This window comes from Ruegeria sp. AG7 (assembly GCF_056541545.1).
This window is the reverse complement of sequence record NZ_JBQFYP010000018.1, coordinates 1-51,310: the sequence shown is the minus strand read 5'-3', so window position 1 is coordinate 51,310 and position 51,310 is coordinate 1. Positions and strand designations below refer to the sequence as shown.

46 protein-coding genes and 1 pseudogene are annotated in these 51,310 nt (G+C 59.4%); 13 read left to right on the top strand and 34 right to left on the bottom strand.

The genetic code is table 11. The annotated features are described in order from the left end of the window. Together glyA and ACR0BF_RS17940 are read left to right on the top strand one after the other, a co-directional pair. A pseudogene (glyA, locus tag ACR0BF_RS17945) lies at nucleotides 1-340 on the top strand (serine hydroxymethyltransferase); the annotation flags it as partial. A gap of 17 nt (nucleotides 341-357) precedes the next feature. Next, nucleotides 358-1,335, top strand: coding sequence for an HpcH/HpaI aldolase/citrate lyase family protein (locus tag ACR0BF_RS17940; RefSeq protein WP_480625449.1), 978 nt, complete (start codon nucleotides 358-360; stop codon nucleotides 1,333-1,335). A gap of 235 nt (nucleotides 1,336-1,570) precedes the next feature. Here ACR0BF_RS17940 and ACR0BF_RS17935 read toward each other — a convergent pair whose 3' ends face one another. After that, nucleotides 1,571-2,518 (bottom strand): GlxA family transcriptional regulator, encoded by a 948-nt coding sequence (locus ACR0BF_RS17935; protein ID WP_480520439.1) that lies wholly within the window; start codon nucleotides 2,516-2,518, stop codon nucleotides 1,571-1,573. Between the two features lie 80 nt (nucleotides 2,519-2,598). Here ACR0BF_RS17935 and ACR0BF_RS17930 point away from each other — a divergent pair, with 80 nt between their 5' ends. The 4 genes from ACR0BF_RS17930 (at nucleotide 2,599) to ACR0BF_RS17915 (ending at nucleotide 7,106) form a co-directional block, all read left to right on the top strand. Then, nucleotides 2,599-3,759, top strand: a complete 1,161-nt coding sequence (locus ACR0BF_RS17930) for an acyl-CoA dehydrogenase family protein (protein ID WP_480484285.1) — start codon at nucleotides 2,599-2,601, stop codon at nucleotides 3,757-3,759. Between the two features lie 2 nt (nucleotides 3,760-3,761). Then, a complete protein-coding gene (locus ACR0BF_RS17925) occupies nucleotides 3,762-5,777 on the top strand; it encodes an acetate--CoA ligase family protein (protein ID WP_480606892.1) in 2,016 nt (671 codons plus the stop codon). Nucleotides 5,778-5,780: 3 nt separating this feature from the next. Beyond that, on the top strand, nucleotides 5,781-6,560 hold the full coding sequence (locus ACR0BF_RS17920) for a carnitinyl-CoA dehydratase (protein WP_480477431.1): 780 nt from the start codon (nucleotides 5,781-5,783) through the stop codon (nucleotides 6,558-6,560). Between the two features lie 75 nt (nucleotides 6,561-6,635). Next, nucleotides 6,636-7,106 carry a hypothetical protein gene (locus ACR0BF_RS17915; RefSeq protein WP_480494056.1) on the top strand — a complete coding sequence of 157 codons (471 nt, stop codon included), beginning with the start codon at nucleotides 6,636-6,638 and terminating at the stop codon, nucleotides 7,104-7,106. On the opposite strand, the gene ACR0BF_RS17910 is transcribed toward ACR0BF_RS17915, so the two are convergent. The 32 genes from ACR0BF_RS17910 to ACR0BF_RS17755 all read right to left on the bottom strand — a co-directional run bounded on the left by ACR0BF_RS17910 (nucleotide 7,097) and on the right by ACR0BF_RS17755 (nucleotide 42,885). Further along, nucleotides 7,097-8,167: a polyprenyl synthetase family protein gene (locus ACR0BF_RS17910; protein WP_480494057.1), complete on the bottom strand. Its 1,071-nt coding sequence runs from the start codon at nucleotides 8,165-8,167 to the stop codon at nucleotides 7,097-7,099. The two genes, ACR0BF_RS17915 and ACR0BF_RS17910, sit on opposite strands and share 10 nt — an antisense overlap. Before the next feature lie 4 nt (nucleotides 8,168-8,171). Beyond that, nucleotides 8,172-10,295 carry a hydroxysqualene dehydroxylase gene (locus tag ACR0BF_RS17905; protein ID WP_480625448.1) on the bottom strand — a complete coding sequence of 708 codons (2,124 nt, stop codon included), beginning with the start codon at nucleotides 10,293-10,295 and terminating at the stop codon, nucleotides 8,172-8,174. After that, nucleotides 10,288-11,112 (bottom strand): DUF3237 domain-containing protein, encoded by an 825-nt coding sequence (locus ACR0BF_RS17900; protein ID WP_480520449.1) that lies wholly within the window; start codon nucleotides 11,110-11,112, stop codon nucleotides 10,288-10,290. Before ACR0BF_RS17900 ends, ACR0BF_RS17905 begins: the two co-directional genes overlap by 8 nt. A gap of 14 nt (nucleotides 11,113-11,126) precedes the next feature. Next, nucleotides 11,127-12,011, bottom strand: a complete 885-nt coding sequence (locus ACR0BF_RS17895; protein WP_480477421.1) for an encapsulin — start codon at nucleotides 12,009-12,011, stop codon at nucleotides 11,127-11,129. 52 nt (nucleotides 12,012-12,063) lie between these two features. Beyond that, nucleotides 12,064-15,264 carry an adenylate/guanylate cyclase domain-containing protein gene (locus ACR0BF_RS17890; protein ID WP_480625447.1) on the bottom strand — a complete coding sequence of 1,067 codons (3,201 nt, stop codon included), beginning with the start codon at nucleotides 15,262-15,264 and terminating at the stop codon, nucleotides 12,064-12,066. Between the two features lie 485 nt (nucleotides 15,265-15,749). Continuing rightward, nucleotides 15,750-16,007: a hypothetical protein gene (locus ACR0BF_RS17885; protein WP_480477417.1), complete on the bottom strand. Its 258-nt coding sequence runs from the start codon at nucleotides 16,005-16,007 to the stop codon at nucleotides 15,750-15,752. Nucleotides 16,008-16,020: 13 nt separating this feature from the next. Then, nucleotides 16,021-16,713: a NapC/NirT family cytochrome c gene (locus tag ACR0BF_RS17880; RefSeq protein ID WP_480477415.1), complete on the bottom strand. Its 693-nt coding sequence runs from the start codon at nucleotides 16,711-16,713 to the stop codon at nucleotides 16,021-16,023. Between the two features lie 29 nt (nucleotides 16,714-16,742). Beyond that, nucleotides 16,743-17,180, bottom strand: a complete 438-nt coding sequence (locus ACR0BF_RS17875) for a nitrate reductase cytochrome c-type subunit (RefSeq protein WP_480477413.1) — start codon at nucleotides 17,178-17,180, stop codon at nucleotides 16,743-16,745. Between the two features lie 12 nt (nucleotides 17,181-17,192). Beyond that, nucleotides 17,193-18,110, bottom strand: coding sequence for a quinol dehydrogenase ferredoxin subunit NapH (gene napH / locus ACR0BF_RS17870; RefSeq protein WP_480625446.1), 918 nt, complete (start codon nucleotides 18,108-18,110; stop codon nucleotides 17,193-17,195). After that, on the bottom strand, nucleotides 18,107-18,925 hold the full coding sequence (gene napG / locus ACR0BF_RS17865) for a ferredoxin-type protein NapG (protein ID WP_480625445.1): 819 nt from the start codon (nucleotides 18,923-18,925) through the stop codon (nucleotides 18,107-18,109). Before napG ends, napH begins: the two co-directional genes overlap by 4 nt. A gap of 28 nt (nucleotides 18,926-18,953) precedes the next feature. Further along, on the bottom strand, nucleotides 18,954-21,446 hold the full coding sequence (gene napA, locus ACR0BF_RS17860) for a nitrate reductase catalytic subunit NapA (RefSeq protein ID WP_480477407.1): 2,493 nt from the start codon (nucleotides 21,444-21,446) through the stop codon (nucleotides 18,954-18,956). Next, a complete protein-coding gene (locus ACR0BF_RS17855; protein ID WP_480477405.1) occupies nucleotides 21,443-21,736 on the bottom strand; it encodes a chaperone NapD in 294 nt (97 codons plus the stop codon). The genes napA and ACR0BF_RS17855 overlap by 4 nt, the downstream gene beginning before the upstream one ends. Further along, a complete protein-coding gene (napF, locus tag ACR0BF_RS17850; protein ID WP_480494067.1) occupies nucleotides 21,733-22,248 on the bottom strand; it encodes a ferredoxin-type protein NapF in 516 nt (171 codons plus the stop codon). The genes ACR0BF_RS17855 and napF overlap by 4 nt, the downstream gene beginning before the upstream one ends. A 148-nt stretch (nucleotides 22,249-22,396) precedes the next feature. Continuing rightward, nucleotides 22,397-23,290 carry an FAD:protein FMN transferase gene (locus tag ACR0BF_RS17845; RefSeq protein WP_480625444.1) on the bottom strand — a complete coding sequence of 298 codons (894 nt, stop codon included), beginning with the start codon at nucleotides 23,288-23,290 and terminating at the stop codon, nucleotides 22,397-22,399. Continuing rightward, entirely contained in the window at nucleotides 23,287-23,802 is a 516-nt protein-coding gene (locus tag ACR0BF_RS17840) for a nitrous oxide reductase accessory protein NosL (RefSeq protein ID WP_480625443.1), read from the bottom strand. The genes ACR0BF_RS17845 and ACR0BF_RS17840 overlap by 4 nt, the downstream gene beginning before the upstream one ends. Beyond that, entirely contained in the window at nucleotides 23,799-24,620 is an 822-nt protein-coding gene (locus ACR0BF_RS17835) for an ABC transporter permease (RefSeq protein ID WP_480625442.1), read from the bottom strand. The genes ACR0BF_RS17840 and ACR0BF_RS17835 overlap by 4 nt, the downstream gene beginning before the upstream one ends. After that, nucleotides 24,617-25,510 (bottom strand): ABC transporter ATP-binding protein, encoded by an 894-nt coding sequence (locus ACR0BF_RS17830; RefSeq protein ID WP_480520473.1) that lies wholly within the window; start codon nucleotides 25,508-25,510, stop codon nucleotides 24,617-24,619. Before ACR0BF_RS17830 ends, ACR0BF_RS17835 begins: the two co-directional genes overlap by 4 nt. After that, a complete protein-coding gene (locus ACR0BF_RS17825; protein WP_480477393.1) occupies nucleotides 25,500-26,756 on the bottom strand; it encodes a nitrous oxide reductase family maturation protein NosD in 1,257 nt (418 codons plus the stop codon). The genes ACR0BF_RS17830 and ACR0BF_RS17825 overlap by 11 nt, the downstream gene beginning before the upstream one ends. Before the next feature lie 2 nt (nucleotides 26,757-26,758). After that, nucleotides 26,759-28,666, bottom strand: a complete 1,908-nt coding sequence (gene nosZ, locus ACR0BF_RS17820) for a TAT-dependent nitrous-oxide reductase (RefSeq protein ID WP_480477391.1) — start codon at nucleotides 28,664-28,666, stop codon at nucleotides 26,759-26,761. A gap of 14 nt (nucleotides 28,667-28,680) precedes the next feature. Beyond that, the gene (locus ACR0BF_RS17815) at nucleotides 28,681-30,858 is read right to left on the bottom strand and encodes a 4Fe-4S binding protein (RefSeq protein WP_480625441.1); all 2,178 of its coding nucleotides are present in this window, start codon (nucleotides 30,856-30,858) and stop codon (nucleotides 28,681-28,683) included. 544 nt (nucleotides 30,859-31,402) lie between these two features. Next, the gene (locus ACR0BF_RS17810; RefSeq protein ID WP_480494072.1) at nucleotides 31,403-31,666 is read right to left on the bottom strand and encodes a hypothetical protein; all 264 of its coding nucleotides are present in this window, start codon (nucleotides 31,664-31,666) and stop codon (nucleotides 31,403-31,405) included. Continuing rightward, entirely contained in the window at nucleotides 31,623-33,146 is a 1,524-nt protein-coding gene (locus tag ACR0BF_RS17805; RefSeq protein WP_480625440.1) for a cytochrome D1 domain-containing protein, read from the bottom strand. The genes ACR0BF_RS17810 and ACR0BF_RS17805 overlap by 44 nt, the downstream gene beginning before the upstream one ends. 76 nt (nucleotides 33,147-33,222) lie before the next feature. Further along, nucleotides 33,223-34,437 carry a heme d1 biosynthesis radical SAM protein NirJ gene (nirJ, locus tag ACR0BF_RS17800; protein ID WP_480520483.1) on the bottom strand — a complete coding sequence of 405 codons (1,215 nt, stop codon included), beginning with the start codon at nucleotides 34,435-34,437 and terminating at the stop codon, nucleotides 33,223-33,225. 4 nt (nucleotides 34,438-34,441) lie between these two features. Then, nucleotides 34,442-34,924, bottom strand: a complete 483-nt coding sequence (gene ahbB, locus ACR0BF_RS17795; protein ID WP_480625439.1) for a siroheme decarboxylase subunit beta — start codon at nucleotides 34,922-34,924, stop codon at nucleotides 34,442-34,444. Continuing rightward, entirely contained in the window at nucleotides 34,921-35,370 is a 450-nt protein-coding gene (locus ACR0BF_RS17790) for an Lrp/AsnC family transcriptional regulator (protein WP_480625438.1), read from the bottom strand. Before ACR0BF_RS17790 ends, ahbB (ACR0BF_RS17795) begins: the two co-directional genes overlap by 4 nt. Continuing rightward, complete coding sequence (gene ahbB / locus ACR0BF_RS17785) at nucleotides 35,367-36,356, bottom strand: siroheme decarboxylase subunit beta (RefSeq protein ID WP_480520490.1); 990 nt, start codon at nucleotides 36,354-36,356, stop codon at nucleotides 35,367-35,369. The genes ACR0BF_RS17790 and ahbB (ACR0BF_RS17785) overlap by 4 nt, the downstream gene beginning before the upstream one ends. A gap of 3 nt (nucleotides 36,357-36,359) precedes the next feature. Beyond that, nucleotides 36,360-37,505: a cytochrome D1 domain-containing protein gene (locus ACR0BF_RS17780; protein WP_480555372.1), complete on the bottom strand. Its 1,146-nt coding sequence runs from the start codon at nucleotides 37,503-37,505 to the stop codon at nucleotides 36,360-36,362. Continuing rightward, nucleotides 37,502-37,831 carry a c-type cytochrome gene (locus ACR0BF_RS17775; protein WP_480477375.1) on the bottom strand — a complete coding sequence of 110 codons (330 nt, stop codon included), beginning with the start codon at nucleotides 37,829-37,831 and terminating at the stop codon, nucleotides 37,502-37,504. The genes ACR0BF_RS17780 and ACR0BF_RS17775 overlap by 4 nt, the downstream gene beginning before the upstream one ends. A gap of 46 nt (nucleotides 37,832-37,877) precedes the next feature. Then, nucleotides 37,878-38,639, bottom strand: a complete 762-nt coding sequence (gene cobA / locus ACR0BF_RS17770; RefSeq protein ID WP_480555371.1) for a uroporphyrinogen-III C-methyltransferase — start codon at nucleotides 38,637-38,639, stop codon at nucleotides 37,878-37,880. A 200-nt stretch (nucleotides 38,640-38,839) separates the two neighbouring features. Further along, nucleotides 38,840-39,241, bottom strand: coding sequence for a cupredoxin domain-containing protein (locus ACR0BF_RS17765; protein ID WP_480520494.1), 402 nt, complete (start codon nucleotides 39,239-39,241; stop codon nucleotides 38,840-38,842). Between the two features lie 55 nt (nucleotides 39,242-39,296). Beyond that, a complete protein-coding gene (locus tag ACR0BF_RS17760; RefSeq protein WP_480625437.1) occupies nucleotides 39,297-41,084 on the bottom strand; it encodes a NapC/NirT family cytochrome c in 1,788 nt (595 codons plus the stop codon). Nucleotides 41,085-41,208: 124 nt separating this feature from the next. Continuing rightward, nucleotides 41,209-42,885, bottom strand: coding sequence for a cytochrome D1 domain-containing protein (locus ACR0BF_RS17755; protein ID WP_480477367.1), 1,677 nt, complete (start codon nucleotides 42,883-42,885; stop codon nucleotides 41,209-41,211). A 243-nt stretch (nucleotides 42,886-43,128) separates the two neighbouring features. Between ACR0BF_RS17755 and ACR0BF_RS17750 the strand changes: the two genes are divergently transcribed. Next, a complete protein-coding gene (locus ACR0BF_RS17750; RefSeq protein ID WP_480625436.1) occupies nucleotides 43,129-44,325 on the top strand; it encodes an NnrS family protein in 1,197 nt (398 codons plus the stop codon). Nucleotides 44,326-44,352: 27 nt separating this feature from the next. Here the strand turns inward: ACR0BF_RS17750 and ACR0BF_RS17745 are convergent, their stop codons facing one another. Then, entirely contained in the window at nucleotides 44,353-45,459 is a 1,107-nt protein-coding gene (locus tag ACR0BF_RS17745; protein ID WP_480625435.1) for a Hint domain-containing protein, read from the bottom strand. A 266-nt stretch (nucleotides 45,460-45,725) separates the two neighbouring features. Between ACR0BF_RS17745 and ACR0BF_RS17740 the strand changes: the two genes are divergently transcribed. Genes ACR0BF_RS17740 through ACR0BF_RS17715 form a run of 6 tightly spaced genes read left to right on the top strand, consistent with a single transcriptional unit; the run spans nucleotide 45,726 to nucleotide 51,144 of the window. Beyond that, nucleotides 45,726-46,175, top strand: a complete 450-nt coding sequence (locus tag ACR0BF_RS17740) for a c-type cytochrome (protein WP_209597154.1) — start codon at nucleotides 45,726-45,728, stop codon at nucleotides 46,173-46,175. A 16-nt stretch (nucleotides 46,176-46,191) separates the two neighbouring features. Further along, complete coding sequence (locus ACR0BF_RS17735) at nucleotides 46,192-47,559, top strand: cbb3-type cytochrome c oxidase subunit I (protein WP_480477361.1); 1,368 nt, start codon at nucleotides 46,192-46,194, stop codon at nucleotides 47,557-47,559. Nucleotides 47,560-47,564: 5 nt separating this feature from the next. Beyond that, nucleotides 47,565-48,374, top strand: a complete 810-nt coding sequence (locus ACR0BF_RS17730; protein WP_480477359.1) for an AAA family ATPase — start codon at nucleotides 47,565-47,567, stop codon at nucleotides 48,372-48,374. A gap of 9 nt (nucleotides 48,375-48,383) precedes the next feature. After that, a complete protein-coding gene (locus ACR0BF_RS17725; RefSeq protein ID WP_480625434.1) occupies nucleotides 48,384-50,306 on the top strand; it encodes a nitric oxide reductase activation protein NorD in 1,923 nt (640 codons plus the stop codon). After that, on the top strand, nucleotides 50,303-50,851 hold the full coding sequence (locus tag ACR0BF_RS17720) for a cytochrome c oxidase subunit 3 (protein WP_480477355.1): 549 nt from the start codon (nucleotides 50,303-50,305) through the stop codon (nucleotides 50,849-50,851). Before ACR0BF_RS17725 ends, ACR0BF_RS17720 begins: the two co-directional genes overlap by 4 nt. Before the next feature lie 5 nt (nucleotides 50,852-50,856). After that, on the top strand, nucleotides 50,857-51,144 hold the full coding sequence (locus tag ACR0BF_RS17715; protein ID WP_480606839.1) for a cytochrome C oxidase subunit IV family protein: 288 nt from the start codon (nucleotides 50,857-50,859) through the stop codon (nucleotides 51,142-51,144). The last annotated feature ends 166 nt before the right edge of the window (nucleotides 51,145-51,310 follow it).

Below are 51,310 nucleotides of genomic sequence, written 5' to 3'. Positions count from 1 at the left end.
CACCGACACCCATGTGGTGCTGGTTGACCTGCGCCCCAAGGGCGTCAAGGGCAACGCCACCGAAAAGGCCCTGGGCCGGGCGCATATCACCTGCAACAAGAACGGCGTGCCATTTGACCCGGAAAAGCCGACCATCACGTCGGGCATCCGCCTGGGCAGCCCCGCCGGCACCACCCGCGGCTTTGGCGAGACCGAATTCCGCCAGATCGCCGACTGGATCATCGAAGTGGTCGACGGCCTGGCAGCCAACGGCGAAGACGGCAACTCCGAAGTCGAAGCCCGCGTCCGCGCCCAGGTCGCAGATCTCTGCAACCGCTTCCCCATCTACCCGAACTTGTAAGCCGAAAGGTCCCAACAATGAGCTTTCACCCAATTGAACAAGCCCCCGCCCGCCTGAACCGCAGCGAGCTTGCCGTGCCCGGCAGCCAGCCCGGAATGTTTGAGAAGGCCGCGAAATCGGACGCGGATGTCATCTTCCTCGATCTGGAAGACGCCGTCGCGCCCGATGAAAAGGAACAGGCGCGCAGGAACATCATTCAGGCGCTGAACGAAATCGACTGGGGCAACAAGACCATGTCGGTGCGGATCAATGGCCTGGATACCCATTATATGTACCGGGATGTCGTGGATGTCGTCGAACAGGCGGGCCAGCGTCTGGACCTGATCATGATCCCAAAAGTCGGGACAGCCGCAGATGTGTATGCGGTCGACATGCTGGTGACCCAGATCGAAGACGCCAAGGGATACAAGAAACGGATCGGGTTCGAACACATCATCGAAACCGCGCTTGGTATGCAGAATGTCAGCGCGATCGCGGCCGCATCAAAGCGCAATGAAAGCCTTCATTTTGGTGTCGCGGATTATGCGGCCTCGACCCGCGCGCGAACCACAATCATCGGGGGCGTGAACCCGGACTATTCGGTTCTGACCGACCCGGATGCCGACGGAGGCCGCCTGAACCACTGGGGCGACATGTGGCACTATGCACTTGCCCGCATGGTGGTTGCGGCGCGCGCCAACGGGCTGCGTCCGATTGATGGGCCTTTTGGCGATTTTCAGGATCCCGACGGTTACAAGGCCGCCGCAAAACGTGCCGCCGTTTTGGGGTGCGAGGGGAAATGGGCCATCCACCCCCGCCAGATCGCACTTGCCAATGAGGTGATGTCGCCCTCGGATGCCGAAGTTACCAAGGCACGGCGTATCCTTGTCGCCATGGCCGAGGCCGAGGCGGATGGGAAAGGTGCCGTGTCTCTGGATGGCCGTCTGATCGACTATGCCTCGATCCGTCAGGCCGAAGTGCTGGTTGAAAAGGCAAGCCAGATCGCTGCGGCCTGATCGCCCGCACCAAACCTGACTTGCGTGGGCGCACTGTCCACGCATATTCTCCAGCGCTTTGACGGGCAGACTACGGCGCTAACATAAATCGGCTGTCCGCGTTTCGCGAAAATTGCCTCCCTAAAACGTTTGTCACATTTTGACCAGCAAACGGATGCTGCCTTAAATCGCTACGACAAAAGCAAGGGATGTTTCCGAGTTCGACACCTGAAACCGGAACCCTGCCAATCCCGGTTCACTGCCCCGACAGGTTTCCGTTCCGAAATGCGGTCGGCGTCTGACCGAACTCGGCCTTGAACGCACGGGTCATGGCACTGGCGTTTTCGTATCCACAGCGCCCCGCGATCTCGGCGATGGATTGTTCCGTATCCTCGGCCAGATTACGCGCGCGGTTCAGGCGCAGACGCCGGTACAGCGCTTGCGGAGTTGTTTTCAGTTCCGCCTGAACACGCGTTTCGAGCCTTTTCTGTGAACATCCGATTTTCCGGGCCACACTCCGGACAGACAGCGGTGCTTCAAGATGCGCCTGCATGACAGTCAGCGCGCGATTGACCAGCGTGTCCTCGGATTTCAAAGGCAGGTCATAATGGCCACGCCCGTTCCGGCTCATGAACAGGTGCTCGACCTCCATCGCCAGCAGCGGGCCGTGATCCCGGCGGATCAAGGTCAGGGCCAGATCGAAGGCTGCCATGGCTCCGGAACAGGTCAGCCGATTACCATCAATGACAAACCTTTCCCGCACGGCCTCCACCGCCGGAAACCTTTCCTCGAACCGCGAAAACTCGTCCCAATGAATGGTCGCCCTGTGGTCATCCAGCAATCCGGCACTGGCAAGCAGCCAGCTTCCCGTATCCAGCCCGGCCAGATGCTTGTGTTTCTTGGCCGCTGCCAGCACGGCACGCATGGTCGACCGCGTATCCAGCTTCAGGTATCCATATGACGGCATGACAACAAGAAAATCCCCCTGTTGATCGCCGATGGCCCCGTTCGGGGTGACGACAAGGCCGCTTGAGCTTTGAACAGGGTTGCCGTCAAGCGAACAGAAGCGCCACGCATATAACGCCTGCCGCGACAGGGTGTTCGCCGCCCGCAACGGTTCGACCATGTTCGCAAGGCAATGGTTCGAGAACCCGTTGAACAGAAGGACATTGTACTGCTGCGATAATATTTTCGAATTTAGCATGAAACTGATCTATCTCTGCATGTCGTGACCATGAGCGATGGCGTTTGGTTGGTCAACCACCGATCCAGGGAACACGCGCCATGCAGTTTGGTCTGACAGAAGAACAGGACATGATCGTCTCGACGGTCCGCAGCTTTGTAGAAAAAGAAATCTACCCGCATGAAGACGCGGTCGAACGCAGCGGAACGGTCCCGCTGGAGCTTGGCAATGAGATCAAGCAGAAATGTATCGATCTTGGGTTCTATGCCTGCAACTTCCCCGAAGAAGTGGGCGGCGCGGGCCTGTCGCATCTGGATTTTACGCTGGTCGAGCGTGAACTGGGCCGTGGGTCGATGGCGCTGACGCATTTCTTTGGCCGCCCGCAGAACATCCTCATGGCCTGCAACGACGAACAGCGCGAACGCTATCTGCTGCCCGCAGTGCGCGGGGAAAAGATGGACGCGCTGGCGATGACCGAACCGGATGCCGGATCGGACGTGCGCGGCATGAAATGTCAGGCGGTGCGCGACGGCGGCGACTGGGTCGTCAACGGTTCGAAACATTTCATCTCGGGCGCGGAACACGCGGATTTCTTCATTGTCTTCGTTGCCACCGGCGTGGATGAGACCCCGAAAGGCCCCAAAAAACGCATCACCACCTTCCTGGTGGATCGCGGCACACCGGGCTTTGAAGTGCGCGACGGCTACAGATCAGTCAGCCACAGGGGCTATAAAAACTGTATCCTGTATTTCGACAATTGCCGACTGTCCGATGCGCAGGTTCTGGGCGAGGTCGATGGCGGCTTTGCGGTGATGAACGAATGGCTCTACGCGACCCGGCTGACGGTTGCGGCCTTTTCGGTTGGGCGCGCGCGGCGCTGCTTTGATTATGCGCTGAACTACGCCGCCGAGCGCAAGCAATTCGGCCAGCCCATCGGCAAGTTTCAGGGTGTGGGCTTTCAGATTGCCGACATGATCACCGAGATTGACGCCGCCGACTGGCTGACCCTTGCCGCCGCTTGGCGCCTGGACCAGAACCTGCCCGCAAACCGCGAGATCGCCTCGGCCAAGCTCTATGCCTCCGAGGCATTGGCGCGGGTCACCGACACGACGCTGCAAATCTTCGGCGGCATGGGCCTGATGGATGATTTCCCGATCGAACGGTTTTGGCGCGACGCCCGGGTCGAACGGATCTGGGACGGCACCAGCGAGATTCAGCGCCACATCATCAGCCGCGATCTTCTGCGTCCGCTGGGCGCCTGACCATGACCAAAGACCTGACCCGGCTGCTGCGCCCGAAATCCATCGCTGTCATTGGCGGCGGTGCATGGTGCCAACAGGTTATTCTGCAATCAGAACGCATGGGATATGCCGGTCAGATCTGGCCGGTCCATCCCAAGGCTTCTGACATTGCGGGCCACAAGGTTTATGGCCATATCGAAGACCTGCCCGACGCACCTGACGCGGTTTTCATCGGCATCAACCGCCACGCCACGGTTGAAGCGGTTCAAGTCCTGTCCAGCGTGGGTGCGGGTGGCGCTGTCTGCTTCGCCTCGGGCTTTTCCGAAGCCGTGGCCGAGGACGACACCGGCGGGGATTTGCAGGATCAACTGATCAACGCGGCCGGCGACATGCCCATTCTGGGCCCGAACTGCTATGGCTTCATCAACGCGCTGGACGGGGCATTGCTGTGGCCGGATCAGCACGGGGTTGTGCCCGTCGACAAGGGCGTGGCGATCCTGACGCAAAGCTCGAACATCTCGATCAACCTGACCATGCAGAAACGCGGGCTGCCGATTGCCTATATGGTGACCTGCGGAAATATGGCTCAGACCAGTCAGGCGCAGATCGCCTCGGCCCTGATCGATGACCCGCGCGTGACCGCAGTGGGCCTGCATATCGAAGGCTTCAAGAACATCCGCGAATGGGAAGCACTGGCCGCCAAAGCCCATGCAAAAGGCGTCCCGCTGGTTGCCCTCAAGGTCGGCGCATCGGAACAGGCGCAGGCGGCAACCGTTTCCCATACCGCGTCACTGGCGGGCAGCGATGCCGGGGCGCAGGCGCTGCTTGACCGGCTTGGCATTCCACGCCTTTCGGCGCTGCCTGACTTCCTTGAAACACTCAAACTGTTGCACTGCTACGGGCCGCTGCCGGGGGGCAACATCGCCTCGATCAGCTGTTCGGGGGGCGAGGCGAGCCTGATTGCCGATATGGCCGTTGGCACTGGGCTGCAATTTCCACGGCTGAGCGGTGAAAAGCTGACCCGCCTGCGCAGCGCGCTCGGGCCCATGGTCGCGCTGAACAACCCGCTGGATTATCACACCTATATCTGGCGTGACGAACTGGCGATGACGCGGGCTTGGTCGGGCATGACGGGCGACGATATCGACATGACATTCTCGATCGTCGACTACCCGACCACCGACTCCACCGATTGGGCCTGCGCAACGCAGGCAGCGTTGAACGTACGGGCAGAAACCGGCGCCCGGTTCGCGATTGTCGCCACCTTGCCGGAACTTTTACCGGAAGACATCGCACAAAAGCTGATGGTCGGGGGTGTTGTACCCTTCATGGGGCTGCGCGAGGCGCTGTCGGCGACCCGCGCCGCAGGGCAGGTCAAGGCCCCATCCGCAACGCCCGTTTTGCAGCCGGGTATGATGGAACCAACCCAAATCCTGACCGAAGGCGCCTCGAAGGCGGCGCTGGCGGAATGCGGCCTGCGTATCCCGCAGAACCGGACGGTGCGGGGCGCGGAAGCTGCCCGTGCCGCAGCGGACCAGATGGAAGGCCCTTTTGCCGTCAAGGGTGTCGGGCTTGCACATAAATCCGAACACAGCGCCGTTCGGCTGGGCATCCGGGCCGGCGACGTCGCGGCTGTCGCGGCTGATATCGGCACCGAAGACATCCTGATCGAAGAGATGGTCACCGGAACCGTTGCCGAACTTCTGATTGGCGTGGTGCGTGACCCTGCGCATGGGTTTGTTCTGACCCTTGGGGCAGGGGGCGTGCTGACCGAACTGCTGCGCGACACGGTATCCTTGCTGGTACCCAGCCCGCCCGGAGACATCCGCTCCGCCCTCGGTCAATTGAAGATCGCCCCGCTGCTGGCGGGCTATCGCGGTCAACCGGCGGCTGATATGGATGCGATTGTTGCCGCGGTCGAGGCCGTTCAGACCTATGTCATGCAAAATGCCGACACGCTTGGCGAGGTCGAGATTAACCCGCTCCTGTGCACGCCGGATAAGGCTGTTGCCGTGGACGCCCTGATAAGAAAGGCCTGAGATATGGACCCGATCAAAACCCGCCGCGATGGTTCAATCCTCGAGGTCACGCTGGACCGCCCCAAGGCAAACGCGATTGATCTGATCACCAGCCGCAGAATGGGCGAGGTCTTTGCTGAATTCCGCGACGACCCGGACCTGCGCGTGGCCATCCTGACCGGTGCGGGCGAAAAATTCTTTTGCCCCGGCTGGGATCTGAAAGCTGCCGCCGACGGCGACGCGGTGGACGGAGATTACGGCGTCGGTGGGTTCGGAGGCCTGCAAGAGCTGCGCGACCTGAACAAGCCCGTGATTGCCGCCGTCAACGGTATCGCCTGCGGTGGCGGGCTGGAGCTGGCCTTGTCCGCGGACATGATTCTTGCCGCTGATCACGCCACTTTTGCCTTGCCGGAAATCCGCTCGGGCACTGTTGCGGATGCCGCCAGCGTCAGGTTGCCCAAGCGCATCCCCTATCACATCGCGATGGAGCTGCTGCTGACAGGCCGCTGGTTTGATGCCGAAGAAGCCAACCGCTGGGGTCTGGTGAATGAGATTATTGCCGCTGATCAGCTGATGGACCGCACGTGGGAACTCGCCCGCCTGCTGGCGTCAGGGCCGCCGCTGGTCTATGCGGCCATCAAGGAAATCGTGCGCGATGCTGAAGACGCCAAGTTTCAGGACGCCATGAACCGCATCACCAAACGGCAATTGCGCAGCGTGGATGTCCTCTATTCCAGTGAGGACCAGCTTGAAGGCGCGCGTGCATTTGCTGAAAAACGTGATCCGGTCTGGAAAGGCAAATAGAAACACGGTGTGTTTGTCGCGCGGATCCGGTAAATTTCCCATTTACTGATCCGCGTCACAGGTGCACAGTTGGGTATGCCTTATTTCGAACGAAAACCATACGTTAGCACGCCGCTTCCGGTCAGCCCGATCGCTCCGCAGCCGGACGCGCAACCGATCTCGGATATCGCACGCCGCGTGCTTGGGGCTGAACGGGGCACGAAACAGCCGCTTGAGGGGCCATTTGCGTGCCGCAAAACTTGCCACCCCGGCGGCACCGCGACCATTTTGCTGTCCTTTGACGCACCAAACGGTGGCGGGCCTGTCGCATTACAGTTCGAACCGGGTGACCTGATCAACCGGAACGGCGACACTCTTCCAGCAAACCGGGTTAATGTTGTTCCCCGGCAAATCCAGCTAAACCCCGGCGAGTCAACGGATGTTGCCGTCATTGTAACCGTGCCGGACCTTGCCGATCCCGGCGAATATCACGGCCGGATTGCCTGCACGGGTACAGTGCAAACTTCGATCCTCGTGATGTATGAGGTGGCGAACGCTCAAACCTGACGGGTTACGAGGTAGTCCATGAAATGGCCCAGAAACGCGCGGGGTACTTCTTCGGTGGCCGCAAAAACCTGCGCAAACTCCTGACGGGCCGAGGCCAGCAAGTCATTGGCCGCGTCCTGTGCATATCTGATGCAGCCATAGTGATCCATGCGATCCAGAACCCAGCCCACATCCTGCGTCGAGCGGCTGTCGCGCGGGTTTGACAGCATATCCGACAGGCGTGCTTTTTCGGGCTCGTCCGCCTGCAAGCTAAGCCGCCCCAGCATCAGCGTGCGTTTGCCTTCGTAGATGTCCCCGCCGATCTCTTTGCCATATTTGTCCTGCGAGCCCACGAGGTTCAGAACATCATCCTGTATCTGAAACGCGGCCCCCAGAAAAAACCCAAACGCGTTAAAATCGTCCAGGTTCAACGCGCCAGACGCCACATCATTTGGCCGGGCAATCAGCGCCCCGATGCGCATGGGGTGAATGAAGCTGTACCAGCAGGTCTTTTTCAGACACATCGTCAGATAATCCGATGCGTCCACGTTCAGCCGGTTGTCCCGTATCCAGCCAAGCTCCAGTGCCTGACCTTCAATGGACTGTTGCAACAGATGATCAAACTCGTCCACCACGCGCATGCCGGTTTCAGGGCCAAGCGGCCCAAGGTTCTGGCGCAACAGGCGCAGGGCCAGCGATTGCATCCCGTCACCGGTATTGATGGCCAAAGGGACCCCAAGACGCTTGTGCATACACGCGCGCCCGCGCCTGAAATCGCTTTGATCCTCGATATCGTCATGGATCAGAAACGCGTTGTGCAGCAGTTCAAGAACAGCGGCTGACACCCTCGCGGTCTCGCTGTCACCGCCGAAAGCCTCGCAGGTGGCCAGCAACAGTGCGGGCCGCAACCCCTTGCCCGAGGTTTCAATGTAATCTCGCATCGGCCCGTACAAATAGGCCTGCGGCTCGCCCGTCGGCAACAGCTGCAAAAGCGTCTCACGGGCCCGATCCCCGTAAGAGGTCAGCGTTTTTAGAAAATCCTGCTGTGCCGCAGGATCCAAATGTGCTGTGCCAGTGGCCACAGGGTCATCCCTTCTGGGTGATGATCACACGGGTTTTGGTCTCGTTCCTGCCCGTCTCGGCAAGGTTGGGTCCGGCCGCCGAAAAAGGTGCATCCGTCAGCGGCAAGGCTTTGGACAACACCCCCGACTGGCCGCTGTCCCGGCCCAGATCAAAGGCAACATCCTCTGCAATCTCCTCTCCGGGGATCGGAAGATCAGCCGTCGGCTCGTAGGCCACCATCAGGTCAAGCAGCTCTTTCGGAGGGCAGATCATACGCAACGCGTCCGCAATCGCAGGGTCTTCGGTAATCCCGCCGGGTTTTGAGTATTCCGTAGCCGGTTTCGCAATGACGGCAAGCGGCCCTTCGCCGCCACGCTCAACACCCACTGCATCCTGTCCCATCCTCAGCGCCGCCTCGACCGCAACCGCAAACCGGTTGTCCCAGGGTAGGCCGGCCTGATAGCGGGCAAAATCATAGGCGCGCAGCGGTTTCAGGATATCCGGTTCGTGCAGGTCCCAGATTTGGCAGGGCTCTGCTTTTGATCCGCCGCGTTGCAGGATGGCATTGACCGCCCGACGTGCCGCTTCGTTTGCTCCTTCCATGGTGGCAAGGTCGGTGTAGGTGCGTACATAATCCGACGCCAGCATGAAGTTCGGGATCAACGTGGCCGCCTCAGGGCGCAACCGCCAGCTGTTGATGCGGTTGACCAACAGCGGCTCCACATTGGTTTGGCGCTTGGGGTCGTTGGGATCCTGCACAATATCCGGATCAAGGAACCAGTAATGCATGTCCTCGTCGCGCAGGACGGTCTGGCCATCCACGTTGACGCTGCGCTTGAGCTGTTCCCAAACCTCGTGCGCAATCTCCTCGCGGCTACAATCACGCGCGGTTTTTCCGTTCAGCCCCGGCTTGTCCCATTCCGAGATATCTATTGAAAGCAGGCCCTTGGTCTTGCCTTCTGCCCAGTTTTCAAAGTTGATGGCCGACCAGAACTGCTTTTGTGAAACCGCGGTCAGGGCCCAGGGGCTGTCAATGAAAATGACATGGCCATGGGTCAGTTCAACATCCTTGGTCAGATAGAACTGAATTCCGTTCATCCATTGCACGTCTTCGGCCAGCAGGGGCAGCTTGGCCAGAGACGGGTCGATTGCCGTCATCGCAGGGGTGATCAGCGGCGCGATCCGTTCGATCGGCATCGCACTGATGAACCAATCCCCGGTGACCTGCTTTTCTTCGCCATCCTGTTCAACCGTCGCGCTGACGATGCGGCCATCCTGGCAGTCGATGCCCGTGACCTTTGAGTTGAACTTGTACACGACCCCCTTGCTTTTGAGGTAATCCAGCCACGGCTGTATCCACACAAGGTTTGTTGGGCCGTTCAACAACCGGTTGCCATGCGGCTCGGGCGTCGCGATACCCAGCTGAAGCTGAACGGCAATGTCGCCCACGGTCTTTGTACTGGCAGTTGTCGCCTTGGCGGCCACCAGCGAACGGGTCAGGCCAATCGCCAGAAACTTCTGATACGCTTCCGAGCGCTGCTCGGCACCGATGAAATCCCACCACCCGATGCGTTCATATTCATCGAACCGGCGCTCCTTGCAGGATGTCGCGATGCGCCACATGCAGGCGATGAAATGTTCGACATCCTCATAGGCGATCTGGTCCCGGGGCGAGAGCGTGAATGCAACCGTCTTGAGCGCGTCGGCCACGTCTTTCAGCGTGCGGGGAAACCGTTCGGGAACGATGATTCCTGGGTCGTCGAACTGGCTGACCAGAACCTGAGTGGTGGATACCAGATTATCGTAACAGGTGCCTTTGCCGTAATAGGGCGTGCGCGCCATCGTATCGGTGATATGGCGGTAGAAATTCGGAAAGAACCGGAACCCATGCTCGCCGGGCAGCCAGGGGCGTTTCACGCCTGGGGGATAACTGGCGCCGTCCATCTCGGCCCATTGTTCAAGCGCCTTGATGTGTTTCGCCTTAGACCCGTGATCGCCTTCGCCCTTCATCACGGGGATGCTGCGTGCCTTACCGCCGGGGATCAGCTGGCGCTCGTGAATCTCGACCTCGTACCCGCGCTCGATCAGCTCATGCGCGGCGCTCATTCCGGCCACGCCACCGCCCAGTATGACAACCTTTTCAGCCATCGGATGTTCCTTTCGCGGAATAGACGTCAAAGCGCAGGGTGATATCGGACAGGCTGGCTTCGCCGATGCCGAACCCCTGCAACCTGTTCATCCAGGCATAATTCGGGTTTGACGTCAGGTATCGCGGTGCCAGCCGGACCGGGGCCGAGGCGGGCAGATTGCCCTTCGCCAGCCCGGCATACCCATCCGGCCCAAAGTCACACACGCCGGTATCTTCAAACAGGATCGGCGCGCCCCCTTCAACCGGTTGAATAAGCGCTCGGGCGTGCAAAAGTCCCACACCGTCGGACCGCACGCGCATCCAATCGCCCCCCAGCGGATCGATCGTCCCCTTCAGATGAGGCCCATCAACCGTTCCGCCGTTTTTGATCCCGAAATGCAGCCAGATACCGTCGGGCGTTTCACCCGAAGGATAGAACTCGTCGTTGAACGGCACCACAAACCTGCCCACATGTTCCAGCGCGGGCACTTGCGTGATTGCCTTTGCCGGGCGTGGCGGCGCAGGTTCGGGGGCCTTTCCGCGGCCGGGATCATATTCGCGACCACCGGTCGTCAGCACCGGTCGCCAGGTCAATGTCTTTTCCTGGGTCACAGATGGCAGCATGGCTGCAAACTGCTGAAACCCGGTCTTGGGGTCGCATTGCAAGGGCCAGCCGCGAATGGCGCGCTCGGGGCCGCCATCTTCGGAACAGATCACGCGCACCACGTCATGCGAAGACACGGCGGGTCCGGCTTCGATCAGCACCCGATTAAGCCCATTTTCGTTGATCAGCTCGGACCAACGCAATGTCACGCCCCGGTCTGTAAACTCCCCCATGACCAGATCTCCGGTCAGCACGTGATGGTGCAGATCGCCTGTGCTTCCTTGATCCTCAGATGGAATTTCTGCTGAACGCGGAAGATATGTTCGCCGTCAGACGAGGTTTGCAGATACTTCACCGCGATATCCGAAGGCACGACAATCTCGACCGGCGCACCTTGCAGCGATACAAGTGCAGCCTTGTTTGCGGGAAGGGTGCCCGATCGCAGCAGCGGGCCGTCAAGGAACGGAAGAATACTGTCACGCGGCAGCACCATCGAGTTCTCAATCGGCGTGGTCACGGCCTGAAACAATCCATTGCCCATCACGCAGGCGAAAGGCCCAAGGTATCCGTGCGCTTCCAGTTTATTGATGCCCGCAACCACGGCCTCGAAAACCTCGGGGCCGGAACAGGGCTTTTTCTTCCCGTTGATCGATATGGACTGACCTTCGCCAGCCTCCAGCAGCCCCGGATATTTGCCGCCTCCACTGACGGTATAGATCGGCGGCAGATCGGCAGGTGCGCCACCGGCATGTCTGGGGGCTTCGCCGGTGCCCGGCTGGCCGTTGAAAATGATGTCATCCTCAACCTTGGCCACGACGGCGGCGGCCCGGCGGAACATGATCATGGCCGCGGCCAGTTCCGGATCAGCCACCTGCGCGCCTTTCAGGTAGACGTTGACGGAAACCGTCGTCAGCCGCAGGGTGTCATAATCATTTACTTCCAGACGTTTGGCCGCGCCTGACGCGTTGTCAATCAGACCCAGCTTGTTCAGGGGAACAGATTGCGTGTCCGCTGGCAGCGGCCCATAAAGCGGCAGGAAGCTCGCAGCCACCCGCGCGCGCAGCGCCTCATCATGGACGGCCTTGTTAACGGCATTCCACTGTTCGGTGTTCCAATCCAATGCATCGGTCATTGTAAATCCCTCTTGGTGATGCTGCCCTGTTTGGCCGGGCAGTCCGTCTCGTTCATTCGGCTTTCGTCAAACTGTCCAGTAGTGCCCCGGCGCGTTGTTCCTGAACAACGGCACCACATTCGCGGGCAAGCGCCAATCCTTGTTTACCCTCGGCAATCGCGCTGTCCCGATCACCCTTGGCAGCAAAGGCTTTGGCCCGCACGCGGTGATATTCCGGTTTGTTCAGCGTTTCTCCTCGTTCCCAACCAGGGGTACACACGGTTTCAAGCCGGTCCAGGGCCTGATCAATATCCCCGTGATCGATCATCAACTCAGACAGAACAATCTGATTCTGCGGAAAAGTAAAGTTTCCACCAGACTTTGAGATCAGGTTCATGCACGCTTCGATATGGGCCGGAACGCCCTCGATGTCGCCTTTTCCCGCCTGCGCAAGACCCATGTAGATATCCTGCATGGCGTGAAGATACAGGAACCCTTCCTCGTCGGCGATCTTGCGGGCTTCCTTCATGGTCACGTCCAGCCGGTCCCATTCGCCTGCGTAGGGCAGGAACATGCTGCACGCGCCCATGATGTAGACAAGGTTGGGTGCGTGGTTCAGTGCCCGGCTGACGTCGATGGCTTTCAAGCGCGCGGCCTCCGCCTCATCGAACTTGCCCTGCTGCCACAGAAGGCACCCCTGAATGGCCAGCAATGACGCCGTGGTCGAGGACTGGGTCATCGGCATCATGGCCATGTCCAGCTCGGGCGTGATCAGGGCAAAGGCACGGTCAAGCTGCTGCTCGCAATCCGCAAATTCCCCACGGAAGTAATGCGTAAAGCTCAGCGCGCGGGCTGCCAGCGCGTTGGGAACAGTGTCGCCGCTCATACCGGCCATCGCGTCCAGGGCCTGTCCCATCTCCATTGCGCGGTTCATCTGGCCCGCGACAAAGAAATTGGTCCAGCGGCAGAAGGTGGCCGCAAAAAGGGTTTCGCCATCGCCCAATGCATGGGCAAGCTCCATCGCGCGGGCGGCTGTCTCTCCGACCTGATCGGAGGACCATCCATAAATCGCCATGTAAGCCGGCAGGATATTCATCTGCACCCGAAGCTCGAACCCGTCACGCTCGGCATTGGCGGGCATCGTTCCGATATTGCGCAGGGCCGCGCGAAAGGCCGAGATCGCAGGCAGGTTCGCCAACCGCGACAGGGCTTGTTCGCCTGCCGTAAACCAGTTGGACACCGCCTCATCCTTCAACCCGCCATGGTCGCAGTGATGCGCCACGGTATCGGGGGCGGGGCTTCCGAATGCGTTATGTCCGGCCAGCAAGGCCCGTGCGATTTTGAGGTGAACCTTCTGCCGGTCTTCGCGCAGCAGCGAGTTATAGGCCGTATCCTGAACCAGCGCGTGGTTGAACGTATAGGTGGCCGTTCCGGCTTCGCCCGTGATCAGCACAACGCCAGCCGCCATAAGCTGCATCAGCGCGCTTTCCACATCCATGTCTTCCTGCGCCACCGCCTGGATCATCGCCGAGGTGAAACTGCGCCCGATAACAGACCCAAGCTGTGCAATGGGCTTTGCGTTTTCCATCCGGTCAAGACGCGACATCAACGAATCCTGAAGGGTTGCGGGGATACTCAGGGCATCCAGAACCTCGGCGTTGATCGGCGCATCTTGCGGCAGCTGGTCCAGAACCGCCTTTGTCATCTCTTCGATGTAAAGCGGCACGCCATCGGCTTTCTCGACAATCTGCCTGATCAGGATGACCGGCAAACTGTACGGCTCAGCCACGCGCCGGACCAGTTCCGAGGCTTCACTGCTGGCCAAAGGCGTCAGATCGATGCGCGCCGCGCGGCCTTCGTAATGCTCTGGCGGCTCATATTCAGGGCGATGCGACAGGACCACCAGTATCGGGAACCCGTCCAGTCCTGATGCCAGCGCCTCCAGCACGTCCAGCGTGGTTGCGTCAGCCCAGTGAACATCTTCCACCACCAGCAGCAAGGTGCCGCGCCTGTCGCACAGGCTGCCAATGCTGCGCAACAACACGTCCAGCGACTTGCGGGCCTTCTTCAGGGGGTCCGGATCCGGCGCTGCGCCCGTTTCGACCCCGGCCATATCCAGAAGAACAGGCAAATCCGCGTCGCTCAGACGAGAGGCGGCCTGAACAAAGTCGGAAATCGCGCCTCGGATGCTATCATCGGACTTGTCTCCTGAAACCCGCCTCAACTCTCCCACGATCGGATGAAGCGGAAGGCTGGCCAGATGCGGAATACACTGCAACGTAAAGGGTTTGACGCCAATTGTTTCAGACAGGGACTTGATCAGCCGCGACTTGCCAATGCCTGCGGCGCCGCCGACAAACGCGAACCTGCCGGACCCCGCCTGTGCATCTTTCCAAAGCTGCGTTAGGACTGAAAGATCGTCGCCCCGGGCGACAAGATCAACAGCTGACTGTCCGACACGCGCATCGAACCGGCTGGTCGCGACGCTTTCGGAAATGGCGCGATAGACAGTGCGCTGATTGTCAAATCCTTTCAGGTTGTGGCTGCCACGGGGCTCGAATTCGAATGCGCCTTGTGTCAACCGCCACGTCTCTGCGGAAACGACCACCTCGCCCGGCTCGGCCAGACCTTGCAGGCGGGATGCGAGGTTCGCGGTTTCACCGACCAGAAAGTCCTGCGACCCAAGACTTGTTGACGAGACCACCCCCACAACGACCATACCGGTGGCAATTCCCGCCCGCAGATCCAGTTTTTCGCCAAACCTGTTTTCAAGGTTTTGTACGGCTTCAATGGTCTCCAGCACGGCGCGAACGGCGCGTTCGGCATCGTCCTCCATGGCTTTTGGATATCCGAAATAGACCATGATCCCGTCACCCTGCCTGTAGGCCAGGTGACAGCCATGCTGTTTCAGGGTGCCGATCGCCGTATCCAGATACAGGTTCATGATCTGCATCAGGTCTTCCGGGTCATACCGCTGGGCCAGCTGCGTGGACCCCACTAGATCGCAGAAAACCAGCGTAAGCTGTCGCCGCTCGGCTTCGGACCTAAGCTCCTGCCGGGTCGATGCCTCCTCAGATTTCAGACGGGCCTGCGCCTTGCGAAACCGCTTTCTTTCGCCAACCGTCAGCCCCAGATCGCGCAGTTCGGGATCTGTCAACTCGTCCAGAATATCATCATCCACGCCTTCCTGCCGAAACAGGGTGGCATGGTTTTCCAGATCAGCCAGTCGAAGAACTTTTGAGATACGCGGCGATGCCTCAAGGACCCCCGTCATCGTTCTGCGCCCCCGCCCATTTTCCTTCTCCCCTTACTCCCCTCAAAACATATTGTATTTGTATAAGCAAAAATAGAGAGGAATTTACGTTCAATCCACATGACGCAGGGACACCATTGTTAACTTGTTATCTGCTGTGACAGATGTAGGGTTGAAATTCCACTCCACTTTGAGTTTTTCGTGTCAAATCATTGGCTTTCAGTTTCATATTGATTTTTCACGCGCAAAACTGGGCCCGGCATGCTGCCTTGCCGCGTGTAATGGGGAAGGGTGTTTTCCCATAGGCGCTAGGGCCTCGTGCGCTTTTATCGAAGTTGTGGAAATGCGAAAATCAGACCCTGCCGATTTTCGACACTGCCGCGCGCCTTAACCGCTTCCCCTACGTCAATAGTCGCGTCGCGTGCGACACAAGCATCCGCTTTGGCGCTGGAAAGTTTACCTGACAGGATACCGGTTCCACCAAATGGGCAGAACCGGTGTCTTCTTCAGACGGTTGCGCCTTTCAGGCGGATGGCAGTGCCAAGGCTGCCCGCGCAAAGCCCGACCAGAATCGAGATGCCCAGTTCCACCGCTTCCACATGAGCAAACTGAAAGCCCGCAAAAACCAGCGTTTCCAGCATGCCGACAACGGCCCCCAGTGCCGCGCCCAACCACAGCTTGCGGGTCATCATTCCAAGCGCCAGCCCTAGTATGCCGGGCAGGCCCAGGACATTGGCGCCGATTGTTCCAAGTAAGTCTAGCATGTCCGTCCCCACATCAATTCGAGCTGTTGTTCAGAAACGCGCGAATGTCGTCGCCAGAGGCGGATGCATGTTCTTGCAGAACCTCGCCCTCCACGGCCTCGCTTATTTTCTGGTACTGTTCCAGATAGTTTGCGGGCAGATTATGCGCGATGCCCTGATGGCAGTCGATACATGTCATGCCGGTGTCAATGGCGCGCTGGTGTTCCGACGCGGCCCGTGTTTCCTGAATGGTAAAGTCCATGTAGTCAAAGTTGTGACAGTTTCGGCATTCACGGCTGTCCGATTCCTTCATCTTCTTCCACACGGCCGAAGCCATGCTCAGGCGATGCGCCTCGTATTGCTCGGGTGTGCTGATGGTTCCGGCCAGCTCATGATAGACGTCTTTGACGGCCATGATCTTGGCTTTGATCTTGTGGCTCCATTCATCCGGCACGTGGCAGTCGGAACAGATCGCACGAACGCCGGAATGGTTGTTGTAATGGACCGTTTCGCGATATTCGCCCAGGTTCGTTTCCATCGTGTGGCACGAAGTACAGAATTCTTCGGTATTCGTCAGCTCAAGGGTCCAGTGAAATCCACCCCAGAACAGGATACCGGCCAGAAATCCGGCCAGGACCAGAAAGCCTGAACTGAACAACACCGTCGGCGTCCAGATCGCGTTCCAGAGGCGACCAAGCAAGCCGCGGTTTTCAGGGGAGTCGGCCATGTCGGTGCTCCTTTCAGTCTTGCGTTGGATCAATTGCCGGCGGAGGGCTGGAACACGTTGTCGACCAGCGGCGGGGCGTCGGCCTGCGGTACGTGGCACTGGTTGCAGAAATACCGCGTTCCGGCGATCCGATCCAGTTCGCGGCCTTCGCGGTCCAGATAATGGGTCATCGACAGCGTCGGTGCGTTGCGGTCACCGGCTTTGGTCCAGTCATGGCAGGACAGGCACTGATTGGTACGGATGTCGATCTGGTACTGTTCGACCGAATGCGGGATCAATGGCGGTTGCTGCCGGTAATTGCGCTGCTGCCGCCCTTCAACATTGCGGTGGATCTGGTCCAGCGGCACCGGCTCATCCACGTCCGCACCACGCAGGGATTCAACCTGAGCAGATTGCGCGACGGCCCAACCGCTCAGCAATAATACGGGTAGAAGGGCAATTCCGCCTGTAACGATCGATTTTTTCATCTTGGCACTCCCCTAGATAGGTCTGGCGGCGCGCGGCTCGGGCGCGGCAACTGGATCGAAAGGTTGGACGACGTGGTCGTCGAACCGGTGAGTAAAGGTAAAGACGTCGACCGCGCAGACATCGATGCAGCGGCCACAATTCGTGCAGTCGGGTGACAGGATCAGCGGGGTACTTCCCGGTTTGCCCTTCAGCGCTGGCGAGATCACCTGATTTTCCGGGCAGATCGCGTAACAATCCATGCAGTCATCGCAGGCGGCGCGGTTTGTGGCGCTGATCCGCAGCAGGCTTTTTGTTCCGATCAGGCCATAGAACGCGCCCACCGGGCACAGGTGCCCGCACCATCCGTGGCGCGAGACGAAGACGTCAAAGACAAAGATGGCGGCGATCAAGGCCCAGACAAAGCCCATTCCAAAGACCAGCCCGCGATGCAGCATGGTGATCGGGTTGATCAGTTCCCACGCGATCATGCCGCTCAGACCCGAAACAAGCAGGACGGTTGCCAGAATCCACAGGCGCGTGCCGCGCTTTGGTTGCCAGCCCTTCGGCAGGTCCAGCTTGCGATGCAGCCAGTTGGCCGCATCCGTCACCGGATTGATCGGGCAGACCCAGGAACAATAGACCCGCCCGCCGATCAGCGCGTAGATCACCAGAACGATCGCCCCGCCGATCAGTGCCGTCACCTCGGGCCAGTGGCCTGCAACCATGCTCTGCAACAGGATGAACGGATCGGTCAAAGGCAGCACGCCCAGCGTCAGCGACCCGGCCAGCGTGCCCTGAACGATCCAGATGCCGAACCATGGGCCCAGCAGAAACAGAACCAGAAAGAACAGCTGGCTTGCACGGCGCAGCAGCAGATAGCGATGCGCGCCGATCCAGCCCTTGCTGGCGATGGCCTCGTGACCTGTGGGCATATCTGTGCGGACGCTCATTGTCCCACCCCCGGCAGATCATATCCCGGCGCAAAGCCGCCGGGCGTGACCAGATTGTCCGTGCCCGGTCCGGGCAAACGGTCCGGCAGATCGATGATCCCCTCGACCACCGGCGCGCCTTTCGCGGCCTTTTCTTCCCAACCCTTGCGGTAATGCTCTGCCGAACTGCCCCGCGCCAGCCGGGCAGGCAGCACCTTGATGGCGGCCTCGGGCAGAACACAGCTTTTCTCGCACATGCCGCAACCGGTGCAGCGGTCGGCGTGGACGGTCGGGATGAACATCGCGTGATGGCCCGACCGCGTGTTGTGCGTGGTGTCCAGCGTGATCGCCTCGTCGATGACGGGGCAGACGCGGTAACAGACATCGCAGCGCAACCCGAGGAAGTTCAGGCAGTTCTCCTGATCGACCAGAACCGCGACCCCCATCTTCGCATCGTCGATATTGTCCAACGCGGGATCCAGTGCCCCGGTCGGACATGCGGCGACACATGGGATGTCGTCGCACATCTCGCAGGGAAAATCCCGAGCGGTGAAAAAGGGTGTTCCCGTCGCCACCGCGTCCGAGCCCAACTCGGCCAGTTTCAGGGTATCGTATGGGCAATCCCGCACGCATAATCCGCAGCGGATGCAGGCCGACAGAAACTCCTTTTCCGGCAGCGCGCCGGGCGGGCGCAAAGCCTCGGCTGGCAGGGCGCGGGCGTCGCGGGCAAGATAGGCCAGCACCGTCCCGGCGACCACGCAGCCGCCCGCCGCCCGCGCCGAATCCTGCAGGAACCGGCGCCGCTGCGGCGAAAGGGGTTTGTCGGCAAAAGACATGAGGATTTACCCGTACGATCCTTGTTGCCTATGCGCGCTCGACCTTGCAGGCGCATTTCTTGAAGTCGGTCTCTTTCGACAGCGGGCAGGTCGCGTCCAGCGTCAGCTTGTTGGTCAGCTGGCCTTCATCAAACCACGGCATGAACACCAGACCGCGCGGCACCTTGTTGCGCCCACGGGTCTCAACCCGGCTGGTGACCTCGCCTCGACGGGTGGACAGAACAATCTCCTGACCCCGGCGCAGATCCCGATCCTTGGCGTCCTGCGGATGCATGTAAACCACAGCCGCCGGGTAGGCGCGGTGCAGCTCTGGCACACGGCGTGTCATCGACCCCGAATGCCAGTGTTCCAGCACACGACCGGTGCACAGCCACAGATCATATTCGGCATCCGGTTCCTCGGCCGCAGGTTCGTAAGGCGCAAAGATGATGCTCGCCTTGCCATCCTTCTTGCCATAGAACTTCACGCCCGCACCTTCGGGCACATAAGGGTCATAGCCTTCGCGGAAACGATACAGCGTTTCCTTGCCATCCACGACCGGCCAGCGCAGGCCACGGGCTTGGTGATAGGTTTCAAACGGAGCCAGATCGTGCGCGTGGCCGCGCCCGAAGTTGGCATATTCCTCGAACAGACCCTTCTGAACGTAGAACCCGAAATGCTCGGATTCGTCGTTGTCAAAGCCCTCGGCCGTTTCCGACAGCGGGAACTTGTCGACGCTGCCATTGGCGAACAGAACCTCGTACATGGTCTTGCCGCGATGCTCTGGCATGGTGGCCAGCAACTCTTCGCCCCAAACCTCTTCGACTGTAAAGCGTTTCGAGAATTCCATCACCTGCCACATGTCCGACTTGGCCTCGCCGGGTGCCTTGACCTGCTGCCGCCAGAACTGGGTACGGCGTTCCGCGTTGCCATAGGCACCTTCCTTCTCGACCCACATGGCGGTAGGCAGGATCAGGTCGGCGGACACGGCCGTGACGGTCGGGTAGGGGTCTGATACGGTGATGAAGTTTTCGGGGTTGCGATACCCGGGATAGCCTTCTTCGTTGATGTTCGGTGCGGCCTGCATGTTGTTGTTGCACTGCACCCAATAGGCGTTCAGGTCGCCATCCTTCAGCTTGCGGTGCTGCAGCACGGCGTGAAAGCCGGGCTTGGCCGGAATGGTACCCGCAGGCACGTTCCAGGCGGTTTCACAAATCTTGCGGTGCTCGTCATTCATGACAACCATGTCGGCGGGCAGACGGTGGGCAAAGGTGCCAACCTCACGCGCGGTTCCGCAGGCCGACGGCTGACCGGTCAGCGAGAAGGGCGAGTTTCCGGGCTCGGAAATCTTGCCCACCAGCAGGTGCACGTTGTACATCAACGAGTTCACCCACGACCCGCGGGTATGCTGGTTGAACCCCATGGTCCACAGGCTCATGACCTTGCGGTTCGGGTCGGCATATTGCTGGGCCAGACGCTCCAGCTTGTCCGCCGGAACACCGGACAGTTCTGAAGTGTATTCCAGCGTGTATTCCGATACCGCCTCGGCATATTCCTCAAAGCTGATCGGTTCCATCTTGCCGACATTGGGGTTCGCGGCCTCTTGTTGCAGCGGATGATTGTCGCGCAGGCCATAACCGATATCGGTGGCTGTTTTGGTGATATTGACGTGGTTCTTGACGAACTCTTCGTTCACCGCGCCATTCTGGATGATGTAATTGGCGATATAGTTCAGGATCGCCAGATCGGTCTGCGGGTTGAACACCATGCCATTGTCGGCCAGCTCGAACGAGCGGTGCTCGAAGGTCGACAGAACATGCACTTCGCATCCCGGCTTGGTCAGGCGCGTATCGGTCAGACGCGACCACAGGATCGGGTGCATCTCGGCCATGTTCGACCCCCACAGAACAAACGTATCCGCGTGCTCAAGGTCGTCATAGCAGCCCATAGGCTCGTCGATGCCGAAGGTGCGGATAAAGCCGACCACGGCCGACGCCATGCAGTGACGCGCGTTGGGGTCGATGTTGTTCGACCGGAACCCGGCCTTCATCATCTTGGCCGCCGCATAACCTTCCCAGACGGTCCACTGACCGGAACCGAACATGCCCACGCTGGTCGGGCCTTTCTTGGCCAGCGCCTCTTTCCACTTGGCAGCCATGACGTCAAAGGCTTCGTCCCAGCTGACCGGTTCAAACTCGCCATTCTTGTCATATTCGCCGTTGGTTTTGCGCAAAAGCGGCGTGGTCAGGCGGTCCTTGCCATACATAATCTTGGACAGGAAATAGCCCTTGATACAGTTCAGACCCCGGTTGACCGGCGCATCCGGGTCGCCCTGCGTTGCGACTACGCGGCCATCCTTGGTGCCCACCAGAACCGAACAGCCCGTACCGCAGAACCGGCAGGCGGCCTTGTCCCAGCGGATATCAGGCGCGGCGGCCTGAGCGCTGGCCGAACCAGCGGCCAGTGGGATGCCGGCAGCCGAGGCCGTGGCAGCCGCTGCGGACGCTTTCAGGAATGTACGACGGGATTCAGAGATGGTCATTGCATGGGCCTCCTGCTGGACGGTTGGCTTGGAGCATCAGGACGCGGAGCAGCCTCCGCGGGATCTTCGAAATGGTGATAGGTCAGCGACAATGAGATCACGCCGGGGATCTGGTGCAGATCCATGATGGTTTCCGAGGCCAGCCGGTCGGCTGTATCCTCGACAACCACGACGAACCGGCCATCCTCGGCCTCCGCATGAAGCTCGACGCCATCGGTGCCGGTTATCGCCGCGCGCGCGGCGTCGGTGTGATCGGGGGCGATGTGGACAAGACAGCCACAGATATTCATTGGGTCACCTCCGGGTGCAAAGGGGCGGGGCGGTGCATCGTGATGGCCCCGGCAGGGCACGCGGCAGAACATGTGCCGCATCCGATACAGGTTTCGGTTTCAAGCGCCGGTTCAGCCCGCCCGCCCAGTTGCAGGCGAAAGCGGATGGCTTCCTGTTCGCAAGTGTCCTGGCACAGGCGGCAGCTCACCCCGTTCATCGACAGACAGCTTGCGGCCTCGATCCGTGCGCGCCACGGCCACTCGGCCACACGCTCGGGCAACAGCGCCGGGGTCGGGCAAACCTCGGCACATGCACCGCATAAGGTGCAGCCGCCTGCGGAAAGATCCAGAACCGGAAAGCCGCTGTCGTCGAATGTGATGATGTCTTCCGGGCAGGCCCCGGCGCAGTCTTCACAGCCTGTGCACAGATCGGCAAAGCCTGTCACGCCCGCGCCCGGCGGTCGAATCGCATCAGGATCCTCCCGTAGGATACGTGCGCTCAGAAAAGCGCGTCTGCTGGTCAACTGGCTCATGGCTGGCGACTCGAGTGTGGATAGATTGGTTCGCGTCCTTACTTCCTAACTGCGCGAAGCAGCGCACGAATTGACCTATATCATGTTTTTCGCGAATATCATGTTCTTGGTGAATTTTCCTGACCCACCTGAGATTTGCGACCATGCGTCATACATTCAGCTCGACACGGGCCCTGGGAAAATGACTTAAGATTTCAGCGACTTGGCTTTCGGGCGCCGCGCATATCGCAGTAGACAGCCCATCTGCGATCACCGCGTCAGGGGCAGAAACCGAAACCGTTCTGTCCCGGTTTGCAGGCCCGTCCGGGGTGATGATGTGGCCCAAACCCTGTCCCAGCTGCGTCCCCAGCGACGATGATGTCGCGACCGCGCGGTCACGGAGCGCGACCCGTTTCAGAACCCGCTGGTCCGGCGCGGCCAACCCGGCTTTCCAAGGAGTGCCGTCGCTTCGTGCACCCAAGGCGGCAACCTCTCCCATATCGACCAGAACATCACGCAAGCCAAGGCCACGCAGCAGCGCAGCGATCCGATCCGTGATCGCTCCTTGGGCGATACCGTTCAGCGTCAGGGCCGACTGACCCGGCACCGGCAGTCGCACCGACGCGGCATCGAAAGACACCCGTTCCCAGCCCACAGCAGCGCGGGCGGCAGCCAGATCTTCGGGGCCAGCGCCTGTTGCCAAAGCATACCACAGGGGCTGAATGCTGGGGTCGAATGCGCCGCCGGATGCCTGATGCAGCGCACTGCTCAGGCTCAGCACATTCAACAGCTCAGGCGCGGGTTCGGTCAAAACACCGTCGCGGTTCAGGCGGCTCAGCTGTGACTGCGGACGGTACAGGCTGAAGATATCCTCCAGCCGGGTCACCTCACCCTCGACGGCGGCAATGATTGGTGCGGCCTCGGCATCTGTCAGCCCGACCAGCCGCAGGCTGGCGGCAGCCCCAAGGGCGGTGCCGCGCCAGTGCGTGTCAAAGGCCATGGCCGGGGAGGCCGCACAGGCGGCCGAAATGATTAGAAATCGGCGACGGGACAGGGCGGTCATACGGGGGTCTCCAACTTCAGATCAAGATCGACCGGGCCAAGCACTTCGGCATCAGGAATGTCGGGCAGGCGCATCGCGGTCCCGCCATAGGTATCCGCGAAAACCTGGGCATCGGCAGGATCGGCAAAAGGCACCACTTCGCGCGCGCCCATGCCGCCGGCCACATCGGCACCAACCACAAAAGTCGCACCATCCGCAGCGATCCAGTTCGAAATCCCCGGCTGCCGCCAGCTTGGCGCAACGCCCATATCGCTGACATAGATGGCCGTGATATCCGCATCGCGCTCGGGGCTTTTCAGATAGGCCACCATGTCCCGCACCTGTGCAAAGAAAAGCGGGGCCGGATAGCCTTCCAGATGAACCTGCCCCTTGGGGCCGCCATGCTCGGCGACATTCATCTGGCAGAAGTAGCTCAGCGCATCGGGTGTCAGATCGACCGGGTCGGGGGCCTCGGCCAGCTCTTCTTTGCAGGCCGCCAGTGCGAGCAATGCGATCAGGGCAAGACGTCTCATGGCTCAACCCTCCGGAAAGCCAGCCGGGCGAGGGCAAAGCCCAGCACCGGCCAGATCATCAGCGACGCGGGCGCGGCCCAGACCGGCAGGGCCTGTGCGGCCCCGGTCATGCCCGAAGCCATGGCCACGCCTTCCGTCGCGGCGATGTTCCACAAACGGAAAGCGTCGGCCGGGTTGGCCACCATCACCCATGGAAAGACGGATTGGGTGAAGGCGCCGCCCTTGTCCATGACGACAGCCCCCAACAGGCCCAGATCATAAAGGACGACAAATACCAGCCAAAGCCCGGCCGACAGACCCGCCGCCGCCGTGGCGCCCCTCGCCAAAGCGGACAGCAGGTATCCAAGCGCCAGAAACACGGCGCCCAGCAGGATCGAGGTCAGGACAAGTCGCACCAGCGCCATCAGGCTTTCCGGCCCCGCACCACCAAAGTACGCGGCTACCGCACCTGCGGTGCCAAAACCGACGGTCATGGCAAAGGCCAGCGCGGCCAGATGGGCGCAGAACTTGCCCAACAGGATTTCCCCGCGCCCGGCCGGATAGGACAGCAGCAGCGACAGGCTGCCCCGGTCCACATCGCCCGCGATGGCATCGAAGGAAATCATCAGCGCCAGCAAAGGCGCAAGATAGACCGACAACGTGGTCATCGACGCGACCGATACGGTCAGCATATCGACACCCAATGTGCCGGTGGGCGCACTGCCCGCAAAGGTCAGCGCCAAGGCGAACAGCACCATGATCAGCGTGGCAACCAACAGCCAGCGGTTGCGGCGCAGGATCAGCATTTCAGTTCGGGTGATGGCAAGGAAGCGGGTCATGTCCTCTCCTCCTGTGCATAGTGGCGATAAAGGTCCTCCAGCTTGGGCGGTGTCATTTCCACATCCGCCACCGCATCGCCCAACCCGGCGATCCGGCGCAGGGCCTCCATCTTGTCTTCGGGTGTGCAGAGCAGCTCAACGGACGCGCCGTTGATCCGGTTGCCGCCCAGTTCGGCGGCCAGGGCATCCGCATTGGCGCTGGCACGCACCTTCAGCCGGATCGGCAGCCCGGCCAGCGCCGAGAGATTGTTCAGCGTGTCATCGGCGACCATCCGACCCTTGCGCATGATGGCGATCCGGTCGGTGCGCGCCTCAACCTCGGTCAAAGCATGGCTGGCAATCAGCACGGCGGTACCCTGCGCGGCCAATTCATCAATGATGGCATAAAGGTCCTGCCGCGAGATCGGGTCCAGGCCGGATGTCGGCTCGTCTAGCAGCGCCACTTTCGGCTGTCCCAGCAGCACCTGCGCCAGCCCCAGACGTTGCCGCATCCCCTTGGAATAGGCCCCGATCCGGCGGTCCAATGCGTCGCTCAGACCAACGCGCTCCAACAGGCCGGGCACATCGGCTTTTGACCCGGACAGTTTTGTAAACAGCGTCAGCTGCTCGCGCCCCGTCAACGCTGGGTGAAACGAGACCGCCTCGGGCAGATACGCCGTATCCCGTCGAGCCTGCGCGCTGCCAGGGGTGGCGTCCCCGATCCGAATGGCCCCGTCCCGAATGGGCGTCAGGCCAAGGATGGACTTGATCAGGGTCGACTTTCCCGCGCCGTTATGGCCCAGCAGCGCCACGCGCTGACCGGGGGCAAGGGATAGGGTGATATCGTCAAGAACGCAGGTTTTCCCCCGGTTCTTGCTGACATGGTCAATTGACAGGGCCTTATCCGTCATGAGGCACCTTTTTCATAGCTGGGGGTTCAGGGGCTTGCATCAATGGGTTGCTGTCCATCACACCCCCCGGCAACAGTGCCGGGAAGGCTGATTGCGACCAGCGTACCAGCTGCACGGCAGGCGAGCCGAGCAGCAATTTGGCTGCGGGTTGGGTCCACAGCACATGGTCCATACTGTCATTGGGTCGATAGGGGACATCGGCGATGCCGTTGCCATCCACATCATAGGCGGCAAAATCGGACCAGTAGTTGCCGCGCCCGTCTTCGGACCACTCGACCCACTTGGTCGAGACATATTTCACCTGCGTCCGGTTGCCGATGAATGAATTGCCGACGATGCGGTTGCGTTCACTGCCAGCGGTAAAATGGATGCCGATGCCGCATCCCTCAAACCAGTTGTCGGTGAATTCGTTCTTGTTCGAGTTATAGAGGAAGGTGCATTTTTCCTTGGCACCTTTCACCACATTGCCGGTGATGACGCTCTTGTTGGCGTAATTCAGCATCACGCCATGTTCGCGGTCCCCGATCGAGACATTGTTGGCGACCCGCACATTGGTCGTGAACATCACCGCATAGCCCAGATCGTTGCCGATCGAGACATTGTCGCTGACGACCGAGTCGTCGGCATACATGTAGTGAACGGCAAACCGCAGATCGCGGAATAGGTTGCCGGTAAAGGTGTTCTTCTTGGACGAGTTCACAAAGATCCCGTCGCGGCCATAGCGGATGTCATTGCCTTCAACCACTGCACCCGGCGCGTTCCAGACATAGACACCATTGCCACGCGCGTTCATGTGGCGATCCTGTCGCCCTTCAATCCGGTTGCGTCGTACGATGCTGTCCTTCGCACCGTGTATGTCGATGCCGTAAAGATTGCCCAGCAGCACGTTATCCTCGACCACCGGCGCGCGCGCCGTCTTGGTCAGCTGGATGCCGCTGTCGATCCCGTCATGATCCGAGCCTGATCCGATCACCGTAAGCCCGCGCAGGGTCACGCCCGGCCCGGTCACTGTGATCACGCTGCCTTGGCCTTGTCCGTCGATGGTGGCCTGTCCCAGCCCGTCGAGGGTCACGGGCCGGTCCAGAACCAACTGCTCGACGTAATCGCCGGGGCTCAGGCGAAGGGTGTCCCCATCCGCCGCCTGCGCCAGTATCTCGTTGATGGCCCCCGCCCGGTTGGGCACATCCCAGTCCGCCGCCCAAAGGGGCGAGCCGAGCAGGAGCGGTATGAGCAGGGGCCAACGCATGTTTATGCGCTCCGCGGCTCAACAAACATCCGGCCGCGCATCTCCATGTGCAGCGCGTGGCAGAACCACTGGCAATAGAACCAGTGCACGCCCGGACGGTCAGCAATGAACGTGACCGAGGCCGTGGCCTGCGGTGCAACTTCCATCGCGATACCGAAGTTCGACAGGCAGAAGCCGTGGGTCACATCGTCCACATCATCCAGGTTGGTGACATAAACGGTCACTTCGTCACCCTGTTTGACGGTGAACTTCTCCATGCTGAACACGGGCGCGGTCGAGGTCATGTAGACCCGCACCTTGTTGCCGTCCCGGATCGGTTCCTCGGCACCTTCGTCCAGATCGACGCCGTCAGCGGCAGCCTGCGCGCGCGCCTCTTCCCACATTGGGTCGTTGCGGTCCCAGACATTCACCGGGTTCACCTTGGACCGGTGAACAATGATCGAGTCATGCGGCTCGGCAAAGGTCGGACCGTCATGGACCACCTTCATCTTGTCGCCGGAAATATCGATCAGCTGCTCATTTTCGGGCTTCAGCGGGCCTACGTTCAGGAAGCGGTCTTTCGAAAACTTGTTCATCGAAATCAGCCACTTGCCATCTGCTTCGGCAGTTTCACCCATCGAGGTCGAGTTGTGGCCCGGCTGGTAATGCACGTCGACCTTGTCGATGATCGGGTCAACATCAGCACCCGCATAGGCCTCGATCGCCTTGGCGATGTCCCACTTCACCACCTGGCTGTCCAGGAACAGGGTGGTATAGGCGTTGCCCTTGCCGTCGAACGCCGTGTGAAGCGGGCCAAGACCCAGCTGCGGCTCGGCGACAACAGCGGAACGCGGATCGGCGTTTTCGCTGAACAGCGCATCGACCTTTTCCACATCGATTACGGACACGGTCGGCGACAGCTTGCCGTTGATCATGATGTGTTTCTTGTCAGGCGCAGCGTTCACACCGTGTGGCGAGTTCGGGATCGGGATGTACCGGGTCAGGTTTCCACCCGCCTCTTTACGCCCGTCCACGACCTTGACGCCGTTCAGTTCCTGATAGTTCCCGGCCGCTACGGCCTCTTCGATACCTTTGAGGTTGAACACGACCACATGGTCCAGCTCGTTCTCGGTCATCTCGGCCAGGTTCATACCCATTTCCGAGTTATACGAGGTCGAGAAGGCGTATTTGCCCTGATAGTCGCAGTCGGTGTTATCGAGGTTACCCGACACCATCACCTGCCATGCAACTTCCATGGTGTCGCCGTCGATGGCAGTAAAGATGTTCACATATTGTGACGGATCATCAAGGATCTGGCCGTCATTGACCAGCGGGGCCTCGTGCTCACCATTGGCAAAGACATAGCCGGTGCGCGGGAATTTCTGCGGACGCAGGCCGTGGATGTCATGCGCGTTCGGGATCTCGATGATCTTGTCGCATTTCATCACGTCACAGCGCACACGGGCCACGCGGGTGTTGGCCTTGTCGTTCATGAACAGATAACGGCCATCATAGGTGCCGTCGGTGAACGACATATGCGGGTGGTGCAGGTCGCCGTTGTCATAGGTGACCTTGCCGTTTGCAGCCAGGAACTCCTTGGTTTCAGGCAGCAGGCCCTCGGTCAGAACCTTCAGCGACTCGTTGGTCTGGCCCCAGCCCGTGGCCGAGCAGCGGTTGAACACCGGCACCCGCATCAGCTCGCGCATGGACGGCACGCCTAGAATGCGCAGTTCGCCGGTCTGGCCCGACGACCAGAAGCCGTAATATTCGTCCAGCTCGCCCGGCTCCAGATGCTGCTTGGCGGCAGCGCTGGCCTCTTTCGCGGTCATCAGGGTCGATCCCAGACCGGTCCCGGCGATGACGGCACCGGTGGCAGTGGCCCCCAGCATACCGCGGCGCGTGATGTTCAGTTTGTTTTCTTGGTCCGACATGGTCGTTCCTCCTTTTAGGAAACGGTTTTCGGTTTGGCGTTTGGATGGTTCGCCGGTGGTTGCCCGAGGGGGGTCTTAGGTGTGACCGACCCGGTCTTGGCCCGCCGTTTCAGTTGGCGGATAACGACGGGACATTTGTCCTCGGACTGATAGAGCACCTGACAATGCAGGCAGGTGACGCACTCGTTCGGATTGATCTCACCGGTGGGGTGGATCGCCTGAACGGGGCATTCATTGGCGCAGGTCTGACAGGGCGTGCCACAATCGTTGTAGCGGCGCAGCCAGTCGAACATGCGGATACGGGCAGGGATCGCCAGCGCTCCGCCCAGCGGGCAAAGATAGCGGCAATAGAACCGTTCGATGAACAGCCCGATCCCCAGCAGGACCAGCGCAAAGACCACAAACGGCCAGTCGCGCATGAATTTCAGAATGATCGCGGTCTTGAACGGCTCGATCTCGGCATATTGCTCGGCCAGCGGGATCGACACGAAACTCAGACCAAAAAGACCCAAAAAGATCATGTATTTCGCAGGCCAGAGCCGCTCGTTCAGACCCCAGGGCAAAGTCCATTGCGGCACTTTAAACGCCCGTGCGATCTTATTGGTCAGCTCCTGAAGCGCGCCAAACGGGCACAGCCAGCCGCAATAGGCTCCGCGACCCCAGAACAACAGGGCGGCGGCCACGGCAAACCACTGGATAAAGACCAGCGGATCCAGCAGGAACGCGTCCCACGAGAACCCCGTGCGTAAACTGCCCGCCAGCGCCATCAGGTTCACCACGCTCAGCTGCGCGTTGGCATACCAGCCGATGAAGAACAGGGTCATCGTCAGGTACCCGATGCGGAACCAGTAAAAGACGCGCGCATTCATCGTGGCGTGGAACTGGAAGAAGAACGTCGCCGTCAACACCAGCAGCATGACACCAAGCCCGGCGATCTCGACGGTGCGATCCTTCCAGATACGCTGCCACAGGGCGGCCTTGGCGGCCGCTTCGCCCGTTGCATCATCCACGACCGATGGCGCGGTGACGGGCAACAGGTACTGTTCAGGCAGTTTGTATCCCAGATCGAAGGTCAGAAAGGTCTTTTCAACCGCCCCGACGGCACGCTGCACCAGCAATTGCAGGCGGAACGGCTCGGCCGGGTCAAACTCGGCATCAGCCGGGATCTTGAAGATATCCAGTTCGGTAAAGCTGGGGGCATCTGGCGCGGCAACCTCACCCAGACGGCGCTGCTGCTTGTCAAAGAACCGCACCGAGCTGTCGCCCTGGATCAGCTGAATCCGGTCAAATATCCCACCCCGGACATAGCCCGATCCCTTGAAGCTATAGGCCCCCCGGCCCAGAACCAGAATGGCCTGTTCGCCTTCGTTCAGCCAGTTGGTCAGGTTCCGGTATTCGGCCTCACCCAGCAGTGACTTGCCGATCGACGGGACCGAAACCAGCGCCATATGCATGTCGATGAAGGTGTCATCCGGCTCGCCCGGTTCGGGTCGCTTGATCGCGCGCTGATCCCCTGTGGCTTCAAAGGCGGCATTGACCTGCCCGACATCCAGCGTCATCCGCCGGACCGAGCCGTCTCCCGACAATGTGGTCCAGTCGTAAATGGCATCCTGCGCCATATCGACTTCGCGTTGCGGACCTCCAGCTTGTACCGGAGACAATCCACCCAGCCCCAGCGCGCGGGCCACTTTGATCCCGCCGCGCACAAGGCTGTCATCGATCACCATGATCGTCACGGTCGCGCCCGAGATAATGTCGAGATCATGCCCCTCACCCCCGGTCTCGGCCTCTCGTTTCAGGTCAAGGCCCGCATAGCCTTCGGTCAGTTCGACCATGCGGGAATTGGGAATGCCGATCAGCACGATGGGTTCGGAATGCTTGACCAGCTGAACGCCGGTCAGAACAGCGTCCGCATCAATGGCGGCAACCACGTGAATGGGTTTGCCGGAATAGCCGGTCGTGCCGACAAAGTCCGAAGTCAGAAAGGCCCATGCGATCGTCTCGCCACCCCGAAGGACCGGGGCAACCTTAACGTCGCTACGTGCCGGGCCAAACGCGTCGGCACCCGGGGCCAGGTCAGCCGGATCAATGTCGGGAAGAAAGCTGGCAAGACTGTCGGCGCGTGCACTGATTGCAACACTGCAGGACAGAACGAGGGCCAGAAGGAAATGGATTGCGCGACTTACGACCACGGCGCACCTCCGATCAATTGGGTAGACGCCATGGACGCGCGCGGGGCGCGTTCAGATTCTTCTCGGGTCGCAAACGGGGGTCCCCGGGTTTCGGGCCACAGGTGTTTGGGGCTGTACAAAATGCACTGCTCCCCATGTTCAATGCGTACATTTTGAACATTTCCGACGCTTGCGGACAGCAAAGCGCCCGGCATCGGTGCTGACGTCGTCACCACACAAAGCGCACAGTCCGCGCATTTTGGGCAGGGCGCGGTTGGATCGTCGTCCCCTTCTTCAAGGTCAACTTGGACCCAGACCGCGCCCGCCTCCGAGCAGATCTCCACCCACATGCTCTCACCGGGACTCGCCAGCACCGGACCAAGCATTTGCAAAAGCAACAGGAAAATGCCCACCAAACCACACACCGCACGGGACACGCGATCAAACAAGCTATGCGAGGGGTGGAAGGTGGGCATTGAGAATCCAACTCGGCGTTCTTTCCCGAACCCTATGGGATTCTGTTAGGCGGAGACTTGACTTAGATCAGGTGCTCGCGAATTTGCAGCTACCCGTCAGCTTCATCCATCAACCCTCGAACCCAGCGCCCGGCCAACCATGTCGCCGGAATGCCCAACGGGATTGACCACAGAATCGCCGGAACCGGTTTTATCGCTGAGAATCCGGCACTGTGCAGGATCAGCCCGGCCAGAAACAGGTTGATAGCCACGGTCAACATGGTGGCTGGATAAAGCAGAATGGCCAGTTTCCAGACCGGCCATTTGCCCTCAGTGGCTGGTGCCTTCCGAGAAGGTGATTTTGTTCCAGACATTGTACTTCCCAGATGGTTTACGCATCGGCAGGCGGCGCACTTCTTCCAGCGTCTGCGCGTCATAAACGATCACCGCGCCGTCATCTTCCCAGATCGACACAAGCGCGTGGCGGCCATCCTTTGTGAACTCTACATGTGCCACGGTCTTGCCCGGGGCAGGGCGCAAAGTCTTTATGATTTCAAGGCTTTGCTTGTCGATCACATGCATGGCATCCTTGTTGGGACCAAAGAAGACATCGGCCCAGACGAAAGGCGAATTCTCGTGGCTCCGCATGAAGAATCCCGGCCCTTCGGTCTTGATCCGCTTGACGGTTTCCCAAGTCCCCATGTCGATCACCGACACCGTGCCGTCAGTCAGATGCGGCGTGGCCATAACGGTCGTATCGCCATGCTTCCACGTAATCCCCGAGCCTAGATGCGGCATCCCCGGCAAGTCCAGATCGGCCACCTTGTGCCCAATAACAAGGTCGATCACCTGTCCGCCCTTGCCATCGCGCGCGGCACCCATGACGTATTCATAGCTCTGATCGAAAAAGAAATCGTCCAGATAGTCGGGCGTTGTGATCTTGCGCACCGGGAAAGGATCGGGGTTCTTGAACTGCCCTTCGATGCGAAAGTCGTGACCCAGCCCGGATTGCGGCGGGTTGGCTCCGTAGAAGACCTCCCAGATCTCGGGAACATCCTTGAGCGCCAGAACAAAGCTCTCACGCGGGGGGGCCTGATACACCGCGGATACGCGGCTGGATTTTCCCGCTTTTCCTTTGATCGCAATGACTTTTGCCACCGACAGGTCTTCGGTCGACAGCAAGGTCAGACTGTTGGGCAAATAATTCGCAACGGCCAGCCACTTGCCGTCGCCGGACATTGCGATGTTACGGCTGTTAAGCCCTGCCCGTACGCGCCCCACCTGTTGCAGGGCCCAGATGTCGTATTTCTGAACCCAGCCATCCCGGGACATGATGAATACGTAACGCCCGTCCGGGCTGAACTTCGGCCCGCCGTGAACCGCGAAGGGTGTCTCGAACCGGTCCAGAACCTCAAACGTGTCACCGTCCAGCACACTGACATGATGATCCCCGGTTTCGACCACCAGGGTGATGTTCATCGGGTCACTTGACCACACTGGCGCCTCAACGGGGATGTAACCGTCATCCAGCGTGCGGCTGTTCATGATATGGGCCTCGCCCCATTCGGGGTCGGTTTCCAGCGGTGATTTTAGCCAGCCGGCCAGCTCTTCAATCTGCAAAGCGTCAAGTTCGTGCGAGAAAGCAGGCATTTGCGTCGCCGCGCGCCCTTCGGCTATTACCGCTGCGATGCGGGGCCCGCGCATGCGCTGGAGCGTCTCGGGGATCAAGGCCGGGCCGACGCCGCCCAAGCGGTTTTCACCGTGGCAGGACGCACAATGTTCAGCATAATCCGTTGGTGCATCCGCCCAGGCACCACTAGCGCCCAGCACAGAACACATCAACACGAGCTTCATCTTTTCAAAAATACTCCCGCCGGAGGCCCCCTTAGGTGTCTCTGGCGCCCATGTCGAAGGCTCAGAGCAGACGGAACTAAAAGAATTGATGCGCCGGATCATGGCTTTTCCCCCGGAACGGCGTAACCTGCAGACGCTCGCCTGCGTCGTCAACACCGATTTCTTCGTTTGTCAGGTAACAGGCCGGATCTTCGGCCCAGGGATCACCGGTCAGTTGCAGGGCTCGGATGCGGGTGTTGCCACCGCAGACATCCTTTAGCTCGCAAGCCCCACAGCGCCCCTTAAGGGGGCGCGGACGCGTGCGCAGCATGGCCAGCATCGGATCATCGCTGGTCCAAAGCTCGGAAAACGATGTCGTCTTAACGTTGCCTACTGTGTAATCGGACCAGTACGTGTCAGGATGGACCCGGCCCAGATTATCGATATTGGCCACGCCCAAACCGCTGGAATTTCCTCCCCAAGCGGCCAGATGCTCACGGACATGCGCGGCCTTGTCAGCGTCGAAATGCGCACGAATCCAGTTCAGGAAATAACCCGCATCTGCGTCATTGTTGCCGGTCACGATATCCAGCGGGCGACCGCCCGAGGCAGCCTCCCACGCGCGCTCCAACAGCAGATCCATTCCCTTGCGGGTGCGCTGATGTTCGGCATCCTCGCCGCGGTTCTTGTCACCGCGCCCGGCATAAACCAGATGCGAAAGGTAGAACTTGTCGACGCCCTCGTCGTCGCATAGCTGAAGCAGGTCCGGCAGGTGATGCTGCGTGCCTTCGGTCAGGCAAAACCGCAAGCCAACCTTGATGCCGCGCCTCTTGCATTCACGCACACCGCGCAGGGCGTCTGCAAAAGCCCCTTCAACACCGCGGAACCAGTCATTCGTGGCCCCGATCCCATCCAACGAGATGCCAACATAGTTGAATCCGACATCGGCAATCATGTCGGCGGTCTCATCATGAATTCGTGTCCCGTTGGTCGACAGCGCCAGCATCGGCACAAGGTTTCGGGCACGTTTGGCAATGTCGAAGAAATCGAACCTGTCCAGTGGTTCCCCACCCGAGAGGATCAGGGCCGGGACGCGAAACTGGCCCAGATCCTCAAGGGTTACCATGGCTTGCTCGTGGCTGAGCTCGCCCGGGAACGCAACATCCGCCGAGACGGTATAGCAATGACGGCACTTCAGATTGCAGCGCCGCGTCAGGTTCCAGATCACCACCGGCTTCACAGGGCCGGGGCGGCGTTTTCGCACGGGGGTCGGTTTGACCAGCTGGTGCATGTATTCGGTCAGGCGAAACATCGTCTCAGCCTTTCTTTTTCAGGCGCAAACCGGTCTTTTTCAGGATGCGCGTGGAATAGAGGATATCCTTGGCCCGGCAGGCGTCACCCAAGATCGCAGTGATCTGGGCGCGTTTTTCCTCGACTTCATCCCGATCCGAACCGTGAACCATGGCAAACAGGTTATAGGGCCAGTCGGGCAAGGCGCGCGGGCGTTCATAGCAATGGGTGACAAAGGGTAGGGCACCGATCTGAGCGCCCAATTCGGCGATGCGGTCATCTTCGACATCCCAGACAGTCATGCCGTTCGAGGTCATTCCCAGCTTGTAGTGGTTAGGGGCGGCCGCGATGCGTCGGATTACGCCGCGCGCTTTGAGGGCTGACAGCCTCTCAAGCAGGTCGGCTTCCTGCATCCCCAGATCATCAGCAACTTGAGCATATGGGGCGGAAACCAGAGGCAATCCGCCCTGTATTGCTTGGATAATCTGTCTGTCTGTTGCGTCGATCATGCCGCCACCCGAAAGCCGATGTAGAATTCCTGAAGTTTGGGGAAACAAAGAACCTCGATCCCCGTTTCCCGTTCGATTGCAACTGCCGCGGCCTCGATCCCTTCGGGCGTTTCCGTGGCCAAAACGAACCACATGTTCAGCCGGTGCGTGCGTTCATAATTATGGGCGACCTCGGGATGTGCATTGACTTTGGTCAGGACCGCTTCGAATTCCCCAGCCGGAACGGCCATCGCACAGAGGCAAAAGGCACCGCCCATCGCTGCGGCATCGAAAAACGGCCCAAAACGTGTGATGACACGGGACTCTTTCATGCGTGTCAGGCGTGCCAGTAATTCGGCCTCGGTCAGGCCAAGTTCTTTGGCGACTGTTGCGTAAGGATGTGAAACCAGTGGCAGATCGTCCTGCATACGGTTCAGAATCGCACGGTCGGTTTGGTCCAGCGTCATGCGGCGACCTCCTTGGTTTGAATCAGCGCACCGGTCTGCTTGAAGCAGCGGGTTGAGAACAGAACCTTGTTCCGTGCACCCGTCAGTTCGGGCAAGGCCGTCGCACGGGCCAGTACGTCCAATGCTTCGCTGCGGGACCGCGCGTGGATCATGGAATACAGGCGATATGGCCACACACCGGGCACCGGGTTGCGCTCGTAACACAATGTCACACCGGGGAAAGCCGCCAAAGCGGGGCCGGCTGTGTCGATCTGCTCTGCTGGCAAGTCCCAGACAACCATCGCATTGGCGGACCAGCCAAGAGCCCGGTGACGTACGATGACGCCCAGCCGCGAAATGATACCGGCAGTATGCAACGCGATGACTCGCGCCATCACATCATCAACGTCCCGGTTCAGTGAATGTGCCAAATCTGCATAAGGTTCGGCGACCAGAGACAAACCCGAGCTCAGCGTCTGCAGCAGACACCGATCACCCTCGCGCATCGCAGACGCATCCACCTGACGTGCTGTGGGCACGGTTTTGACCCCGCCGATCATGCGGAACCCGAGATCAACGTTGAAAGGGCGCACCAGCCGCAAATCCAGAACACGCAGCCCGGTGACCCGGCTGATCCGTGTGAGGGTATCATCCACATGTGCCCGATCAGGGCCGGTTGCGACGAACCAGAGGTTCCAGGCGTCCTCGCGCTGATAATTGTGGTTTACACCCGGTTCGGCGTCGATCAGGGCGGCGACCTCCTCCAGCCGCTCCTCCGGGACGGAGACTGCCGCCAGCGTACTGGCCGTCACCACGCCGGGTGTAATGGTTGCGCCAACCCGCGTGATGCGGCCCGTGGTGCGCATTCTGGTCAGGCGGTGGATGACTTCGCTTTCGTCAAGCCCAACTGCGTTTCCAAGAACCTGAAACGGGCGTTCGATTACCGGGAAATCGCGCTGAAATTCATCCAGTAAGCGACGGTCGATCGGGTCTGTAATGTGTTGCATGACTTACAGACCCGTTTTGTGCGCACGCGCGGTAAAGAAGATGCCGGACGGGCTTTCGGCCTCGATCTCACGCAGTTTTTCGAAACTACGCGTGTCATAAACCATGACCTTGTTCGCATCGCGCACACTGATCCAGACTTCGTGCCCGCGTGGTGTGAACTCCATGTGCAAAACGGCCGGGCCGGGCTTGAACTCGTGAATTATCTGTTTGCTGACAGTATCGATGACCTGAATGGTATCGTTCAGCGGGTGGGCAAAGTTAACCCACACCTGTCGCCCGTCCGGGCGGGCCATGGCAAAGACCGGCTGTCCGTGGGTTTGTGTGCGTCCGGTCTCGGTCAGAGTGGCGGCGTCTACCCACAAAACCTCATGGTGGCCAACGGCGGGCAAGACGAATTCGGACCCTGTCAGCGCCCAACCTTCCAGATGGGGCATCTTGTAGACCGGCATTTCCTCCTGACCACGGCCATAGCCGGGCAGAACGCGGATCGGTTCCGGGTTGTCGGACCACAGGTCAAGCGCGGTCAGGCCATCCTCGCCAAACAGGCCGGCGATATAGGTGCGGCCATTGGCAGTGATCAGCGCGTCATAGGGGTTCTTGCCGATATCGGTGATCCTGGTGATCTCAGGCGCCCCCTGTGCAAAATCCGCGATCCATGTTTCGCCCGTGTCCCACATGGTGAAAACGAAGCGGCGGCCCGGCGCGTCGACCAGACCAATCGTTTTGCTGCCAGTGGGAATGTCAGCCACCATCTCCAGCGTTTGCGCATCAAACACGCGCACACCGCCGGGTTCGTAATTCGATACCGCCACAAGCGTACCATCGTCCGAGATCGCGCCGCCAATGGCGTTTCCGGACTGCACAACGCGGTTCACGATCTGGCGGGTGACAATGTCAACCTTGGTCAGGCCACCGTCGCGGCCAAAGACATAAGCAAAACGTTCATCCGGTGAATAGACCAACGAGGCGTGGGACAAGTCGCCCAATCCTTCTATCCGGGCCAGAGCGGCACGGTCGGACTGGTCCACCAACAGGACCGATCCGCTGGCACGTTCGATCACCAGCCCAAGGTCTCCTGTCGCCATCGGCTCGGCCTGGGCCGCGGTCATCATCAATGTCGCCGCAAGGCTGAGGATAAGGTATTTCATCGTGCCTCCTGTTCCAGCAGGTATCGGGCAATCCATTCGGCCTCTTCTTCGCTGATCAGAGGCCGCCACGGGGGCATCGCCGTATCGGGGATGCCGTCAAGGATGACGCCGGTCAAAACCTCGGCGTCATAATGCTCCAGTGTTTTCGAGCGCAGATCGGGCCCCAGGCCGCCTTTCAGCGACAGCCCATGGCACGAACCGCAATCCTGATGCACAAGTCTTTTCAGTGCGTTGGGATCAATAACATCGGCAGCAAAGGCGGACGTTGCAGCCAGAACCGCAGTTGTCAGAAAGGTTCGGGCGACCCACCCCGTGCGGCCAGGCACATTTCTGTTCGGCGCGGGGCACGGCACATGTTTTCTGCACCCCAGCTTAGCCATGGGCCCGTTCCAGAATGTCCGCCACGGGCTGTTCGGCATAAAGTGAAACAACCTTGCCGATGATGAAAAGCGTTGGCGCCTTCAGCCCGGAGGTGCGCACGTCGTTGGCCAATTGGTCCAGCCGTGAAACCAGGCGGCTTTCATCAGGTGTCGTTGCATTTCCGATGGCCAGAACCGGCGTCGATCCCGGCAGGTTTTCGGTCATCAGTCCCATGGCGATCTGGCCGATGTTGGCCACTCCCATATAGACCACCAGCGTCGTGTCTGGGTCGGCCAAGCGTTTCCAGTCCAGATCCAGCACTTTGTCTGCCTGCCGGTGTCCGGTGACATATTGAACCGAGGTGGCCAGACCGCGATGGGTCAGCGGCACGCCGGTCGAGCAGGACGCGCCCTGCGCCGCCGTTATCCCCGGTGCGTATTCGACCGCCACGCCATGGGCCATCAGATAAGCGGCTTCTTCCGAGCCGCGGCCAAAGATCATCGGATCGCCACCTTTCAGACGGGCGACCGTGTGACCTGCGCTGGCCTCTTCCAGAAGGATTTCGTTGATCCGGTCCTGTGGGACGGTGTGGCATTTGGGCGCTTTCCCAACAGGGATCAGCCGCGCGCCTTCGGCGTGCAGATTCAGGATGTCGGCAGACACCAGTCTGTCATAGACCACCACATCTGCTTCCTGCAGCATTCGCAGGGCACGCAGCGTCATTAGTTCAGGGTCGCCGGGGCCTGCACCTATCAGAAAAACCTTACCGCTCATGTTCAAACTCGCTGGGTCTGAATGTCTTCGAAACCCGGGGTTTCCTGCGCGAGTCCAATGCTTTTGCGGGACGTTGCTGGGTAGGCCGGGCGTGTCATGAGGGCAGATTGGCGCAATCGAAAACCAACCTCCTTGACATAAGTTAAGGAGCGCGGGATTTGCGCCCGCGCTCCGTTTTCAGCCTGTAGGAATAGCTCAGATCAGGGCTCGACAGTGATCATCCCGATCATGTTCTGTGTCTCCCAATGGGGCCCGCAGAGATAATCCTGAGGGCCCGGTGTCAGGAAGGTTATTTCAACCGTTTCTTCCGGGAACAGCCGGTCGCTTTCGGGTTCGCTGCCATCTTTGAGCAACACACTGTGGCTGGTGCGCTTGTCGACGTTCACCCATCGGACAGTTGTACCTGCCTTTACGGTCAGTTCGAACGGGCAGAAATTGTAGTTGTACATCAAAACCACCTTGGCGTCCTCGACCGAGGCCGAGGGGTGTCCGAACAGCTCGACATAACGCTCTTCGGCTTCAGCACAGATTTCGGCGGTTTCATCTGACCAGGCTGGCGCGGCAAGAAGCAGCAGCGCGGGAAGAAGGCGGTGGGGTTTCATGGTCCATGTCTCCTTTCCAAGGTGTTTTGGGGCCGGGTGAACCGGCCCCAAACTGTTATTGCTTGACCACGTTGATAAGCGCGCTGTCATCATCCAGCGCAAGGCTGGTGTTCAGCGTCACGTGATGGAACCTTGCGTTGGCGAAATCGTCATGAATGGCAAAACCGACGGTATAGGTCCGGCCTGCCTCCAGTGGAATGTCGCCCGGCGCGCCCGAGTTCAGCGGACGTGTGAAGACAACAGTCCACACGCCACCTGACAGGTTTGCCGAGGCCGCGATCTCACCATCATTGACCACACGCTGTTCCAGCAGATAGCCATTTGTAGCGCTGCCGTCCGCGTAGACACGCATCAGGTCAAGATAGGTGCCATCAGCCAGATACTGTTCGATCTGTTCTGCGGCCTGCAACTTGTCCCAACCGCCCAAAGCCTTGCCGCCCCTGCCTTTGATTTCGATCTCGGTGCGGCTTTCGCTGAGGTACTTGGTCACGGTGTCCTGAGCGGTCAGGCGACCGGAAACATCCCCGTTTGCGGCAATTGCATCCGCCTCAGGCGCAAAGGGCATATAGGTGTTGTCGGCGTGGCACGACGCCCAGCACCCGACCTGATCGCCCAGCTCGATGCCGGTTCCGGTGATCATCATTGCGACCTTGATTTGGTTTTCGGGGTCCATTTTGCCGCCATCAACAAACGGAGCAGGGTTGTGCCCTGAATCCGGCCATTGCAGACGGATGTACAGGTTTTCGTCATCATGTGCTGCCTGAACGGTTGCGTCGATCACACCGCGTTTGCCGGGGATCGGAGTGGGTTCCAGCTCGCCACCGGCAACGATCTTGTTACCAATCGCATCCAGTTCCTTGGCATGACAGGTCGAACATTGATCGCCACCTTTGGTCAGCGGACGGGCCCCGCCATGGGTTTTTCCGTTCTGCACCCATTCAAAGGACGCCTGGCCTGGATAGAACAGTTTCAGTTCCGCACTGGCCACCGCATTCCATTCGATGTTGCCACCGACATCGCGGCTTTCACTGCCGGCAGGTGTTGTCGAACCATCGGTTGCAGCCGTTGCCCGCTCTTCCGCGACAGCCGCGTCAACTGCTGCCGCAATCTGGGCCTGAACGGCCTCCTGCTGGGCTTTCTTTGCAGCTTTCTCAGCCTCGGCCTCGGCAGCTTCCTTGGCTTCGATCCGCTCAAGACTGGCAAGGTATTCTGGCGGTATTTGTCGGATGAAGGCCGGATTTGGCGCCTCAAGCTCCTCCAGATACTCGTCGGTTGCGCGGTCTCGGATGTTCGAGTGGGCAATGCCCTTGTGGCAGTCGATACAGGTCTGACCGGTTTCCATTGCGTTCAGGTGCTGCTGACGCGCACGGGGACGCTGGAATTCGGGCATCATCGATTCAAAGTCATGGCAGTTTCGACATTCACGCGAGTCCGTCGATTTCATCCTCTCCCACTCATTCATGGCAAGATGAATGCGCTTGGCTTCGAATTTCTCGCGGGTGTTGATGGTGCCGACCATTTTTCCATAAAGCTCTTTCGAGGCTTTTATTTTTCGAATGATCTTATGGGTCCAGTCCTTGGGCACGTGACAGTCCGAGCAGACCGCACCAACGCCCGACCGGTTCACGTCGTGGATCGTGCCCTGGTATTCCGCATAAACAAAATCCCGCATCTCGTGGCACGAGACACAGAATTCCTTGGTATTCGTGGCTTCCATGGCGGTGTTGAACCCACCCCAGAAGATGATGCCGGCGGCGAAAGCCGCAGCAATACCGGCCACGGGCATTCCCCACAGGAAATACCGGCGCCAGATCGGTTTTTTCTTATCCGGTTCGGAAGTCATATCCGGGCTCCGTTTTGGCTGTCTTGTCTGGCCTTAGGTGGCAGGCCGGTGAGTTTGGCGGATCTGTCAAACGAGGAAAGGGCGGGCGAGGGGCCCGCCCTTTCCGGTTTAGGTTGCGAACCCGTCAGGTGACGTGGTTCGACCGGTTGTAGACATTGAATTTGCCGGTCGGGGCGTAAAGTCCGTCAATCCGACCGATCTCTTCCAATGTCTTGGCGTCGAAGATCACAATCTGACCGTTGGGTTCCTTCGAGTCCGACAGGTTCCACTTGGAAACCCAGACCTCGGTGCCATCGGCGTTGAATTCGAAGTGAACAGCGGCACTGCCTTCGTCTTCGGTGATCTGGATGGTTTTCACGATCTCGCCGGTCTCTTTCGAGATGACCTGAACCGATTGCTGAATTTCCGGCTCGGGGTGTTTGGTCTGATCAGCCCAGATGTAATCCGAGTTCGGGTGGGTGCGGACAAACAGGCCGGGGCCGTCGGTTTCCACCTCGTAACAGGTTTTCCAGGCCTGATCCGGATGACCTTCTGGGTCGTTGCCCCAGACTGTCACGGTACCGACACCCAGGTGGGTTGTGCCCGCCACAGGTCCGCAGTTTGGGTCAATCCAGTTCGCGCCCGGGCCGGGGTGCGGCAGGGCAGCGGTGTCGATCATCGCCTCAAGCTTATGCGTTTCAGTATCGACAACGACCATCTTGTTCGATGCGTTAGCCGCGATTTGGAAGTACCGGCCTGTCGGGTCGAAGAACCCGTCATGCAGGAATTTGGCCGAGTTGATCTTGTCGATCCGCAAGTTGTCGAGGTCGGTGTAGTCAACCTGCCAGAGCTGCCCCAGCTCTTTCACGGCAACGATCCAGGTGGGTTCGTTCGGCGTGGTGTAGATAGCGGCCACACGGGCTTCTTCCACATACTCGCCATCTACGTTGGTGCCACGGGTCGATACGACTTTGACCGGCTCCATGGTCTGCGCGTCAACGATTGCAAAGTGAGGCGGCCAGTACCCACCGCCGATGACGTATTTGCCGTCACCGGACACGGCGACATCGCGCGCGTCATAGGCGATCTTGACTTCCGAAACCAGCATCTTGTCCGGCGTTTGCCAGAGGTCGATCTTGGTCATCTTGCCGTCACGGCCCATTGTATACCAGAAACGGCCCGGCGTTTCGGGTTCGGTGATGTTGTGATGCTCCGAAGCCTTCAGGACGTGCACGGCATAGCCGGTCGGAATATGCGTCAGCACTTCTTTCGTGTCGCCGTCAATGACTGCAACCTTGCCGACGTCACGTTCAATGACGACAAAGAAGTTTTCCCAGTTGCGGCCGTGCAGCGGTTCGGTCGGATAGTCCGCTTCTTCGACGTAGACCTTGCGGGTTGCCTTCATCTGTTCCAGCGACATTTCAGGCGGCTTTGGGGCCTCCATCATGATGTATGTCGCCATATCCTTGATTTCCTGCTCAGACATGATGTCCGAGAAGTTGTTCATCCCGCCTTCAGTTCCCCAGGCGATGATTTTCTCAAGGCGTTCCTGACCCAGTTTCAGGGTGCCGCCTTCGGTTACGGTGCCGTCGGCTGCGGTCTTCTTCCAATGCGGTTCCAGGTTTTTACCGGTAGCGCCTTTGCGCAAAACCCCGTGGCAGCCTGCACATTGTTCAAAGTACAGTTGTTTCGAAGCTTCAAAGGCTTCGTCGCTAAGTGTTGGCTCGTCGGCAAAAGCTGGAGCAGCGACGCTGCCCAACAACATTGCCAATCCGACCCCAAAAGCGCGGCCGGTCTTGTTGTAGCTGATTCCAAGTGACATGATCACTCTCCATTTGCGTGGTGAGGCAATGCGGAGACTGATCCATCACGGGATTGTCATCCTTGACCAAAGTCAACGGGCGCGGCGTTAACTTCGCTCTTTGGACAAAAACCAGGTGCAGATTTCAGCAATAAAACCTGTTTTTTTCGCACATGTTTTTGATGTCTTGATTTCGGTTAAGTGCCCCAATCCCGTCGGACGGTACTGCTTGTTGAAGGACGAGATGGGCCATGGAGAGCAGGCATGTCATCTGCAATATCGCGCATTTTCAGCGAAGGATTTCGGGTATTTTTCCTTTCCGCCGGTCTTTATGGCGTATTTGCTGGTGTCGCCTGGGGTATTTGGCTGGCCTCACTGGATGGGCTTTTACCTTATGACGAGCAAAGTTATGGAATGCCCCCGGTCATGTGGCATGCCCATGAGATGATTTTTGGCTACGCAACAGCAGCTCTGGGTGGGTTCTTTCTGACGGCAGTTCCGAACTGGACCGGGACGCCCGAAGTGCGGGCGCGTTTTGTCACGGTCGTAGCGCTGATCTGGATGGCGGGGCGGCTGGTGGTGTGGTTATCAGGGTCGCTCTCTCCGATTGCCGTCGCAATTATCGACCTGAGCTTTGTTCCAATTCTTGTCCTGAAAATTGCCAGCCAGCTGGTACGCAGGCCCAAGCCACAGAACATGATATTTCTGTATCTTCTGAGTTTGGTATGGTTGGCCAACCTGATGGTTCATCTGGAATGGATTGGACTCACCACAGACACGCTGAATACCGGAGTTCGTGCAGGGCTACTGACCTTGTGTTCAATGATAGCGATACTGGGGGGGCGTATCACACCGGCCTTTACGCGCAATGCAATGAAACGCGACGGTGTGCCCGAAGCCTTGTGGCCGGTTTCAAACGCGGTGCTGGAAAAGGCCGTGATGGCGCTTGCCCTTATGCTGCCGTTGTTGGTGCTGACCTTGGGCAGTGTTTCCTTGGCGGGTATCTGCGCGTTGCTGCTGGGCGGCGCCCAACTGATGCGCATGGCACGGTGGAGAGCGGGTTGGGCGCTGCGGCAGCCGATCCTGATTGCTTTGCACCTGGGCCTGATGATGCTGGCCCTTGGGTTGTTGCTGTGGGGGTCTGCCGTCATCGGATATGGTAATGAGATCGGCGCTCTTCACATTTTGGGGATCGGGTGCGTTGGTGGCATGACCCTTGCCGTCATGAGCCGCGCCGCCCTTGGCCACAGCGGCCGGCCCCTTGTTGCACCGTCGCCAATGGCGGTCGGATACGGGCTGATGGCGGCGGCGGCTTTGGTCCGCTGGTTGGGGTCCGGGCTGGCAGGTGGATATATGACGGCCATGCTGACGGCTGACGGGTTATGGATTGCCGCAATCGGGTTGTACCTGTTTGCCATGTGGCCCGCGCTGACAGGCCCGCGCGCAGCGAAGCACGGCTGACACGGAACCTTAACCGCGTATTACTATTCAGAATATCAAGGGGCGTTCGTTCTTTACATGGCGGGACACGAGCGCACGAGCGCGTCTTCCGTTTTCAGGTATGTGCCGCACAGCTTGAGGAACGTACATTGGGGTCTCTAGTTCCGGAAACAGGTCGAAGATTTCCGCCCTTGCTTCTGGGGGAACGCTGGACAGAGCCTGTGCGCCGACAAAAAGGCTTTCTGACTGGGCACCTTCTGCGTAGATGATTTCATGGCGGTCGAACAATAGATGGAAATATGTGACTGACACGGTGTCATCTGCAACGCTGATACCAGGGCTGGCAACAAGTATGTGGGCCGGAACAAGGATTTCCTCTGCGTCAAACATTCTGACGGCGATTCGGGATCGAACCAGCATGCGGTGCTGTGGCGAAACAAGCAGGTCGCGTTTTGGCAAGTCACACCCCAAGGCCCCGGCCTTGATGAGGATTGGAAGCAGCTTGGGTTTTTTCACCAGCTCTTCATGCGATAGGTTTCGCGTTCCGATCCAACGTATGTGTTGCGGTCCATTGTCCGCAGTGACGACCATGTCACCCACCTTCAGATCCTCGATGGGCATCGGACCTTCTGGCGTCATGATAAGTGTTCCGGCAGCAAAGCACGGCACGTCAATAATGGCAGCAGGGTCAGTTGTGTCGGGCGCATTGGTCGGCGTGACATTCACGATGTTCATCGAGTAGGTCGTGCCGGGCACAAGAGGTTCAGAGGTAATATAGCCGCCCAATACGCCGTCAACTTCGACGCGATATACAGTAATTGTGCCTCCGCCTGGTTTGGACAGAATGTAGGATTCTTCCAGGTATATTGAGCCACTCAAAAAGGTGGTCGAACCATCGAGGGTGGTGATAGTACCGGTCTGCGTCAGGTCATCGCCGTCTTCGTCGTCAAAGCGGTCACCGTTGAAAACATCCCCTGTATCGACAACAGGTGCTCCACCTCCGTTTTGAATAAAACCACCAGCTGCGTCAGTCACACTAAACAAACGTCGATCCGTGTCGGGATCAAAATTGACATCCAACGTAACCGTGTCCGGCCCAATCGTATTCACCGTGATTACACCAGGGGTATAACCGATATAGGAATAGTTCGCCATTTTCACCCATCAATCATTGAAACGGAATTTTTCACCTTTTTCTCAGGTGGTTGAATAGGTCCTTCATGTCAAAAAGTCGACGCGAAAGTGTTCACAATTGCCTCAGATTTAAAGGCAATCCCAAGGTCATTTCGTTATTTTCGTTGTTTGCGGATGCCTGATCTCGTTCCTGAGGATACTTTAGAAGTCTTGACTTTCGTTAAGGCAGCCCTGTGACCCGCACGTCATGTTGCCTGCACTAGCTAATCTGCGCAAAGGAGAGCGCGATGCGAGAAGTCATGACAAAGAGCATGGCTCGCAATATTTTCTATGGCGGGTCACTGTTCTTCATCCTCATCTTTCTGGCTCTATCAGCCCATTCACACCTGTATATCGTCAATTCTGAAAATGCCGCGAAGCTCGACGAAAGTGTGGTTCGGGGTAAACATGTTTGGGAAAAACACGCCTGTATCAACTGCCACACGATCCTTGGCGAAGGGGCGTACTTTGCCCCTGAGGTCGGCAATGTGATGACACGTTGGGGCGTGTTGGACGACCCGGAATCGGCCTTTGAATCTCTCAAGGGCTGGATGGAGGCACAACCCACCGGCATTCCCGGTCGTCGGCAGATGCCGCAATTCAACCTCAGCGACGAAGAGATCCGGGATCTGACCAACTTCCTGATCTGGACGGACAATATCGACGCTCAGGACTGGCCGCCCAACGAGGCTGGCTGAGAAGGGGAATGGAGCAATGAAATACGAATCCCAAAAAATCGCCTATGCCTACTTTGCGGTAGCCATGGCACTGTTCGCGATACAGGTGATCGGCGGCCTGCTGGCCGGCTTCATCTATGTATTCCCGAACTTCCTGAGCGAGCTTCTGCCGTTCAACATCGTGCGGATGCTGCACACCAACGCGCTGATCGTCTGGTTGATACTGGGCTTCTTCGGTGCAGCCTACTTCCTTATTCCGGAAGAAGCCGAGCGTGAAATCCATTCGCCCAAGTTGGCGTATCTGCAGCTGATCATCCTTGTGGTCGGTACGTTGGGCGTGGTTCTGACCTATGTCTTCAACCTGTTCGAAGGCAACTGGCTGCTGGGCAAAGAAGGGCGCGAGTTCCTTGAGCAACCCAAATGGGTCAAGGCCGGTATCGTCGTCGCCGCGCTGATGTTCCTTTACAACGTGTCGATGACCGTTCTGAAGGGCAAGAAGACTGCAATCACCAATATCCTGTTGTTGGGCCTGTGGGGTCTGGCGCTGCTGTTCCTGTTTGCCTTCTACAACCCGGGCAACCTGTCCCTGGACAAGCAATACTGGTGGTATGTTGTCCACCTGTGGGTCGAAGGTGTGTGGGAACTGATCATGGCCTCAATTCTGGCCTACCTGATGCTGAAGCTGACTGGTGTGGACCGTGAGGTGGTTGAAAAATGGCTCTATGTCATTGTCGCCGCCGCGCTGTTCTCGGGCATTCTTGGAACAGGTCACCACTACTATTGGATCGGTACCCCCGGTTACTGGCAGTGGATTGGGTCGATCTTCTCAAGCCTCGAGGTGATCCCGTTCTTCGCAATGATGGCCTTTGCCTTCGTCATGGTCTGGAAGGGCCGTCGTGACCATCCCAACAAGGCCGCTCTGCTATGGTCTCTGGGATGTGCAACGCTTGCCTTCTTTGGTGCCGGCGTCTGGGGCTTCCTGCATACGCTGCACGGGGTGAACTATTATACCCACGGCACACAGATCACTGCGGCCCACGGTCACCTGGCCTTCTACGGTGCCTATGTCTGCCTCAACCTGGCGATCTTCAGCTATGCGATGCCGATCCTCAAAAACCGTGATCCTTACAATCAGGTGCTGAACATGGGATCGTTCTGGCTGATGACCAGCGGTATGGTCTTTATGACCTTCGTGCTGACCTTCGGCGGAACCGTGCAGACGCACATGCAGCGTGTGGTCGGAGATTACTTCATGGACGTACAAGACCAGATCGCAATCTTCTACTGGATGCGTCTGGGTTCCGGTATCGTCGTGGTCCTTGGTGCGCTGCTGTTCATCTATTCGATCTGGGTTCCCCGGAAAGAAGTTATTGAACCCGGCGCCGCCGAAACCCCTGCGGAGTAATGGATATGGATGGCTCCATAAAACTGAAAGAGGGGGCGGCAAACGCCCCCTTCTACCTGCCCCAAGGCGATGAATGCGATGTGTTCACCGCGGCTTATAACAACGACTTGCCAGTTCTGCTGAAAGGTCCGACGGGTTGCGGAAAGACCCGCTTTGTGGCCCACATGGCCGCAAAACTTGGCCGCCCGCTTTATACCGTCGCCTGCCATGATGATCTGGCGGCTGCCGACCTGATTGGCCGTTATCTGCTGAAAGGCGGGGAAACCGTCTGGGTCGATGGCCCCCTCACCCGCGCAGTGCGCGAAGGCGCGATCTGCTACCTCGACGAGGTGGTCGAGGCCCGTAAAGACGTCACTGTCGTTTTGCACCCGCTGACCGATGACCGGCGCATCCTGCCAATCGACCGCACCGGCGAAGAGCTTGAGGCCGCACCTGGCTTCATGCTGGTGGCGTCGTACAACCCCGGTTACCAGAATATCCTGAAAACCCTGAAACCTTCGACTCGGCAACGCTTCATCTCTTTGGAGTTCGATTTCCCGTCCGCGCAGATGGAAGCCGAAGTGGTTGCACAGGAAAGCGGTCTGCCGCTGGAACGTTGCAAGCCGCTGGTGCGGCTGGCGGGTAAGCTGCGCGGGCTCAAGGGTCAGGATCTTGAGGAAGGCGTTTCCACCCGACTGGTTGTTTATGCCGCGACGCTGATCGCACAAGGCATGTCCACCGACCGTGCCATCCTTGCCGCCATGATCGAACCTCTGACAGATGACGAGGATATCAAACGCGGGCTCCTCGATCTTGTTACGGCTGTCTTTGGGTGAGGCCGGCCGATGGTCAAGATCGATTTTGAGCCATGGGAACCCGAAGAAACGATCGGGAAACTGTGGCACACCCTTGCCAGCCGCCTCGATGCACCCCAGGTGCACGATGGAGCCGCGGTCGACCTCTCTGAGGTCGCGGGGCGGCTGGCCGTCCTCTTTCGAGGGCTGGGCGGTGGTCCGGGCGTAGAATTGCGCCCGGTCTCGCCCGAGGTTTCACATCACCGCCTAAGTTGGCGTCGGCGTCTGGCGACCGAAGTGGAGCTGATGCCGCGCGCTTCGTTTGATGGCGAAGTCTTGCGCTTGCCGGACCGGTTGGCGGTTTTTCCTGCGCGCGAAGCCAACGGCGCGCTGTATGTCTGGCTGGCCGCTGCGGCTGCCCATGCCGGAACGCGAATTGATGAAGACGATCCGCTGCGCGCCGACCTGCGCGCGCTGATCGCCGCGCAGAGAATGGTTGATACGACGCTGGACGACGCCCCCGGCCTGCGCCCGCTTTACACCGAACTTTGCAAGGGCGTGCTGCATCGGCGCGATATCCCCAACCTGCCACCGATTGAGGACGCAGTTGAAGAGCTGATCCGCCATAAGTTGGGTGACCCTCAACCGCTGTCGGCGAAAGCCGAGCAGCTTCTGACACTGGACGAGGACCTGATCGCCCCTCGCGGCTATCAGCCTATGCGCCCGGTTCCCCTGTGGCCCGAACTGCGCGCAGTTGGCTTTTCCGAACATAACGAGGTGGAAAACCCCGAAACTGAAGGTCCACCCGAGGAATCCGGTGAGAAAACCCACCGCGCCCGTCGTCGCAAATCGGATCAGGCCGAGCGCAGCGACAGTTTCATTCTGCATAAGTTCGAAGCCATCCTCAGCTGGGCCGAGTTCCTGAACATCAACCGCCGCATCGACGATGATGATCCCGACAATGCCAAGAAAGCGGCCGATGATCAGGAAGAAATTGGCCTGGGTCAGATATCAAAAGCCCCCCCAACGCGGCTGAAGCTGCACCTTGATCTGGCACCCGAGGATGTGAACCGCGAGCGTCTGTCCGGTCGCATCCTCTATCCCGAATGGGACGTGCGATCGGGCCGGTATCTGCCAGATCACGTCAACGTCCTGCTGTCGGATGCGGATATCCGCGACGACGCTGCCGCCTTCGGCAAGGACCCTGCCACCGCCCGCCGCATCCGCGCGGTCAAACGCCAGTTCGAGGCGCTGCGCCCCGGTCGTGTGATGACACGCGGCCATCTGGACGGTGACCAGCTGGATATCGAAGCCGCCGTGCGTGCCGAAACTGACCGCATGGCCAGTGGCGAAAGCAACGACCGCATTTGGCAACAATCCCGCCCCGAGGCGCGCGACCTGGCAGTCTCGATCCTGCTGGATGTCAGCCGTTCCACTGAAAGTGCCGTAACCGGTCGCGCCGTGATCGACATTGAACGTGAAGCTCTGGCCGCTTTGGCCTGGGGCCTGAACGCCTGCGGCGACGATTTCGCCATTCATGCCTTCAGTTCGCTGAAACGTCAGCGCGTCTATATCCAGCGATGCAAACGGTTTGATGAGCCTATGGGCGCCAGAGTTGAACAACGTATCGCATCGCTGCGACCCGGTCATTACACACGGCTTGGGGCCGCGATCCGCCACTGTTCAAAGGATTTGGCAAGCCAGACCCGCAAACGCCGCCTGTTGCTGGTGATCACCGATGGCAAACCCAATGACCTTGACCATTACGAAGGGCGCCACGGTATTGAAGACACCTGCATGGCCGTGCGCGAGGCACGCCGCGCCGGGCAATCGATTTTTGGCGTCACCATCGACAAAACCGGCAAAAGCTGGTTCCCGCGCATGTTCGGACAGGGTGGGTTTGCGGTTATTCCTGACCCACACCGCTTGACCATGGCCCTACCGCAGATCTACCGCCAACTGGTCGGAGCATGAGCGAAACTTCTTTCATCGACGAGCTTCCGGGCGAATTGCTGATGTGGGTTCTGATTATCAGTGAGCTGCTGGTTTTTGGTGCCGGGCTGATCGCGTTCATGGGCGTTCGCCTGACCGACCCTGCAGGCTTTGCCGAGGCGCAGTCGCATCTTTATCGAACAGGGGCAGCCTTCAATACTGCAATACTGGTCACATCTGGTTATCTGGCCGCACAGGCCCTGAACTGGCGCCGCGCAGCATTCCGGTTCAAGGCCAGGCTGGCCCTGACAGGTGCGGCTGTACTTGGGATTGCATTCCTGGTTGTCAAAAGCGTGGAATACGCTGGAAAGGCGGGGCAAGGCATTACCTATGAAACCCACCCGTTTTTCATGTTCTACTACCTGTTGACGGGGTTTCACGCGGCGCATGTTCTGGCCGGGGTGGGCATTCTGCTGCTGGTCGCGTGGCGCGATGATCCTCGTAACATCGAGGCGGGCGCACAGTTCTGGCACATGGTTGACCTGGTCTGGATCCTGCTGTTTCCCGTTATTTATCTTCTGGGATAACCAAGATGTCGGCAATTTCATCTTTTGCTAAATACTCCCTCCGGAGGCGTCCGAACTCACTCACCAGCGCATGGCTGGTGCTTCTGGCACTCAGTCTGGCCTCAACGCTTTTAACCCTGATGAAAACGCCTGGCGAACTCATTGCAGGTGGTATCCTGCTCCTTGCCTTGATCAAAGCCCGTGTGATCCTGGCCCGATATCTGGACCTGGCTGAAAGCCCGGGCTGGCTGCGGGGTTTCACCATAGTTTTGACGGGGTTCTCTGCCGTGATCTTCGCACTTTACCTGATCTGAAAAAAGCCGCCCCAAAAGGGGCGGCAGGTTACCAAGCAAAGGGACGCTTAGGTTAGATGCTGTTGAAAAAGTCGATGTGTAAGCGCGGCGGAAATAGCGGCTGAAGTCTTCCTGCTCGGCTCTTCACGCCGAGATTGGTCTGAGCTTTGCAAGTTTGCGGAGGTTC

Bases quoted from the DNA above. Each gene is read 5' to 3' on its own strand.
- ACR0BF_RS17840 (WP_480625443.1), bottom strand. From the start codon at position 23,802: ATGAGACGTCTTGCCCTGATCGCATTGCTCGCACTGGCGGCCTGCAAA.
- ACR0BF_RS17845 (WP_480625444.1), bottom strand. From the start codon at position 23,290: ATGACCGCCCTGTCCCGTCGCCGATTTCTAATCATTTCGGCCGCCTGT.
- ACR0BF_RS17790 (WP_480625438.1), bottom strand. From the start codon at position 35,370: ATGACGCTGGACCAAACCGACCGTGCGATTCTGAACCGTATGCAGGAC.
- ACR0BF_RS17750 (WP_480625436.1), top strand. From the start codon at position 43,129: ATGTCATCTGCAATATCGCGCATTTTCAGCGAAGGATTTCGGGTATTT.
- napF (WP_480494067.1), bottom strand. From the start codon at position 22,248: ATGAGCCAGTTGACCAGCAGACGCGCTTTTCTGAGCGCACGTATCCTA.
- ACR0BF_RS17755 (WP_480477367.1), bottom strand. From the start codon at position 42,885: ATGTCACTTGGAATCAGCTACAACAAGACCGGCCGCGCTTTTGGGGTC.
- nirJ (WP_480520483.1), bottom strand. From the start codon at position 34,437: ATGTTTCGCCTGACCGAATACATGCACCAGCTGGTCAAACCGACCCCC.
- ahbB (WP_480625439.1), bottom strand. From the start codon at position 34,924: ATGATCGACGCAACAGACAGACAGATTATCCAAGCAATACAGGGCGGA.
- ACR0BF_RS17890 (WP_480625447.1), bottom strand. From the start codon at position 15,264: ATGACGGGGGTCCTTGAGGCATCGCCGCGTATCTCAAAAGTTCTTCGA.
- ACR0BF_RS17715 (WP_480606839.1), top strand. From the start codon at position 50,857: ATGTCGGCAATTTCATCTTTTGCTAAATACTCCCTCCGGAGGCGTCCG.
- ACR0BF_RS17915 (WP_480494056.1), top strand. From the start codon at position 6,636: ATGCCTTATTTCGAACGAAAACCATACGTTAGCACGCCGCTTCCGGTC.
- ACR0BF_RS17935 (WP_480520439.1), bottom strand. From the start codon at position 2,518: ATGCTAAATTCGAAAATATTATCGCAGCAGTACAATGTCCTTCTGTTC.
- ACR0BF_RS17885 (WP_480477417.1), bottom strand. From the start codon at position 16,007: ATGCTAGACTTACTTGGAACAATCGGCGCCAATGTCCTGGGCCTGCCC.
- ACR0BF_RS17825 (WP_480477393.1), bottom strand. From the start codon at position 26,756: ATGCGTTGGCCCCTGCTCATACCGCTCCTGCTCGGCTCGCCCCTTTGG.
- ACR0BF_RS17875 (WP_480477413.1), bottom strand. From the start codon at position 17,180: ATGAAAAAATCGATCGTTACAGGCGGAATTGCCCTTCTACCCGTATTA.
- napA (WP_480477407.1), bottom strand. From the start codon at position 21,446: ATGACCATCTCTGAATCCCGTCGTACATTCCTGAAAGCGTCCGCAGCG.
- ACR0BF_RS17835 (WP_480625442.1), bottom strand. From the start codon at position 24,620: ATGACCCGCTTCCTTGCCATCACCCGAACTGAAATGCTGATCCTGCGC.
- ACR0BF_RS17895 (WP_480477421.1), bottom strand. From the start codon at position 12,011: ATGACCGATGCATTGGATTGGAACACCGAACAGTGGAATGCCGTTAAC.
- napH (WP_480625446.1), bottom strand. From the start codon at position 18,110: ATGAGCGTCCGCACAGATATGCCCACAGGTCACGAGGCCATCGCCAGC.
- ACR0BF_RS17735 (WP_480477361.1), top strand. From the start codon at position 46,192: ATGAAATACGAATCCCAAAAAATCGCCTATGCCTACTTTGCGGTAGCC.
- cobA (WP_480555371.1), bottom strand. From the start codon at position 38,639: ATGAGCGGTAAGGTTTTTCTGATAGGTGCAGGCCCCGGCGACCCTGAA.
- ACR0BF_RS17760 (WP_480625437.1), bottom strand. From the start codon at position 41,084: ATGACTTCCGAACCGGATAAGAAAAAACCGATCTGGCGCCGGTATTTC.
- ACR0BF_RS17805 (WP_480625440.1), bottom strand. From the start codon at position 33,146: ATGAAGCTCGTGTTGATGTGTTCTGTGCTGGGCGCTAGTGGTGCCTGG.
- ACR0BF_RS17730 (WP_480477359.1), top strand. From the start codon at position 47,565: ATGGATGGCTCCATAAAACTGAAAGAGGGGGCGGCAAACGCCCCCTTC.
- ACR0BF_RS17765 (WP_480520494.1), bottom strand. From the start codon at position 39,241: ATGAAACCCCACCGCCTTCTTCCCGCGCTGCTGCTTCTTGCCGCGCCA.
- ACR0BF_RS17930 (WP_480484285.1), top strand. From the start codon at position 2,599: ATGCAGTTTGGTCTGACAGAAGAACAGGACATGATCGTCTCGACGGTC.
- ACR0BF_RS17740 (WP_209597154.1), top strand. From the start codon at position 45,726: ATGCGAGAAGTCATGACAAAGAGCATGGCTCGCAATATTTTCTATGGC.
- ahbB (WP_480520490.1), bottom strand. From the start codon at position 36,356: ATGCAACACATTACAGACCCGATCGACCGTCGCTTACTGGATGAATTT.
- ACR0BF_RS17745 (WP_480625435.1), bottom strand. From the start codon at position 45,459: ATGGCGAACTATTCCTATATCGGTTATACCCCTGGTGTAATCACGGTG.
- napG (WP_480625445.1), bottom strand. From the start codon at position 18,925: ATGTCTTTTGCCGACAAACCCCTTTCGCCGCAGCGGCGCCGGTTCCTG.
- ACR0BF_RS17940 (WP_480625449.1), top strand. From the start codon at position 358: ATGAGCTTTCACCCAATTGAACAAGCCCCCGCCCGCCTGAACCGCAGC.
- ACR0BF_RS17830 (WP_480520473.1), bottom strand. From the start codon at position 25,510: ATGACGGATAAGGCCCTGTCAATTGACCATGTCAGCAAGAACCGGGGG.
- ACR0BF_RS17810 (WP_480494072.1), bottom strand. From the start codon at position 31,666: ATGTCTGGAACAAAATCACCTTCTCGGAAGGCACCAGCCACTGAGGGC.
- ACR0BF_RS17855 (WP_480477405.1), bottom strand. From the start codon at position 21,736: ATGAATATCTGTGGCTGTCTTGTCCACATCGCCCCCGATCACACCGAC.
- ACR0BF_RS17905 (WP_480625448.1), bottom strand. From the start codon at position 10,295: ATGGCTGAAAAGGTTGTCATACTGGGCGGTGGCGTGGCCGGAATGAGC.
- nosZ (WP_480477391.1), bottom strand. From the start codon at position 28,666: ATGTCGGACCAAGAAAACAAACTGAACATCACGCGCCGCGGTATGCTG.
- ACR0BF_RS17900 (WP_480520449.1), bottom strand. From the start codon at position 11,112: ATGGGGGAGTTTACAGACCGGGGCGTGACATTGCGTTGGTCCGAGCTG.
- ACR0BF_RS17880 (WP_480477415.1), bottom strand. From the start codon at position 16,713: ATGGCCGACTCCCCTGAAAACCGCGGCTTGCTTGGTCGCCTCTGGAAC.
- ACR0BF_RS17780 (WP_480555372.1), bottom strand. From the start codon at position 37,505: ATGAAATACCTTATCCTCAGCCTTGCGGCGACATTGATGATGACCGCG.
- ACR0BF_RS17720 (WP_480477355.1), top strand. From the start codon at position 50,303: ATGAGCGAAACTTCTTTCATCGACGAGCTTCCGGGCGAATTGCTGATG.
- ACR0BF_RS17925 (WP_480606892.1), top strand. From the start codon at position 3,762: ATGACCAAAGACCTGACCCGGCTGCTGCGCCCGAAATCCATCGCTGTC.
- ACR0BF_RS17920 (WP_480477431.1), top strand. From the start codon at position 5,781: ATGGACCCGATCAAAACCCGCCGCGATGGTTCAATCCTCGAGGTCACG.
- ACR0BF_RS17725 (WP_480625434.1), top strand. From the start codon at position 48,384: ATGGTCAAGATCGATTTTGAGCCATGGGAACCCGAAGAAACGATCGGG.